Source organism: Lacticaseibacillus suibinensis, assembly GCF_003946175.1.
Taxonomy (GTDB): Bacteria; Bacillota; Bacilli; order Lactobacillales; family Lactobacillaceae; genus Lacticaseibacillus; species Lacticaseibacillus suibinensis.
This window is the reverse complement of the sequence record NZ_RHOK01000009.1, coordinates 57,672-105,481: the sequence shown is the minus strand read 5'-3', so window position 1 is coordinate 105,481 and position 47,810 is coordinate 57,672. Positions and strand designations below refer to the sequence as shown.

Sequence of the window (47,810 nt, the reverse complement as noted above, 5' to 3'; positions counted from 1 at the left end):
AGTTGTTGGTAATGCTTGTGGGTGTTAGTCTGAGAGTGGGTCATGAAGATTCCTGCTTTCTTGTTTAGCTAGTACTAACAAGAATAGGTCTTCATGGCCTTTTTGGTCTAGTCGTCAGGGTGTTGCACTTGAATTGTAAACTGGGGAAACGACTTTCATCTTTTCCTCCCAATAAAAAAACTACTGGTCATCATTCTACCAGTAGTGTCAAACTCAACTCAATGCCCTCACTGCCTTCACCAGGCCCGCGGAGACGGCTTGGCGCTGCTCTGCCGGCATGCCTTTGAGCAAATTGATCAGCGCCAAGGTATCGATATCGGCGAAGTCTTCAGCCACGAAGAAATCCGAAACTTTCAATCCCAGGGCTTCCCCGATTGCCGCCAGCTTTTTAATACTGATGTTTGTGACATCCCCCCGCTCGACGCGAGACAATAGGCTCACCGATACGCCTGCCTCTTCAGCCAGTTGTTCGATAGTGAGACCTAATCGTTTTCGCCGCGAGCGAATAAGTTTACTGATATTCTCTATCATCGCTGCGCCCCTATTCTCCAAGTATACGCTATCACCTTAATGTAAACGCTATCATAGTTGAAGGGTTTATACACCACATAATTCAATCAATAACGTTTTATACGGCGGTTCAAACCAACTCATCCCGCCGGTTTCAACGCAGCTTTATCGTCACGAAGACGTTAAAAAACAGGGTTAACCGCATTATTTTATTCAATGGGAACCATGACCGTCAGACTTTAGTCAAGGCATCCAGCGTTTGCCCCTGGTCATCGATTAACTCTAGCCAGCCGTTGGTATCGCCATAATACAAAAACAGCCCGACTTCATTCACACTGCGCAGCTCAACATCGGCGGTGGTCACGCTGCCTTTGATGGCCTCAGCGTGATCGGTTCGCAACTTATCGCCATACTTAGTACCATAACGCTCGGAGCCGTCTTTGTTCATCACCGGATCAAGCTTCAGTTTAGCGCCTTGTTTGATCGTCATGACTTTCGGCGCCGTCCAGTAAACCGTGGCTTCACTGCCGGCGTGTTTCACGTGGAACGGCCTTTCACGCAGCGTTTTGTCAAACCGATGCCGCGCCTTCGCCGGCTTTTTCGGTGCGGTTGGCCCAACATTCTCATGGAAATTAAAGCGCACCAGCAACCCTTGCACCAGGTTCAGGTAAGGGGCCACTGCCGGATCAGTCGGGGCCTTTGAGCTACCATCAAGCAGGTTTTGAAAATACCGGGCCACCTTAGCACTGTCGATTTGCCAAGTCGGGCTTAAGATAATCAAGCCGTCAGCATCAATCGGCACGGTATCAACCCCTACTAGCGCCATCGCTTGGGTAGCCAGTGTGACGCCATTCGGTGGTGCCAGGGTCTCGGTATCATCCGTGATGATCACCTGCCCCTGATCGTCAGGAAGCGTCATTTTAAAGGTGGCTGGCGTGAATTCAACACTTAGTTTGATTGGTTTCATAACGATCCTCCGCACTGTGGGCACAACTGATTGTCCCTTGATTGTACTGATTTTAGCAAAGCGATTCAACGCATAAAAAAACGGTCAAATGACCGTTTTTACTTAATTAGACGCAACGGTTAAGTGCTGCCGATAATGCTTGAGCACTTTGATGGCCCAAGCATCATGGCTCGGCCCCACCATTGCGGCATATTCGCCGAGGCTCAGCGCCCCGGTCCAATCGTAAAACCCTTTGAGGAACAGTTCCTCGTTGGTCCTGGCCTCAAACTGCGCCATGAGCGCCTCATGCAGACTCACCAGCGCCTTGTGCGCCTCAGCATAGGTGGTCGCTTGGTTTTGCTGCCAAATGCGTTGACTCAACTTACCGCTCGTTTGCCAGGTGTAAGGCTTGGGCATGAAACGCTTGGCCTCGCCGGCTAAATTAGCCGTGCTCCAATCAAGGTACATCTTCTGCCAAGCTGCGACCTGCACCAGCACATCCCGCACATTGCGGTCGCGCCCCTTAAACGGAAATTCCCGCTTGCGGTCGGCAGCCGACAATGACGTCAAAATATGCTCCAGTTGCTCAAAGTTCTCATGCGTTGCCAGGATCAAGGATTGTCTTGAGTGTGGTTTTGCCAATAAAATCGCCTCCTAAGGAATTGACATAAAAGCGCACCAGTTCATCTCTCCACCCTTCATCATCGTCCTAATGTTCGGAATTTGCAAGTGAGGCTGTGGAGTGAGGCCGCTTTTAGCCGGATGGGTAGCCTTTCTATCGCATGTCAGCCCGTACGCGCTGTGCGCTACGGGCTGATCAACCTTGAAGCATTGCCGCCGCGCTTTGGTGGCGAGGCCTCAAGCGTAGCTAGCTGCTCAGGCGTTGGCCATCCGGAGCGCAACTATCTAGGCTGCGAAGCGGGGCGCATTTAGCTCGACGAGTAGCCTAACCTCAGGCATTGAAGCCGTTCTTTGGCTTCGAGGACTGAGGTGTAGCTAATCGCTCGAGCGTTGCCCCGCTGAGCGCAACTATCAGGCTGCGAAGCGGGGCGCACTTAGCTCGACGATTAGCCTAAACGCAAAAAAATCCCGTCCTTCAGCAAATGCCGAGGGGCGGGAAGAAAACCAGATTAGTCTTCAGCAACGAATGGCAAAAGACCCATGATCCGGGACCGCTTGATTGCGATCGTCAGCTTACGCTGGTTCTTAGCGCTGGTGCCGGTTACCCGACGTGGCAAAATCTTACCACGTTCAGAGATGAACCGTTCCAACAAGTTCGTGTCTTTGTAGTCGATATATTCGATATGGTTAGCGGCGATGAAGTCGACTTTACGACGACGACGGCCACCACGACGTTGTTGTGCCATGGAAATCACTCCTTTTCTCATTGATCAGCCAAATATGGCTGTAGTCCTAGAACGGCAAATCATCATCGGAAATGTCGATGGTTTTACCATTATTGGCAAACGGATCGGCACTATTATCTGGTTGCGCAGGCTGGTTGCCTTGGCTTGCAGGTTGCGATGGTGCGGGGTTCTGGCCAAAGTTAGGCGTCTGAGGCTGAGCTGGCTGGCTATTGCCACCGAACTGCGGCTGACTGCCATACGATGCACCATTGCCGCCTTGCGGGTTTGCTGGTTCGGACGGCCGCGCTTGCGTGGTCGCCTTACTTTCGAGCAACGCAAAATTCTCAACGACAACTTCGGTCACGTAAACCCGTTGGCCGGCGTTGTTGTCATAATTCCGCGTTTGGATGTGGCCTTCAACGCCAACCATGGAACCTTTACGGGTAAAGTTGCTGAAGTTTTCAGCGCTTTTACGCCAGATCACACAGTTGATGAAGTCGGTCTCTCGCTGCCCTTGAGCATTCGTGAATTGCCGATCAACGGCAAGGGTGAATGTCCCAACAGCGGTCCCACTTTGGGTGTAACGTAAATCAACATCCCGCGTTAAGCGGCCGGTTAATGAAACGTTATTGATCATCCCGATGCGCCCCCTTTTTTACGAAAACTAGTCTTCGCGAACGACGATCATTTGACGAAGGATATCGCCAGAGATCTTGGCAAGACGGTCGAATTCGTCGATCGCCTTGGAATCGTTAGCGGTCAGGTTAACGATGTGGTAAGTGCCTTCCGAGTACTTCTTGATCTCGTAAGCAAACTTACGCTTTTGCCAATCCTTGGAATCAATGATGTTGGCACCATTTTCCTTCAGAATATTGTCAAAACGTTCAACCAGTTGAGCCTTTGCTTCTTCGTCGATATCAGGACGAATAATGTAAGTTACTTCATACTTAGTTTCAGCCATTTGACAGTTCACCTCCTTATGGACTTTTGGCCCCATTCCCTGGGGCAAGGAGTCAGCACGCGCCAAAGGGCACATGCTCACAAGCTAGTAGTTTATCATACAAACGCGTCGCACTCAAGCTAATTCGCTGGCTAGGTTCTGTGTGCGAGACGCAGAATCAGGATTGCGCTTAACACTGCCTCTAGCTAATAATTACGCAAAAAGCTGTCCTGCTTCCTCAAAAACAAAAAAGCCAAGACCCCATTCGGTCTTGGCTTTCGTCATTCAGTTGCTTAGTCCTTATCCTCGTCGTCATCGGTAGCCTGATCGTCCTGATCGGCCTCAGCGCGGCGCAGGAGCTCGTTGACTTGGGCATCAGCATCTCCTGCTGGGGCCTCGGTGTTCGCGCCGTCTGCGGCTGTTTCTGCGTCTTCAGCTGGCTTGCCATCAGCAGCAGCTTCAGTTGGCGTATCTGGTTCGTCAGGTTCTGGATCCAATTTCGCCATGGTGGCAACCTTCGACCCTTCATCAACCCGAATCAGCCGCACGCCGAGCGTGCTGCGACCGGTTTGGGAAACGGTTTGGCTGCTGAAGCGAATCATGACACCGGCATCGGTGATGACCATGATGTCTTCCTCGCCGGTAACCGTGGTGACGCCTGCCAGCGGACCGTTCTTGCTGGTGATATTCGCCGTCTTAATCCCCTTACCGCCGCGACCCTTGATTGGATATTCGCTGGCGGCAGTGCGTTTGCCGTAACCCTTTTCGGAAATGACAAAGACTTCGGAATCTGGCTTCAAGATATCGGAGCCAACGACATAATCGCCTTCACGCAGGCGCACGCCGCGGACCCCAGTAGCGCTACGGCCCATGCTGCGGACGTCTTCGGCCTTGAAGGTGACCGAGTAGCCGAGGTGCGTGCCGATAAACATGATGTCATCGGCATGCGTGGCAATGACGTTGCTCAGTTCATCCCCGTCCTTCATGTTCAAGGCTATCAGGCCGTTTTTGCGAATGTTGTAGAAGTCGCTGACCGGCGTGCGCTTGACAATCCCGTTACGGGTAACGAAGAAGAGGTAGTCGTTGCTGGTATCCTCGTCGCTTTCTGGATCATGCGGCTTGATGTTGATGACCGTTTGCACCTTTTCGTTATTGTCAATGCCCAGCAAGTTGATGATCGGAATGCCCTTCGCGGTGCGGCTGTATTCCGGAATTTCGTAACCCTTGCTGCGGTAAACCTTCCCGGTGTTGGTGAAGAACAATAGCAGGTCATGAGTCGAGGTGGTGACCAGATGTTCCACAAAGTCATCATCATGCACACCCATGCCTTGAACGCCGCGACCGCCGCGGTTTTGGCTCTTGAATTCATCGGCTGGCAAGCGCTTGACGTAACCATTATGCGTCAACGTGATGACCACGTTTTCCTCTTCGATGAGGTCTTCATCTTCAATGGTCAGATCTTCCCCGACCAGCAATTCCGTGCGGCGCTTGTCGCCGAACTTCTTCTGGATTTCCAGCAGTTCGTCGTAAATGATTTGGTGAATGCGTTCCGGCTTCGCCAAGATGTCTTTGTAGTCGGCAATGGCGGCCAAGACATCGTTGTATTCATTTTCGACCTTCTCGCGTTCCAAACCGGTCAGCCGCACTAGCCGCATATCCAAAATGGCTTGGCTTTGCTTGTCGGATAACGAGAACTTATCCATCAAAATGACCTTCGCCTTATCGCCAGTTTCACTGCCACGGATAATGCTGATGATTTCGTCGATGTGGTCCAGCGCAATCTTCAAGCCTTCCAAAATGTGGGCCCGTGCTTCGGCTTTCTTCAAGTCGAATTCGGTCCGCCGGCGAATGACGATTTCCTGATGCTGCAGGTAGTAGGTCAGGATTTCCTTCAAGCTAAGGGTCTTCGGCGCGCCGTTGACAATGGCGACCATGTTGAAGGAGAACCCAGTTTGCATCGGGGTCAGCTTGAACAGGTTATTCAAAACTACGCTGGCGCTCATGTCGCGGCGCACGTCGATGGTGATCCGCATCCCATCGCGGTCCGATTCATCGTTCAGGTCGGTGATACCATCAATTTTCTTTTCCCGTGCCAGTTCCGCAATGCGTTCAACCAGCTTGGCTTTGTTAACCATGTATGGAATTTCGGTGACAATGATGCGTTCCTTGCCACTCTTTTCCGTCTGAATCTCGGTTTTGGCGCGCACGATAATGGTGCCTTTCCCGGTTTCATAGGCGTGGCGAATGCCGGACTTGCCGATCACCAGCGCCCCGGTAGGAAAGTCAGGGCCAGGCAAAGCCGTCATCAAATCGGCGGTAGTGGCATCAGGGTTATCCATCAAAATGTGCAGCGCCGAAATCACTTCGGCCAGGTTATGTGGCGGAATATTGGTGGTCATCCCCACCGCAATCCCCGTCGCGCCGTTGACCAGCAAATTCGGGAAGCGCGCTGGCAAAACGACCGGTTCTTTTTCGGAACCATCATAGTTGTCTTGGTAATCGATGGTGTCTTTGTTGATGTCGCGCAGCATTTCCAGGGTGATTTTACTCATCCGGGCTTCGGTGTAACGCATCGCCGCGGCGCCATCCCCATCGACAGAGCCAAAGTTCCCGTGACCATCAACCAGCATATAGCGATACGAGAAGTCCTGCGCCATGCGCACCATGCCTTCGTAAATCGAGGAATCGCCATGGGGGTGATATTTCCCCATGACATCCCCGACGATCCGGGCCGACTTCTTATAAGGCTTATCTGGCGTCACGCCGAGTTCATTCATGCCGTACAAAATCCGGCGTTGCACCGGCTTGAGCCCATCGCGCACGTCAGGCAAAGCCCGCGCCACAATGACACTCATTGCGTACTCCAAGAATGAGGTTTTCATCGTTTTAGCTAGATTAACATTGGTAATCCGGCTTTCTTGACGATCATCCATAAAGCAAAAGGTCTCCTCTCTATATCAGGCTGCGAAGCGGGGCGCATTTAGCTCGACGATTAGCCTAACCTCAGGCATTGAAGCCGTTCTTTGGCTTCGAGGACTGAGGTGTAGCTAATCGCTCGAGCGTTGCCCCGCTGAGCGCAACTACGGGCTGCGAAGGTCGGCGGGCTTAGTCCGACGAATAGCCTAGCCGGAAGCATTGCCAGCGCTTTTTGCTGGCGAGGCTTCCGGCGTAGCTAATCGCTCGGACGTTGCCGACCGGAGCGCAACTATCCAGGCTGCGGAGGGTGGCCGCGCTTAGCCTGACAGGTAGCCTAGCCGGAAGCATTGCCGCCGCTTTTTGGCGGTGAGGCTTCTGGCGTAGCTAGCTGCTCAGGCGTTGGCCATCCGGAGCGCAACTATCTAGGCTGCGAAGCGGGGCGCATTTAGCTCGACGATTAGCCTAACCTCAGGCATTGAAGCCGTTCTTTGGCTTCGAGGACTGAGGTGTAGCTAATCGCTCGAGCGTTGCCCCGCTGAGCGCAACTACAGGCTGCGGAGGTCGGCGAAAGTCCGACGCGCCGCGCAACCCCAACCGTTCCTGCTTAATCAGGCATCGATATTCTTGGTGTCGACGTAAACGGCATTTTCTTCAATGAACTCGCGGCGGGGGCCAACTTGATCGCCCATCAGCATCTCAAAGATGCCATCCGCATTTTCCGCGTCTTCTGGTGAAACGCGCAGCAAGCGGCGCTTGTCTGGGTCCATGGTGGTTTCCCACAGCTGGTTGGCATCCATTTCCCCAAGCCCTTTATACCGCTGAATTTCTGGCTTCGGTGAGGGCGGCAGCTGCCCCATCACATTCGCCAGTTCTTCATCCGAATCGATGTACTGCATCATTTTGCCTTGGCGCACGCGATACAGCGGCGGCTGAGCGATGTAGACATAGCCGGCTTCGAGCAGCGGGCGCATGTAGCGATAAATCAGCGTCAACAGCAGCGTGCGAATATGGGCACCATCGACATCGGCATCGGTCATGATGATCAGCTTGTGATACCGAGCCTTGCTGACATCGAATTCATCGCCAAAGCCAGTGCCCATAGCGGTGAACAGTGTCCGAATTTCTTCGTTGGCCAAAATGCGTTCCATGCTGGCTTTTTCCACGTTCAAAATCTTCCCGCGAATCGGCAAGATGGCTTGGGTCAAGCGACTGCGACCGGACTTGGCGGAACCGCCGGCGGAGTCCCCTTCGACGATGAACAATTCGGAAATTTCCGGATCTTTACTGGAGTTATCCGCTAGTTTCCCTGGCAGGTTGGAGATTTCCAGCCCACTCTTTTTGCGGGTGACTTCCCGGGCGCGCTTGGCTGCGGCCCGCGCTTTGCTGGCTAGCATGGCTTTATCCACCAGCTGCTTGGCCTGCGTTGGGTGCTCCATTAAGTACTTAGAAAAATGCTCGGAGAACATGCGGTCAACCGCGGTGCGGGCATCAGCGTTACCAAGCTTGGTTTTGGTCTGCCCTTCAAACTGCGGATCTGGGTGCTTGACAGACACAACCGCGGTCATGCCTTCCCGCACGTCTTCCCCAGACAGCGAATCATCGTTGTCCTTCAAGGCGCCGGACTTGCGCGCGTAGTCATTGATGACTCGCGTTAGCGCCGCCTTAAAGCCGGTTTCGTGCGTCCCGCCTTCGATGGTATGAATGTTGTTGGCAAACGTCAGGAGCGTGGAAGCATAGCCATTGGTGGCATATTGTAAGGCAACTTCGACATTGATGTCGTTTTGCTTGCCTTCCACGTAAATCGGTTCGTCGAGCAGGTTGTCTTTGCCTTTATCCAGGTATTCGACGTATTCCTTGATGCCGCCTTCTGCGTGGAACACCAGCGTTTCCGCCGTTTCTGCGCGCTTATCGGTGAAGGTCAGCTTCAGGCCTTTGTTCAAAAAGGCCAATTCGCGAATACGCTGGGTCAGAATTTTATCATCATAAACCGTGGTTTCGGTAAAAATGTCCGGATCTGGCACAAAGTGAACCTTGGTGCCGTGTTCGTGCTCCGGCGCATCGCCGATGATCTTCATCGGGGTCTTCACCTTGCCGCGGTTGAAGTCGATGTAGTAACGCTTGCCGCCACGGGTCACGACAACATCCAGCTCGGTGGACAAGGCGTTGACGACGGAGGCACCAACCCCATGCAGCCCACCAGACACCTTGTACCCGCCGCCGCCAAACTTACCGCCGGCATGCAAAATCGTGTAGACGGTTTCCAGCGCCGGACGCCCGGTTTTCTTTTGGATATCAACCGGAATCCCGCGCCCATCATCGGTGACGGTGATGGAGTTATCGGGTTCCACAATCACGTTGATGCGGGTGGCAAAACCCGCCAGCGCCTCATCAATCCCGTTATCGATAATTTCCCAAACCAAATGGTGCAGCCCTTGGCTTGAGGTCGTCCCGATGTACATCCCTGGCCGCTTCCGGACCGCTTCCAGACCTTCAAGGACTTGGATTTGGCTCGCATCATATTCAGCGGCGAGTTCTTCTTTCTTTTCTTCTTGCTCTTCTTGCGTTTCTTGATCTTCAGCCACGCTTGTGTTCCTCCTTACGGGCGGCGCCTAATCGGCCGCTAGCACCCCGTTATTCACGTGAAAGACCGCAGGGGTCTCGATTATTTCCTGGGCAATACCATCCAAACTGGTGGTGGTTAAAAACGTTTGGACTTTGTTTTGAATGGCCTTCAGCAGATGGGTCTGGCGCATATCATCCAGCTCAGAAAGCACATCATCCAGCAGCAGCACCGGATACTCGCCAGTTTGCGCCTTCATCAAGTCGATTTCCGCCAGCTTGACGGCCAAAGCGGTGGTGCGCTGCTGGCCTTGGCTGCCAAAATTCGCCACGTTTTTATCGTTAACGATAAAGGCCACATCGTCGCGGTGCGGTCCCACCAGGGTGGTGCCTTGCTCGACTTCGCGGCGGCGATGCTCGGCATACAGCTGCTCAAAGGCGTGATACGCCTCCTCGACGCTGCCGCGGGCTTTTTCCGGCACCTGGGTTTGATACGCAAAGGTCAAGGTTTCCTTGCCTTTGGTGATGTCTTGATGAATGGTTGCCGCAAAGCCGGCCATTTGCTGAAGCAGCGTTTCCCGCGCGGCCACGATTTCGGCACCATAGGCCGCCAGCTGATCGGATAAGACATCGAGGTAAACCAAGTCTTTGGCCTGATGAAACTTCAGCTGCTTGAGATAGGCATTGCGCTGCTTCAACATCACCCGGTATTGGGTCAAGTTGTACAGGTATTTCCCGCTCATCTGGCCGAACTCCATGTCGATGAAGCGCCGCCGGTTCGCCGGACTGCCTTTAACAATCGCCAGATCCTCTGGGGCAAACAGCACCACGTTAAACTGGCCTAAGTACTGCGACAACTTCGGCTGCTCGATGCGATTGACCCGCGCGCGTTTGCCTTGCGTCGAAATGATCAGTTCCAGCTGGGTCAAACCACGGCTACGGCTAACACTGCCGGAAACCTTGGCGAATTGCTCACCGAAGCGAATCAATTCCTTGTCATTGCTGGTGCGATGGCTTCGTGCTAACGCCAACACATACACCGCCTCCAGCAAATTGGTTTTGCCTTGCGCGTTTTCGCCGATCAAGACATTGATCTGCGGGGAAAAGTCGGTGTCGACTTGCGCGTAATTCCGATAGTTGCGAAGGGTTAGATGCTCAAGCTTCACGCCCGTTCAACAGTCAACGTTGTGCCATCTTCGAGCTGCACCACATCTCCTGCTTCTAGCTTACGACCACGCCGGTCCTCCGGCGTTTGATTCACTAACACTCGATTTTCTCTGAGAAAATGTTTCGCTGCCCCACCGCTATCGATCACCCCGGCATCTTTCAACAGTTGCCCTAAAGTGATGAACGCGGTCGTAATTGGAACCGTCGTCATCGTAGCCCCTCCTTTGACGCTAAAAATATCGCAAAAGCGCGATTCATTACTTATATATTATACCGTTTTTAAGGCGTGCCTTCAATCCAATTTCGCGTTTAAAGGCGTTATCAGCCAATTAAATCGGAGGCTAGGCTGGGATACGTGTCCCCCTCCTTTTTGGCCCAAAACGCAAAAAAAGGCCATTCTCGCGTTTTAGGCAAGAATCGCCGCCGCAAAATGGCCAAATTAGGGTTTTACTGAAAAGACTACGGTCCGCGCACCAATAAAAAATGAATCGTGACCGCATACCGTCCCGCTAAAAGCCTGGTCGTCGGTAAAATCACCAAGGCGGCTTCGCTCAAGGCGAGCATCTGATTGTCCCGGCCCGCCAACTGTGCGGCGGTGCTTGGGGTCACCTGCTGATTGGCAAACGCTGGGCCCAGCTCGAGATAGTACGGCACTGGCAAATCGCTACTTACCGTGAGGGTCAGCTGCCAGCTGCCCGTCGCCTGAATCGGTAACGCAGGCCATAGGGCAGGCAATCGCACTGCTTGGGAGGCCAGAGTCTGCAGAGCCACGCTGCCACTGAATAACGGCGTGGCGGCTAGCGGCGTGATGGGCTGGAGTGGACTGGCCGGATAACTGAATTTGCTACTGCCGAATCCAAAAGACAGCACCACGGTTTGGCTCTGCGCCACTTGTTCCGCCGTAAAGGTGACCGGCGTATTAATCGCTAGACTTTGGGTTGAGCTGATCACGGTCTGCGCGGCGGCTTTTTGCAACGCCCAAGTCACCTGGCCCTGCTCTGGCGGCTGACTCAAACTAATCGGTACCGTTAGCGTTAGCCCCTGCCCTGGCGTATAGCTGATAGGCGGCGGTTGATGCACGATAGTGAACGAGCCGCTGTTTTGGTTGTGCTCACCCCAAGCAAGGGTCATGGTTTCATTTGCCAACTTCGAATTGGATTGCCAGGTGGGTACCATCACCGTGGGCTGGAGCAAGACACTCTTGGCGGTGGTGCGCGTCAGCTTGGCAAGATACTTGCGGCCTTGACCATCGACCAAAAAGGCTTGCAGCGGCAAATAATCCAGCAAGGCCTGCCCCGCCAGATTCAGCTTCAAATCTGCCGGCAACTTGTCAATGACGTGCACTGTCAGCGGAAATTCGTAGATTATGTCAAGGACGGCGACCTGCACCCGATAATGTTGATCGCCAAGCGTTGATGCCAGCACTCGGAAGAGTTGCACATTACCTGAATTGTTGACCTTAGTGAGTTCAGGCTCGCCCGCTTCGTCGCGGATAAATGTGATATTACCCAGAACTGCAAAGGTCAACTTTGGCGTCAAGCTAGAAGCATAGCCAATCGCAAAGTCACCGCCTTGCCCTTGTTCCGCCCACACTTCCGTTGGTGGTGCAAAGGCAAACCCTGGCGTGGCGGGGCCCCAAGTGACGTTTTCAAATAACAAATCTTCGGCTGCTTGCACTGGCCGGCCGCGCAGCCCAAACCACGCCAGCACTAGTAACAGCCACACGCTTTTTCTCATGATCATTCTCCTTTTGAACTGAACCGCTGCTAAAAAGAGATTTCGCGGGGCAACAAAAAAGACCACTCACAAGGAGTGGTCAAGGTCATGCTGATTGAACTTAGCTGAAGGTCCGCACTGGCGTGATCAGCTGGATGAAATGCGTCTTATCCTCTGAAGGGACCAAGGTGAATGGCCGCAGTGGCGCGGTGAAGGCCAACTCAATCGTGGTTTGGCCAACGCCTTGCAGCGCGTCCTTCATGTAGTCAGGGTTGAAGGAAATTTCCAGATTGTCACCGGTCAGGTTGGTGAACTGCAGCGCTTCTTCCACATTCCCGACATCTGGTGAATTGCCGTAAATCGTGGCGCTTTGCTGATCGGCGTTCAAGTTCAGGCGGACCACGTTATTGGCGCTTTCGTGACTCAGCAGGCTGGCCCGGCCAATCGCTGACAGCAGGGTTGGCGCATCGAATTCGATGGTCGTGGTACTGCTGGTTGGAATCAGGCGGCTGGTGTCTGGGTAATTACCTTCAAGCAGCCGGGAATAAAATAACGTATTGCCGGCGATGAATAACACTTGATTGTCCGCAAAGCGAATTTCCACGGTCTCGATCTCATCGGTCAGGGTCCGGCCCAGTTCAATCAAACTCTTCCCTGGGATGATGACATCATAGTCGGCACCAGCTGCGGCAGGCAGTTCCAGCACACGCTGGGCCAAGCGATGGGAATCAGTCGCGACGGCGATCAGTTGGCCATTTTGAATCTGAATGTGGACCCCAGTCAAAATCGGCCGGGTTTCTTGGGTCGAAACCGCGATGACCGTTTGCGCAATCAGCTGCCGCAGGACATCGGCTGGCACAGTCAGCGGATTTTCCGCTGCAATTTCCGGCAGGCGCGGGTAGTTGTTGGCGTCCAACCCGTTGATCTTAAATTCAGATTGGCCACTGGTGATGACGGTTTGGAAGTTATCCTGAACGTCCACGGTCATCGTCTTTTCTGGCAGGCGCTTGACGATTTCGCTGAAGAACCGCGCTGGCAAGGTGATGCTGCCGGTTGATTGCACCTGCAGATCATTGGTTTCGCTGGTGGCATCGATTTTGGATTCAATCGAGATGTCGGCATCGCTCCCGGTCAAAATCAAAGCGGTGTCGGTCAGGTCCAATTTCAGGTTGGTCAGAATTGGAATGGTGGTCTTCGTGGAAATGGCCCGAGAAACATCATTCAGTGACTTGATAAAAGTAGCACGCGTGATCGTGAATTTCATTTTGGTTTCGTCCTCCCAAGCGTTAAGCGTTATCTATATCATACGCTTTTTAAGTAATAGTAGTAGGGTCTGTGGGTCATGTGGATAACTTAGTGAAACGCGAGATTCTGTGGTTGTTCACATGTGGATAAGTCAGCGGACAAGTGGCCAAGTTTTCAAGCAGTTGTCCACATGCCGATTTAGCCGCGATTGTGCAACCGGTTCTTGAGTTCGATGACTTGGGCCTTGAGATTATCATCCAGCGTCATCGCCTCGGTGATTTTCTCGTGGGCGTGAATGACGGTGGTGTGATCCTTGCCGCCGAATTCTTGCCCAATCTTCGGCAGGCTACTTTCCGTCATTTCCCGGGCGAGATACATGGCGATTTGCCGCGGCATCACGATTTGTTTGACGCGCTTTTTACCTTTCAAATCGCTGACCGAAATCTGGTAATACTTCGCCACGATTTCTTGGATGTGGCTGATTGACAGCTCGTTGTCTTTGCTCGACAGCTTCAGACTCTTCAAGGCTTCCGCCGCCATGCTAGTGGTGATATCGGCGTGCTCCATGGTGGCGTAGGCTTGCACCCGGACCAGCGCCCCTTCCAGTTCGCGGACGTTGGAGTCGATTTGCCCGGCGATGTAAGACAAGGTGTCATCTGGAATGACAAGGTGCTCGGCGTTGGCTTTGTTGCGTAAAATCGCAATCCGCGTTTCCAAATCTGGCGGCGTCACATCAACGGATAAGCCCCATTTGAACCGGGAAACCAGGCGCTCTTGCAGCTTAGGAATCTCATTGGGCAAACGATCGGAAGTGAGCACGATTTGTTTTTTGTTTTCATATAAGGCGTTGAAGGTATGGAAGAATTCTTCCTGGGTCGCCTCTTTGTCGCCGAAGAACTGAATATCATCGACCAGCAGCAGGTCAACATTTCGGTACTCCTGGCGGAATTGTTCCTGCTTTTTGGTTTGCAGCGAATTGATGAAATCGTTGGCAAAAGCCTCAGAGGTGACGTACTTCACATTGGCTTGCGGGTTGTATTCCAGCAACTGATGGCCGATAGCTTGCATCAAATGCGTTTTGCCGAGGCCCACCCCACCATACAAAAATAGCGGATTGTACAGCACCCCAGGCTCTTCCGAAACGACCAGCGCCGCAGCATGGGCCATTTGATTGCCTTTACCGGTGACGAAGGTTTCGAAAGTGTATTTACTATTAAGGTGGGTTTTTTCTTTAAAGGTCGGGACCACGCCGGGATCTGGTTCCTCGGCTTTTTTGGCCACCGGCTGGGCTGGCGCCTCTTCACCGACGATTTTGATCACCGGAGAGATTTCGAGATTGCCGAATTCGTAGCTCCATTCCACGACTTTGGTGACCAGATTTTGTTCCCAGTAGGTTTTATGCAGCTGGGATGGCACCCCCAGCGTGATGGTGGTTTGGGTCAACGTGAGTGGTTTAACCGCCCCCACCCAGGTGGTAAAGCTGACCGGGGTCATTTCTGCCCGGAATTTTTCTTCTAGATAAGCCCATAATTCATCGATATTTGGCACCCGAAGCCCCTCCGCAACGTGTTAAAAATTCAAGGGCTAGCCGCCGAAGCAGTAGCCTATGATCGCTTTTTCAGTTTAGCATTTCACTTCGGAGTTTTCCACAGCTTCAGGAGTTTTCCACATGTTTCACGGCCAAATCAAAAGCGGCTTCCACAACTTGCGGACAACTTGTCCTCAAGGGTGGGGAAAGACCACGTCAAGCCGCGGATTGACGCAGTTATCCACACTTGGCTGTGAAACGTGAGGCCTGATATCATGCGTGTTTCACACGTTTTACACAGGCAAAATATTGCTTGTGGATAACTAGACTGACAGGGTGTGAATTAGCGGATAAGTCAGGGGAAAACCCGTGAATTGGCCAAAATGGCCAGATTGGCGTGCACAAGTTGTCCACAATGTTCACCACCATTTTGGCCAATTTTGTGGACAATTTTGGCCAGTGTTTCCCAGGGCGATCTGCACTTTTCATGCATCTTTTTTGCGGTAATCCTTGACGAGACAAGGCGTCATCCGTATAATGAAAAGTTGTCTGAATAAGCACTCGTTATTTGGCGTGAAACCGTCATTTTAAAATAGCAATCTAAATAGGAGGTGTTCCTATGACCACCAAACGGACTTTCCAACCTAAAAAGCGGCACCGCGAACGCGTTCATGGCTTCATGAAGCGCATGAGCACCAAGAACGGCCGTAAAGTTTTAGCTCGTCGTCGCGCTAAGGGACGTAAAGTATTATCTGCCTAAACAGCCACTGACCGCGTCAGTGGTTTTTTTTTGCTTAATAAACCGTGCGCTGTCAGGGCTTGTCTTGTATACTAGAAAGCAGATTGTGAGGGAGTATCATTGCGAAAGTCTTACCGCATTAAAAAAGAAGATGAGTTCCAAGACGTGTTCGAAAACGGCGAGTCCGTGGCGAACCGTAATTTTGTCATCTATCACCTGCAGCGCGATCAGAAACACTTTCGCGTGGGGATTTCGGTCGGCAAAAAAGTCGCCCATACCGCGGTGATGCGTAACCAAATCAAACGCTACATCCGGCAATCGCTACTCGAGCTCAAACCTGACCTCGACCCGCAAGCCGACTTTCTCGTGATCGCTCGCCGCCACGCCACCCAGCTGGACATGGCTGAAACCAAGCGCAACTTGGTGCATGTCCTTAAACTGGCCGGCGTTTTGGCTTCACAAGATGTTACTACTATATAGATAGGGATGGCAGGGAGCTGTCATCTAGGAGGACTTATTCGTGAAGAAATCAACTAAGCGCCTGCTGCTGACCCTCGGGTTGGTAGCCTTGGTCGTCATCTTAACAGCCTGCGGGACCTCAACCGTCACCAAGGCCAGCACGAACCCATGGGATCGCTACGTCATTTATAATGCGGCGCAGTTCGTTCTGTGGCTGGCCAAAATCTCTGGTGGTAATGCCGGGGTCGGGATCATTCTCTTTACCTTGATCATCCGGATCCTGATTTTCCCGTTGAGCTACCTGCAGATCAAGAGTATGGCCAAGCAGCAGGCAGTGGCGCCTGAAATCAAGGCCCTGCAAAAGCAGTACAGCGCCAAAGACCGCGCTACGCAGCAAAAACTGCGGGACGAAACCCAGCGTGTGTATGCCGAAGCCGGCGTTAACCCAGTGATGGGCTGCCTGCCAATCGTTGTGCAGATGCCCTTCCTGATTGCCTTGTACCAGGCGATTTGGCGCACCCCAGCTCTGAAAGTCGGGGACTTCTTGTGGGTCCACCTGGGCTCACCTGACCCATACTTCATCATGCCCATTCTGGCGGCCTTGTTCACCTTGGCGACCAGTGTGGTTTCAACGATGGCCCAGCCGGTTCGCACCTCAAGCAACTGGATCATGGCTGCCGTATCGCCACTGATGATCTTATTCTTCGCGATTAACTTACCAAGTGCCCTGGCCGTCTACTGGGTTGTCACCAACGCCTTCTCACTCGGCCAGACCTTCTTCCTCCAAAACCCATTCAAACTTCGCCGCGAACGCCAAGAAAAAGCCCAAGCTGAAAAAGACCACAAAAAGGCCGTGCGGAAGGCTTATAAGCGAGCGTTAAAGAAATAAGGCTGCGGAGCGGGGCGCAGGCTGTGGAGGTCGGCGCACTTAGCCTGATGAATAGCCTAGCTCAAGAAATTGAAGCCGTTCTGTGGCTTCGAGGTCTTGAGCGTAGCTATTCACTCAGGCGTTGCCGGCCGCAGCGCAACTAGAGGAAAACTACGCGCCGCATCATCCTTGAGTCACCGCCCCTTTCGTTTCACCAAGCACAACTAGGAGGGAATCTTATGCCCACATTCCAGGGTGCTACGATTCAAAAAGCAATCGCCACTGGACTGGAAGCCATGCAAGCTGGTCGGGATCAGATCAGCGTGGAAGTGGTTCAAGAAGGGAAAAAAGGCGTGCTCGGCCTTGGCCGCAAGCCAGCGATTGTCAACTTGCAGCTGAATGAACCAAGCAATGCCGCCACGGCAGTCGCGGAAGCTGAAGCGGTGCCGGCGCCAAAGCCGGACAAGCCGAAGCGCCGCCCACCCTTGCCACCGCTGCCAGAAGCGTTGCGCCGTGATGGCACCAAACGCGATGACCAAACCGCGATTGCCTTGGTGCAAAGCTATTTGGAAGATATTACCAATCAGCTGGGCTTAGCCGCCACCATCGATAACGAGCGGCGCGGCGACCAGGTGTGGTTCGATTTGACCACCGCCAAGGACGCCTTGCTGATCGGTAAGCACGGTAAAATCATCAACGCCATTCAATTTTTGGCCCAAACCGAGTTTAATCACTACGGTAAAAGCAAATGGACCATCATGCTGAATGTCGGCGATTACCGCGAACGCCGTGATACAGCGGTGCGGCGTCTGGCCGAAAAAACAGCGCGCGAAGTTGTCGCCCGCGGTACGGCGGTCTACCTGGATCCAATGCCGTCGTTTGAACGCAAGGCCATTCACCAGGCGCTGGCGGATAATGCCTATGTCGAAACCCATTCGGAAGGCACGGACCCGCGGCGCTATGTCGTGATTACGCCGCGCTCCCACCGCAGTTTTTGACATTTGCCGTCAGGTTTTGTATGATACAGGCACAATTTAACAAGTGATAAAGTAGTCAAAGTGCTTTGTCCACGATCGACCAGCCTCAGGGCGTGGTTTGTCGTGGCGATGCGCTTTTTTTGTTGGGAAGGATCGGTTATTTTGGGAACAACTATCACTGCTTACGATACGATTGCCGCGATTTCGACGCCGCCCGGTGAAGGGGCGATTTCAATCGTCCGCTTATCCGGCGAGGCGGCGCTGCAAACCGCCGCGAAGGTGTACCACGGCAAAAATCTGCTGAAGGTACCGACCAATACGATTAATTATGGGCACATCATCGACCCGGATAGCGGTGAAACTGTCGACGAAGTGATGCTGTCGGTGCTACGCGGGCCGAAGACCTACACGCGCGAAGACATGGTGGAAATCAACTGCCACGGCGGCATTGTCTCCACCAACCGGGTGCTGCAGCTGCTGTTGGGTGCCGGTGCCCGGATGGCAGAGCCGGGTGAATTCACCAAGCGCGCCTTTTTGAACGGCCGCATTGACCTGACGGAAGCCGAATCCGTGATGGATTTGATTCGCGCTAAAACCGATCGCGCCATGCAGGTGGCCGTTGACCAGCTGGATGGTGATTTACGACGGCTGATCACCAACTTGCGCCAGGAGATTCTGGAAGTGCTGGCGCAGGTGGAAGTGAACATCGACTACCCGGAATACGACACCGACCAAATGACCACCAAAATGCTTCAGGAAAAAGCGCAGCTGGTGCTGAGTCGCGTGGATGAGTTGCTACAAACCGCCAGCCAAGGCAAGGTGCTGCGCGAAGGGCTTGCCACGGCGATTGTCGGCCGGCCGAATGTCGGCAAATCCTCGCTACTGAACCATATGATGCACGAGGACAAGGCGATTGTGACCGATGTGCCAGGTACCACCCGGGATGTGCTGGAAGAGTATGTCAACGTCCGCGGCGTGCCGCTGAAACTGGTGGATACGGCCGGGATTCGCGACACCGACGATAAAGTCGAGAAAATCGGCGTCGAACGCTCACGGCAAGCCATCACCAAGGCGGATTTGATCATTTTGGTGCTGGATGCCAGCCAGCCGCTCACTGCTGAAGATGAAGCCTTGATCAAAGCCACCGCCGATAAAAAGCGGATCGTGGTGCTGAATAAGCAGGACTTGCCGGCTCAGCTGGATCAGGCCCAACTGGCCGCCTTGGTGCCCGCCGAACAGCTGATTCGCACCAGCATTTTGAAGGCAGAAGGGGTGGCAGCGCTGGATCAGCAAATCGCCACCTTGTTCTTCGGCGGTATTGAAAACAGTCAGACCACTGTCATGGTCACCAATTCCCGCCAAATCGGCCTGCTGCGGCAAGCCAAAGCCAGTTTGCAAAGCGTGCTGGCCGGGATTGAGGCAGGGATGCCGATCGACCTGGTGCAAATCGACATGACCGCGGCGTGGGATAAACTCGGCGAAATCACCGGGGATACCGCGCCAGATGAGCTGATCACCCAGCTGTTTTCACAATTTTGTCTGGGAAAATAAAGGAGATAAACATGCCACAAGTACGTGAATATGAAGCCGCTGCCTACGATGTGGTGGTGGTCGGTGCTGGCCATGCCGGCTGTGAAGCTGCGCTCGCCGCGGCCCGGATGGGGCAAAAGACCCTGCTGATCACCATCAGCTTGGAAATGCTGGCCTTTATGCCTTGCAACCCGTCCTTGGGTGGGCCAGCCAAAGGTATCGTCGTGCGCGAAATTGATGCCCTCGGCGGCGAAATGGGCCGCAACATCGACAAAACTTACATCCAGATGCGGATGCTGAACACCGGCAAAGGCCCGGCCGTGCGCGCGCTGCGCGCCCAGGCAGACAAAGCCGCTTATCACCGCTCGATGAAGGCGACCATTGAAGCTGAACCCAACTTGGATCTACGCCAGGGCCTAGTGGAGCGGCTGCTGGTGGAAGATGGCGTGTGCGTGGGCGTTGTGGCGGCCACTGGGGCCCGGTATCGGGCCAAAAGCGTCGTGCTGACGGCTGGCACCTCCTCTCGAGGGAAAATCATCATCGGGGAGCTGATGTACAGCAGCGGCCCGAATAACTCGCTACCTTCCATCAAGCTGTCGGAAGACCTTGAACACCTCGGCTTCAAGTTGCGCCGCTTCAAAACCGGCACCCCGCCGCGGGTGGTGGGCCATTCCATCGATTTTGATCAAACCGAAGAGCAGCCTGGCGACGTTGCGCCGCATGCGTTCTCCTATGAGACGCCGGATTCTGCTTATTTGAAAGATCAAATGTCTTGCTGGATGACCTACACCAATGAAAAAACGCACCAAATCATCCGCGAAAACCTTGACCGCGCGCCGATGTTTTCTGGGGTGATCAAAGGCGTGGGTCCGCGGTATTGCCCGTCGATTGAAGACAAGGTCGTGCGCTTTGCCGACAAGCCGCGCCACCAGCTGTTTTTGGAGCCAGAAGGCCGCGACACGGAGGAATACTACGTGGGCGACTTCTCGACGTCGATGCCGGAAGAAGTGCAGCTGAAGATGCTTCATAGCGTCGCCGGCCTGCAGCATGCCGAATTGATGCGCCCAGGTTATGCCATCGAGTATGACATCATCGAGCCGTGGCAGCTGACCGCCACCTTGGAAACCAAAGTGGTGAAAAACCTCTTCACTGCCGGGCAAATGAACGGCACCAGCGGCTACGAAGAAGCCGCCGGTCAAGGCATCATGGCCGGCATTAACGCGGCGCTGCGCGCCCAGAACAAGCCTAGCTTCACGCTCAGCCGCTCTGACGCCTACATTGGGGTCTTGATCGACGACTTGGTCACCAAGGGCACCAACGAGCCGTATCGGCTTCTGACGAGCCGGGCGGAATATCGCCTGCTGCTGCGGCATGATAATGCCGACTTGCGCTTAACAGCAAAAGGCCATGAACTCGGCCTGATCTCTGATGAGCGGTTTGCCCAGTTTGAGGCCAAAAAAGCCGCCATTGCTGCCGAAATTCAGCGTTTGCAGACGACGCGGCTGAAGCCAGGTCAGGTTAACGACTGGCTGGCCTCAATCAACGCGGCGCCACTAAAGGACGGCGTGCTGGCCAGCGATTTCCTCAAGCGGCCAGAAGTCAGCTATCAGGACCTGATGCAATTCATCCCGCTGGCGGCGCCGCTGGATCATACCATTACCGAAGAAGTCGAAATTTCCTTGAAGTACGCCGGCTACATCGCCAAGGAGCAGCAAAGCATTGCCCGCCTGCAGCGCATGGAAGCCAAGAAGATTCCGGACCGCATCGATTACGAAGCGATTAACGGCCTCGCCACCGAAGCGCGCCAGAAGCTGACCAAAATCCAGCCGCAAACGCTGGCCCAAGCCACGCGCATTAGCGGTGTCAATCCTGCTGACATCGCGATTCTGTCTGTGTATATTGAACAAGGTAAGATTGCCAAAGTCGGCGCTTAAAGCCTGACCAAACCGGCCCCAGCATCGTGGCTCAACCACGGTACTGGGGTCGGTTTTTCGCCGCATGCTAGCAACCAAGCAGGTGGAACAATGACCACTAACCACGGGGATGAATGGCTACCGCAATTTGGTATTGCAGATGCAGCGGTGGGATGACATTAGACTGGCGAGAGGATGCCCATAGCGCAGTCAAAGAAGGAGTTGATAAGATGGATAACGAAGTCACATACAGTATTGGCGAAGTTGCTGCACGTTTAGGCTTAACGGTGCAAGCGATTCGCTACTATGACGCGGAAGGATTATTACCTTTGCTCAAGCGCGATTCAGGCGGGCGGCGAGTTTTTTACGAGGATGATGTTAGAACTTTGCAAATGATTTTGGATTTACGCGATGCTGGCGTTTCCATTAAGGATAGTGCCACCTTTGAAGGTTGGCGGCTTGCGGGTGATCAAACCCTGCAAGCACGAGCCGATTTCCTGACTGCGCATGAGCGGGAGTTGCAGGATCGCATTGACAGCCTGAAAGCGTCAATGGCGCATCTTCATTTTAAGCAGTGGTATTATCAAACCGCTTTGGCAGCAGGCACTGAGCGGATTCACCTCGTTGGGGACAGCATGGAAATCTCCCAGCAGACCTTCGAACAATATGAGCGATTACAACGTGACTGAATCACTTGACCTCTAGTTGGCTTTAGGAGGTATCCTACAAGGCGGAGGTCATCACATGAAAATAATGATTATTGGTGTATTCGGCCGGGCAGGCGGCAAAATCTATCAAGAAGCGCTGCGGCGTGGTCATCAGGTGGTTGGCGTTGCCCATCGCCTGCATAAGCGACCGCAAGTGGCTCACCTCTTAGTCAAAGATATGCGCGACCTTACGAAAAATGACATGAGCGGCTTAGACGCCGTGATTGATGCTGTCGGGGCCTGGTCGCCAGAGGGTGAGGCGGTCCACACAGATGGCCTGATGCATGTGATCTCATTGTTGAAGGGGACCAAGACGCGATACTTAAAAGTTGGCGCCGCCAGTACGCTGTATACGGATAAAAACCATCGCCATCAACTACAAGAGAACCCGCGTTATTATCCCAAGTATATGCAAGATCTTTGTCTCGCTCATAGCCTTGGCTTGCAGCTGCTTAAGGATAGTCAAGCAGTTGTCTGGACTTATGTGACCCCACCGTATAATTTTGATCCAGAAGGTCAAGCCAGTGGCCATTATGCTGTCACTGGCGATGAGTATCTACCAGCGTCTGATCCTAGCGAGGGGGTAGATGACTATATTAGTTACGCCGATTACGCTAAGGGCATGCTCGATATCGTTGAAAATCATCAGTTTTTAGGGCAACAGGTGACGCTTTACTCAGGTAATAATCCAAAGCCAATGCAACGTTATTAAACCCGCCCAACGCTCACTGGTAAACAGTGGGCGTTTTTTGATGTTTGACTTGACCTATAGTGGACTATAGGTTGTAGAGTCATAGCTACGCGATACGCGTATGTCAAGATATTGGAGTGATGGCGTGGTCATTTTAACATGGCCACCAGTGCTCATGGGTGATTGGGGTTAGTCTTGCTCGTCAGCGGCGGATTCATCACGATTGAAGTACATTCATTTTGCATAAGGAGGACAAGCATATGGTAAAGAACGTGTTGATTCTCGGCGCGAACGGTTCGATTGCAAAAATCGTCGTTAAACAATTGTTGTCACAAATCGGTGGCGACATCACCAATCTGACGCTGTTAGTGCGTCATCCAGAGAAACTTGCTGATCTTGATTTATCGAATCCTAACGTCCATGTTGTGCAAGCTGATGTCACTGACACCAAGAAATTGGTCACGATCATGACGGGTCAGTCGCTAGTGTACGCGAATCTTTATGGCGCGAATCTAGGGGCACAGGCTCAATCCGTCGTGGCGGCAATGCGCCAAAGTCACGTGACGCGTTTGATCTGGATTTCTGCAAATGGCGTTTATGGTGAGATCCCGGGGGCATATGGGCGCTGGAATCAAGCCATGCTTGGGGACACCTTAACGGCGTATGCTGATGCCACCAAAGTGGTTGAAGCAAGCCAGATGGCGTACACGCTGATCCGGCCAGCATGGTTTCAGGACGAAGATGAAATTGATTACGAGTTGACGGTTAAAGGCCAGCCGTTCAAAGGAACCGAAGTCTCGCGCAAAAGTGTCGCAGCTTTGGTCGTGAAGCTGATTGACCAGCCAGATCAGATGATCGGTGATTCGATTGGCATTAGCAAACCTAACACCGATGGGGCAGCTCCTCGGTGGTATCGTTAATCAAGCAATCAGTGGCGGGTGGTGCCAGCTCAGCCTAGCCAGCGTGAACGCTGTTTTTCTTGGCCGAGTTCGGGGTCGTTTCTCCATTCTCCTTTAGCAGTGGGTCAATATTTGCCCCACAGGCACTAAGCCCGTGCCCAAGCGCTACAGCGGACGAAACAAGGGACATGCCTAACTGGCATGCCCCTTGTTTCGTGGTTCTCTGATTGTATTTTTCTCGTCAAGTTCAGCTTGATCGGTCAAAACAGTTGTGTGGTGCATCGTGATTTTACCATTGAGTCATTCGCAAGTATGATTTCCCGGGCAATGCCTTGGGCTTAATCGTCGCTCATTTCCAGTTTACCTAAGGTCATGTAGCTCGTCCCACTTTGGGGGAATTCATAAAGCACATAGCCATCGGAGAACTTATCGAAGGTGTCTGAGGATACATTAGTGATGATCCGGCGTTGGTAACCGGCTGGGCAGTACAGTTTCGACCAAGACCAGCCGTCATTGGTGGTATCACCAATCGGCAGGACATGGAGTGCGCGGAAGTCGTCGGCGTCGCCATCGAAGTTGACTAGGCGCACGGACCAGTCTTCGCTGCTTTGGGAAAGCACGATTGCTTCTTTGGCCAGGTTGAACGAGGTATCAGAGGCATTGTCGAGCCAGACGTCGTAGTTACCAGAGTCGTTTTCGACCCATGAGACCGTGGTGTGATCCAGAATGTCTCGGGAGCCGATATTGCCACTTTCCAGCATTGGGGCACTGTCGTCTTCGTCGGGCACGCTGTCTTCCTCTGCTTTCTCTGCCGCCTGATCAGCCTGTTCGACGGCATAGTCGTAATCCTCACCAGTGAGACGTGATGGCATTTCAGCGAAGATGTAGGCGTGCTTTGAGGCACCACCGACTTTATTCACTTGTTTGTATTTGGCCGCAATTTCCTCACGAGTGGTGGCATCAAGGTTGACCAAAGCATCATCAATCACTAAAGCGTCCAAGGCCTCAGGATAGTTTTGCTTCAGATCCTGCATCAAGGCCACGGCGGCTTTCACATAGGCCAATTCACTGGTGGCAAAGTTGCGCCCTTCAGTGGTCTGCCATTTCATTTTGCCAAGCGCCGCAATCATCTTATCGCCTAACTTGATGACATGATTGACAAACTTGGTGCCATCGCCTGGATTTTCATCGGTAAAAAGATAAACAGTGCCTTCTTTGAGGTATTCCGGGTCGAGGCTTTGTAAAGTAGTGAGATTGGCTACATCATGGGCCAATTTGTTATTCGTCTGCACTTGCTTGGCTTGTTTGGTGCCAGGCTCAACATTTTTGGCGCCTTGTTTGGCCATTTTAATCAAAGGGGCAGTATCGCCCATGTCCTCAAGGGAAAAGTCGTCATAGTCGATGGTGCGGGGATATAGCGTCAAGGCGGGTTGTTTCTTGCCATCAATGGTGACCTTCGTGATCAGATAATTCTGATAGCGGTGAAAAAAACCGACCGATTCAGATACTGCAGCCTCGCGCTTGTTCTTGGCGGAGGACCAGATACCATAGGCACTGGCGCCGGCCACTAGCAGCGCGATAACAGCGATGACGATTAGATTCCGTTTGCGCGAGGAGGCGGGTTTAGGTTGTTCTGCCATGAGGATAATAACTCCTTTAACTGAATAATTATAAAACTATTATTTATCCAGTTTAGGTTACCATACATCACGTTAACTCGGAAGCGCTGACATCCCACACAATCCAGATTTGGAATAAAAAAAGCGACTCGCCATGGCGAGTCGCTTGGAGAATGCTGGCTGATGATTTCCCGGGCAATTAAGCCGTGAGTTGGCGGGCGCTTTGAATCTCGGCGTACCGCGCTGGGGCGAGCTTGCCAAGTTCGACCAGCTTGCTTTCAATCTGATCCAACACGATGTTGCGGTGTTCCGGATTATTCACGAAATCCAGGTGGTCGCGGTCAATCGTCAGCATGGTGGCGCGGGTGTAGCCTTTCGACCAGTCGCGGTAAGCTTGGTTGACGCGGTTGTAGTAAGCCACCAGTTCCGGCTTTTGGCGAATGTCTTCCATTTCACGGCCGCGGCTTTGAATTTCATCGATTTCGTGGTCAGGGTCGATTTTAAGGTAAATCGCCAGATCTGGCAGGCCGTTCCACGGGCTGCCGTTGACGTTGGACTGCATTTCCTGCGACAAGGTGACATAGATGTTGTAGTCGATATCATCGATTTCGCCGTTGTTATGCAGCTGAGTCGCCATGACGAAATCGGATTCCAGTGAGGAGTCCATAATGGCGTTTTCCTGCATGATGGCTTTCTTGAGCTGCTGATACCGGTAGGTCAAAAAGGCAATCTGCAAAATGGTCCCGGTGGTTTTCCGGCTGTCTTCACCAGCGGAATAGAATTTCTGCAGCATTTTGGCAATCATTCCATTGCCTTCGACGTCTTCATAGTAAGCTGGCGCGTTGAGGTCAGCTGAAAGAATTTTGGTCAACGAGGTCTTGCCTGCGCCGATACTCCCGAGGATATAAATCATAAGTTTACTTCTCTCCTAATCGTGTTGCTCACAGCGTCTTCAGGCCGAGTTTCCGCCGGCCGCGGTTGAACCAAGGGCTGATGGTGAAGGCCAAAAGATCGTTGATCACATAGATACTAGCGTTGATCGCCATGCCGAGGCTGGCATCACCTTGCGCGAAGGTGATCGCCCACAAAATCAGCTGGGCGATACCGGAGAACAACCACCAGAAATACTGACTATTATACCGCAAGAAACAGATGATGCCGCCGGTTAATGAAATTGAAAACGCCATCCCATCATAAATCGGCCGCGGGTCGTTGGTGAAGCGGCCGATCAGCACCGCCGACAGCGCCCATACCGCCAGCGTGGCAGCAATGGCAATGATCCATTCCCTTAAACGGAAGGCCTTGAGATGGTTTTTGGTGTCGTCGTTCCAGGACCGCACCGAAATTAACACCGGCAGATCCAAGGTCAGGACATAAGCAATCTGTTCAAAAATCGACAGGTAATTTTTTGCGGTGAAGCCCACGAAAATGAAGCAGGCGGCGGACACCAGCCCCAGCCAGCCATTCACGGCCTTGGTGGCGTTGATGGCAAGGACGCACAGGACGCCGAGCGTGGTGCCGATAAAGGTAATCACCGCGACCGGGGTGATCGGCGCATTGACCAAGGTCATCAACTGACAACCCAATGCGAACCAGAACAGGTAATAATTCTGCTGCGGCCAGCCTTTGAGCTGATGGATTAACCAATGACCATAATTTTCTGAAACTTGCATGCGACAATTCCCCCCTCAATGAATAAGCAAAAAACGAACGAGTTCCATTATGCCGCAGGAAAAATTGTATGTACAGTCTTGAATATACTGGATATTGGTGTTATGTCGGTTTTGCAATCTATATCTAGTATCATGGCCGAAGTCGCCACATAGAAAAACCGCTACCGACAGGCGCCGATAGCGGTGATGAAAATGCGAATTTAGCGGACGGTAAGCAGGCTGATGAGCACGCCAGCCACCACCACGGCGACGGCGCCTTTCAGGCCAGTGCTGGCCCAAGCCAGCCGCTTGGTGCGCCACTCCGCCCCGATCAGGAGCAGCGTGACCAGCAGCGCGGCCACGCACATCACCATTAATTTTGCGACAACAGACATGGCGCACCTCCTAGGGTTAGACTTCTAAATCAAAATACGGATTGATCTGTTTTTGTAAATCGTGAATTTGCACCAAGTTAACCGATGGCATCAGCCGGTAAATAAAGCCGGCGAAAGTGTCCCGGTGGAACTTGTAGTCCATGCGGCCCATACGGTGGGCGCGGCCTTCGATTTTTTCCCATACTTCGAGATTGTATTCGGCGTCAGGGATAAGGGTAATGTACTTATGGTCGTCTAACGCGACGACGGGTTTAACAACAGATTGATCCAGCATGACAATTCCTCCAAGCTACTTATCCATGACGATGGCCTGCCTTCCGGAATGTGCTAACAGGTGATCGCTGTGAAATTAATTATAGCAGATTGGCAGGGGATGTCAGGTCTAATTCAACTGGCCAAAGTTTGTGAAACTCAATTCACAAGCGGCCAAACCCGCGTCGCTGTAAGCCAGACCCTGTCAAGCCCCCACTTGCCGTGAAGCCCAGTGAAACAACGCTGAAAGCGTGAAGGGGTCGCGTGCAGGCGGCCAAATAAAAATATTTTTCGGTGGCCAGTCGCTTGGATTTTTTCACAAATTTATGAGAAAATTGGCCTTTTCCGAACAAATGTTCCCAACCACATTTTATCGTTCAGCGTGGCAGAATCCAAATCAGGGAAGGGAGGGCATTAATGGTGAAATGCAGGGCGAAAGCATAACGCAAATCGCGCTTTTGTCGATATAAAAATGCCATGCCGAGGCCCATGGTTGTGTACGTGACCAAAAACCAGGACAGTTTTGGTTCGTGAATCAGGCCAAACACCAGCGCCGAGGTGATCATCGCCCAGCAGTTGTGGCGGCGGTCATCCTGGGGCCAGAAATAGGTCATGAACAGCCCGCGAAAGACCAGTTCTTCAATGATCGGCGCAAACAGCGCGCTCATGAAGAAGGTCATCAGCGGCCAGCTGGTGCGGGTTTCATTAATGGCGATTTGGTTTTCGGGCAGGCCAAACTGCGAAATGACGATTTCAATGGCCAAAATCAGGGCATAGAGGCCAAAAATTTCGGCCCAGTCGCGGCCGTGGAAGGGGCGACGCTGGATGTGCAAAGGGTTGTTTTGGCGCAGGCGGCGCCGGTAAAGGCGACTGAGCGCGTAGATTTCCACCGCGCCAGTGATCACCATCAGCGCCAGCATCACCACGTCGCTAGCGATTTGATGATGATGTTTCAGGACTCCGGCATAGATCAGCGAAGGCAGTTGGTAGCCATAGACGGCGAGCATCAGGCCGGCAAAGGCCAGCGCGGCCCCAGTTTGCCGTTTGAGCCAAGGCCAAAAAGATGGGTGCATAGGCAGCCTCCTCGTTTAAAAAAGGCCCTGGGGCAAGCCCAGAGCCGAACGGTTGCTTAGTCGACGAAACGCACCGCGGTACCATAAGCGACCACGGATTGCATGTCGGTAGCAATGGAGCCGGAGTCAAAGCGCATCATGACAATCGCATCAGCATTTTTCGCCAAGGCTTCGTCTTTCATGCGTTCAATGGCATTTTCGCGGGAAGTCTGGAGCATTTTGGTGTAGCCTTTGATTTCGCCGCCCACCAGGCTTTTAAGCCCGGCACCAAGATCGGAAATCATGTTGCGGGACTGGGTGGTGACGCCGAAGACTTCACCAATCACTTCATAATTGTGGCCAGGGACATGTTCAGTGGTGGTAACCAAAAATTCTGCCATAAAAAATCACTCCTTTGTGATTAAACACTGCGTTTGCGGAAACTGAGATAAGCAATCAAAGTAAAGACCACGGTGTAGAGTAGCGTGCCGCCGATCATCATTGGCGTGCTGAATAAGGTCAGCTTGGCAAAATCGGCAGATTGAATCTGATAATTCGTGAGCAGGAACGTAAACGGTAGGAACTTGGTCCAATGCTGCCAAGCAATCATGGCAATCATCAAGGTCGAGGCCAGTTGGGCCAAAAAGTAACCCACTAGGCCTGTGGCAATCGCGGCGGCATTGGATTTGAACACCGTTGATAAAAGCAGCACTAGTGAAAGCAGGAGCAACCCCACCAGTAAGTCGGATCCTAAGGCACGTAAGTAAATCAGCCCGTGAGTTAAGTTGCCGACATGCTGCGCCCAGTGGTAACTAGGAAACAAAATCAAGGTTAAAGCAACGGTCATCAGCCCTGCCACGGCCTGCAGAAACACCAGCTGCGTCAGCGCGGTCAGGATTTTGCTGATAAAGACCTGGCTCCGGTAGTACTGGCGGTACAGCAGCTGTTTCATCGTGCCATACTGAAATTCCATGGCTATGATGCTGGCGGTGGAGGCAATGGCAATCAGCATCACTAGCCCGCCGCCGATATAGCTATTGCCGACCAAATCACTGGGGGCAAACATGCTGGGATTGCGCTTGCCGACGATGCCGAAGGTGATTTGCACCAGGACCATGAAGCCCAGGGCAATCCACCACCCGATTTTATGAATCTGTTTATAAACTTCTTGTTTGTAAAGGGTGAGCATCATCAGGCCTCCTCTTTCTGATCGTGGACCATGGCTAAGAAGGCCCCTTCAAGGTCATGCGCCTGCTGGGCGACGGTGTTAATCGCCACGCCGGCATTCACCAAAGCATACAAGGCGGCATTCAACTCACCGGGAGCAGTGTCGAGCAGGGTGATGGCATCCTCGACTACCGAGAACTTGCTTTGAGCCATCGTCAGCGCCGCTTTGGCCTGATCCAGGTTATCCACGGTAATCTTGTAGGTAATCCCGCCCGCGGCTTCCAAGGCCTTCATGGTGGCATGCTTGACGATTTGGCCGTGGTTGAGAATCAGCACGTCATCGGCCAGCTTTTCCAATTCAGACAAAATATGGCTGGAAATCAGGAAGCTGGTGCCATGGCTGGCTAAATTCCGCAGCAGGTCCCGCAAGTCTTTGACCGCTTGCGGATCGAGGCCGTTCATCGGTTCATCGAGAATCACCAGTTGCGGGTTGTTCACTAGGGCCTGAGCGATGCCGAGCTTTTGTTTCATGCCCAGGCTATAGCTCTTGGCTGGCCGGTCGATGTATTTGCCCATGCCCATCGCTTTGATGATAGTATCGACATTGGATTGCTTGTTATGTTGGTTGGCAAACAGCTGCAGCTGCTGGCGGCCAGACAAGAATGGATAAATGCCTGGATATTCGATCAAGGCGCCTACGTTCCGCAGTGCCTGGTGTGAGGTGATCGACACGGGCTGGCCTTTGATATCAATCCCGCCGCCGTCGACTGGAATCAGCCCCAAGATGGCCTTCATGATGGTACTTTTCCCGGCGCCGTTGGGACCCACCAAAGCAACGATGTGGCCTTCTTCAACGAAGAAATCAACGCCATGCAACACTTGCTTAGCGCCAAAGGATTTGTCGAGGTGATCGACTGTCAAAATTGTTCCCATACACTACTCCTCTCACGCGTTGTCGCGCTAGGCATAGAATACCACTGGATACCGGCAAAGGGGAGTAAAGACAGATAACAGTTTTGTTAGATGAGCGAGCGACGGCATTATTTCCCAGGAAATGGAGACATAAAATGGCACCGAAAGCGCTTGCAAATATGGTTCAAAAGACTACTCTATATGTATATACATGAGGGGGTTTGGTTGATGACAAAAGTGAATATTTTACTCGCCTGTGCCGGCGGGATGTCGAGTAGTTTGCTGATGACCAAGATGCAGCAAGCGGCCAAGGCGCAAGGCATTGAGGCCCAGATTGATGCGATTGGCGTGAACGGCGTCGAAGCCCAAATGGACAAGTACCAGCCGGATGTGATTTTAATCGGCCCACAGGTCAGTTATGTGGCGACCAAGCTGCAAAAGGACTTGCCAGTGCCAGTGTCCGTCATCAACATGCGCGACTATGGCACGATGAATGGGGAAAAAGTCCTCGCCACCGCTATGGCGGAAATCCAGAAAGCGCAGGCTTAAGCCATGACGGTGACGGACATGTACCCAGATTATCGCGGTTCGGGCCACCGCCCCGCGGATTTTGACGCTTTTTGGCAGCAGGCCCTGGCTGAAATGCGGGCCATCAAGCCGGAGGTCGAACAAAAGCCGGTGGGCATTCACAGCTCGGTCGCCCAAGCCTATGATTATTGGTTCACTGGCGTCGGCCAGGCGCGCATTCATGCCCAGCTGATCATGCCCAAGGACTATGATCCCAAGCAGGCGCACAAAGGCCTCCTGATGTTTCACGGCTATCACTGCGATGCCGGTGATTTCACCCAGAAATTCAACTGGGCGGCCGAAGGTTTTGTCGTGCTGGCGATTGATGTGCGCGGCCAAGGCGGCCCCAGTGTCGATACCACTCAGACCAGCGGTGGCACACTTAAGGGCCTGATTATTCGCGGCGTGGAAGATGGGCCGCAGCACTTGTATTACCGCAGTGTGTTCTTGGATTGCGCTGAAGCCGCTGACCTGTTGGCGGCGATGCCAGGCGTTGATCCTGACCGGATTTACGCGATGGGCGGTTCGCAAGGGGGCGGGCTGACCTTGGCCACCCTTGGGCTGGTGCCCACGATTCACCGCGCCTACGTGAACTACCCGTACCTGTGCGATTATCGCAAAGCCTATGCGCTCGGTGCCGAAAATAACGGCTATGACCAGCTCGCGTACTGGTTCCGGTATCGTGATCCGCTGCATGAGCGGGAAGCGGCGTTCTTCGATACGCTTGAGTACATCGACGTGGCGCATTTCACCCCGCAAATCAAAACGCCGCTGATCTGGGGGCTGGGGTTGCAGGACAAGGTGGTGCCACCGGTGACCCAGTTTGGCGCGTATCACCAGTTGACCGGTGAGAAACAGCTTTACATTCTGCCGGAATATGGGCATGAGTTCCTGCCCAAAGTCGGCGACCGCGCCTATGATTTCTTTATGGATTAGCGCAAGCAAAGAGCGTCTGGTTCAAACCCTGAATTTGAGGGTTGAACCAGACGCTTTTCTAGTTGCGCTCCGCGGGGCAACGCCCGAGCAAATAGCTACGCTTAAGGCCTCACCGGCAGAGAACGCCGGCAATGCCTTAAGTTAGGCTATTTGTCGGGCTAAAATCGCCCTGCTTCGCAGCCTGTCATTTTATTGATTACCGCGCAGGAGCCGGATCAGTTCGTTGCCGTAAGCCAGCGCAAACCAGCTCAGCAAGAATAGCAGTGGTAAGGCGTGCGCCAGGTACCACAGGCCGCGCACCCACCAGTTTTGGTTGTTGAAAGGTAGCCGCCACAGGACCTTGCTGGCGACTTGCGCCGTGGCAATCGGGCCAAACCAGCGGGAATCGGCCGAGCGCGGCCGGTTATCGCCCAAGACGAAATACTGGTGGGCTTTCACCAACGTTGTGCGCTGAAAGCTGGCGTCAGCGAACAAGGCGCCGCCAGCCGGTTGACCGTCGTAATTATAGTGCTGGTTAGCCATCGGGTATTTGACGTAAGGCTCCTTCAGTGCCTGGCCGTTGCGGTACACCGTGGTGCGGTTGATTCCGATTAAATCTCCAGGCATCCCGATGACGCGTTTGACCAACAGCCGCTGGGCGGGGATTTGCTTGACCAACCCGTCATTGCGGAAGGTGATCAAATCACCGCGGTGCACCGGTTGCTTGATGGTCCTGGCGAGCTTGGTGTTCATCACCACGATCCACTGTCCCGGTTTTAACGTGGGGGCCATGGAATGACCGCGCACATACTCGAGGGGCATGAACAGGCTCATTAAGCTACTGATGATCATCAAAGCAAATAGTGTGCCAGTTAGCCAACGCTTTTTCATGGTTCCACCCCCTCGTCAACAATTTTCAGCGTACCATGTTGAAGGCAAGAACGGGCGGTTCAGGCCGCGTTTAAGGCTTTCTTAACGGGCAGCGGCATCAGCGGTTAAAATTCCGCTTTTTTCTTGCGATTCAGCAGCTGTTGCACGGCTTCCTTCGGGTCGAGGCCATGGTTAATGACTTGGTCAACGGTTTCGACAATCGGCATGCTGACGTTGGCTTTGGCGGCCAGCTCCAAGGCACCAGGGATGGCGTTGATGCCTTCGACCACCATGCCGATTTGCTTTTTGGCGGCGGCGGGACTCATGCCTTGGCCAATCAAGAGGCCGCAGTTGTGATTGCGGCTGTGCGTGCTGGTGCCGGTGACAATCAAATCGCCAATACCAGCCAGGCCGTCGAAGGTGGCAGCATGCGCGCCGAGCTTGGTCCCCAGCCGCTTGATTTCGGTCATGCCGCGGGTGATCAGCGCCGCCTTGGCGTTATCGCCATAGCCTAAGCCATCCGAAATGCCGGCGGCCAAGGCGATGATATTTTTCAAGGCGCCGCAAAGTTCCACGCCATAGCGGTCCGGGTTGGTGTAAACCCGCATGAAGCTACTGGTGAAAATGTCTTGCGCCTGCTTGGCCGCTTCCTCATCATCGGCTGCCGCGACAATGGTGGTAGGCAAATCCAGCGCCACTTCTTCGGCGTGGGTCGGGCCGGACAGCGCCACGAGCCGCATTTTTGGGGCGTGCATCTGGCTGAGCTCATCGGCAATCACCTGGGTCATGGTCAGCATCGTGTCGGGTTCGAGGCCTTTGGCGACATCGACAATCAGTTGACCGGCAGGGATGAAGGGCGCGGCTTGCTTAACGGTTGACCGTACATAAACCGAGGGTACCGCCAACAACAGCAAAGCCTGATCCGTGCAGGCTGCCGGCAAATCGCTGGTGAAGGTGATGCTGGCCGGAATTGTCATGCCGGGCAGGTTCTTTTGTTGCCGCGTTTGATCCAGTTGCTTCACCTCATCAGGCAGGGCGGACCACACCGTCACGGTATGGCCCGTGTTGGCTAACATGCGGGATAATGCGATGCCCCAAGTACCGGCACCAAGAACGCCTACTTTACTCAATAATCTCACTCCAGTTTTAAATTGTTGTCCCCTAAGTGTACCGCATTTTCACTTAGAAACCGGCAAAAGCCGCCTGAACCTGGTGAAAATAGCCTTGACAGGTCGCGGCCATGGTTATAATATGAAGCTAGCTTCACATGAAGCGAGCTTCACTTTTGGGGGTTAGGATGAAAACCAAGGTTAAAGCATACCGCAAAGCAGCTGGCCTAACGCAGGCCGAGCTGGCGGCTCAGGTCCATGTCTCGGCGCGGACCATTATTTCAATCGAAAAAGAGCAGTACAATCCCAGCCTGATGCTGGCCTATCGCTTAGCCGAAGTCTTTGGCGTTAGTGTGGAAACATTGTGCTGCTTAGCGGAAAACAAGCAACTGGAGGATGATGAAATTGAAAATCTATAATCAAAAGGGCCTGCTGGCAGGCCTCGGGTTAGTGGTATTAGGCAGCCTCAATCTGTATTTTCAGCTCACCGGCCCGGCTCTGCACGGCTGGGACTTGGCCCAGAGTTGGTTGATTATCCTGGGCTGCTGGTTGGCTGGAGCCGTGGCCATTCGCCGCGCGACTTCGAAGCAGGCAACGCACGAAGACCGCCTCGATGAACGCGATGAGCGGCAGCAGCTCATCAGGCTCAAGGCCAATGACCGGACGCTGAAACTGTTGTTGGGGGTCGTCATCACCGGCGTGGTGGTGGTGCTCGCCGTGCGCGGCGGCCAGCTCAACACCACCCTGAAGGCCATGCTCAGCGGGATTGGGTTGATGATTGGGTTGACGTTTTGGCTGTGGGTTGGCAGTACGCTGTATTATGAGCATAAGTTATAAGTGAGGCGTGCCCCAAAGCAAGTTTGGTTGGCTCATAGGTGAAGAAATGAGGTCAGAATCATATGGCAGAGATGATTAAGACATCGTTGCGTTTGACAAAAGCCTCAATATGAACTGCTGCGGCGGTTAGCGGCTTCTGAAGGGATCTCCGCGGCTGCCTACATGCAGCGGGCAGTACTTGAACGCATGGAAGATGAAGCGGATTATAAAGAAGCCCAAATCAACCGTGCCGAAAGTAAGGGCGCGACGATCAGCCGGGCTGAGATTATGAAACAACTGGGTATGAAACCATGACAGACGGCTATCACTGGAGTTTTGATCGGACCGCTGGGAAACAATTTGCCAAGCTCGATTAACAAGAGCAACGCCTTATCGTTCATTAGCTAGATAGTCATATTGAGGGCTATGATAATCCCCATACTTGGGGTAAAGCCCTTGAAGGTGAATTAGGAATCTTATGGCGCTACTGAGTTGGTAGCTATCGAATTATTGCTGATATTAGTGATGGTCGCTTTGAAGTGCTGGTCGTTAAGACGGCTAAGCGCAATGATATTTACAAAAAAATAGTTTAAGCGATGACAAAAAGACTGAGACTCTCAGTGAGATTAAGCGCAAAAAAGGCGGCAGGCTCTAGCAAATAGCTAGCGACCTGCCGCCTTTTTGAATGGGTGCAAATTGATGGCAAGAGGTTTAGTGACGCCTCGCGACATCGGTGTGTATCACATTCGGCTCAATCACCACGGACCGCTCGAAGACGCGACCGATGTCCAGATAATTGGTGGAGATGGTCTTCATTGCCGCCACGGGTTCATCCACCGGGAAATTCATCAGTTGCTTTTCTTCCTTACTCATCAGGATGCTTTGGTAATCACGCCGCGCATACTTGATCCGCAGTTTCTTGGTGACTTCGACATAATGGAAAATCGAACCTTCGATATCGGCCTTGGTCAGCGTCGGAAACAGAAAGAAGGGAAGATAAGAATCTTCCAATTGCAGTGGCACACCGCTTTTATACCGCAGGCGACGGAAGTAGATGACCCGGTTATTCAAGGGGATGTCGAACAGCTGTGATAGCTCGTGATCGGCATGCACCTTCTCGAATTTCAGCACTTTGTTGGTGATGGTTTGGCTATACGGGGTTTCGCTTAAGCCCCGCAGCGCAATCGAGCTGACAATTTGCTCGTCTTGGGTGTAATAGCCCGAACCTTGCCGAGAGTAGATGAGGCCCTCGATTTCCAGTTCCTTGAGCACGTTGCGCACGGTATTGCGGCTGGCCGCATAGTAACTGATGAGCGCCTGCTCGGTTGGTAGCTTGCTGTCGCCTTTATACACGCCGTCCATTATCTTCTCTTTGAGATCATCTAAGATGTCGCTCGTTTTTGTTGACACGGTTTAGCGCCCCCATTCGCCATATTCGCTAGTGTGATTGTATCACTAAATAATAGTACCAACAAATAAATCTAAATTAGTGCCAACAAATCATTGACAGCGTTCTCAAATCAGCCTATTATTCAAGGCGAAAAGGAGGTTTCAACTATGAGCGCAATTGATTTCATCTCAGATAAGCTGTATCCAGTTGCCCAGAAATTGGCGACGCAACGCCATTTATTAGCAATTCGTGATGCGTTTATCTCGACCATGGCGCTAACCATGGCCGCATCATTTGGTATTTTGCTCAATGCTCTTATTTTTAGTAATGCTGCTGTGAATAAAGTGATCGACCTCTCCAGCTTTGCCAGTTTGGTGACCTACATCAACGATGCCACCTTCGGCATTTTGTCGATTGTGGTGTGCTACAACGTAGGCTCCAACCTGTGCAAATGGTACATTGATAACTCTGATATGAACGGTAGTACAATTACCCCAGCGCATGCCGGGATGATGGCGGTGGCCAGCCTGTTTGCTTTGATGCCACTGACTTCAACCGTGACGTTGGCGAACGGTAAAACGGCTTCTGGGATTGCTTCGATTATCCCGCAAACCTACACCTCTTCCGATGGCCTGTTCGTCGCGATGTTCGCGGCGCTGATCTCCACGGAAATTCTGGTGCGGTTGGCGCGCAGCCGTCACATGCGGATTAGCATGCCTGATGGGGTACCGCCGGCAATTGCCACCACGTTTAACTCCATGATTCCAGAAATTCTGGTTATCATGATTTTCGCGATTTTTGCCTTTGCGTTGGATCAGATTTTCCACATGAGCTTCACCGAAATCATCGGCGTGGCCATTCAGACCCCACTGAAAGGCTTTGTGCTTTCCGCTGGTGGGTTGTTCTTCCTGCAGTTCATTTCTGATTTTCTGTGGGCCTTTGGGCTGCACGGTGCCAGCATATTGTCACCAATCAAGAGTGCTCCTTTGCTGCAGGCAATTCAGGAGAATGTGACTGCGTTCCAAAACCACGCTCACATTCCGAATATCATCACCCAGCCCTTTATCGACTCCAATACCTTGTCGACGGACTTTGTGGCGATTGTCATTGCCATCTTCCTGTTCTCGAAGCGGCAGGATCAGCGCCAAGTCGGCAAACTGGCTTCCATCCCTGCGTTCTTCAACATTTCCGAACCTTTAATGTTTGGTTTGCCAATTGTCTTGAACCCAGCTTACATGATTCCCATTATCTTAGTGCCGCAAGTTAACCTGGGGATTGCTTACTTTGCCACCAGCGTCGGCTTGATTGGTAAAACGGTCGCCATGGCGCCTTGGATTACCCCACCAATTTTGCAAAACTACTTAGTCACCGGTGGTAATATCCCGGCGGCCATCTTAGGCGGTTTGTTGATTGTGATTGATGTCGTGATTTGGATGCCATTTGTCATGATCAGTAATCGCACCGGTCATACTGAGCCGGATGCTCAGCCGGAGAAGTGAGGTTGCAGTGAGCAAAGCTAAAGAAAAATTCCGCGATCGCGCCTTGCCGATTCGCATCCGCGTCAACGATTTGCTGAGTCGGATGACGATTGAGGAAAAAGTCGCCCAGTTGCGTCAGGATCTTTACGGCTGGAAATGCTACCAGCGCGATGGTGATAGCGTGGCGTTAACGCCTTATCTCACTGATTACTTAGCCAAGACGCCAGGTATCGGCTGTCTGTACGGCGTGTTTCGGGCCGATCCGTGGTCGCAGGTGACTAACGAAACCGGCATTCCCAGCGCCTTAAGCCGCGACACCGCGTATCGCATTCAAAAACAGATTATGGCGGCTAATCGCTTCGGTATTCCAGCTTTGTTTGTGGAAGAGGCGCCGCATGGCCATCAGGCGCTGGGCAGTGTGTCTTATCCAATTAACATCGGGAAGGGCAATAGCTATGACCCTGCTTTGATGGAACAAATGGCGACGCAGATTCGCCGCGAAATGGCAGCTAAAGGCGTGCACATTGCCCTGGTTTCCACGATGGACCTGGCGCGTGATCCGCGTTGGGGCCGTACCGAAGAATGCCTTAGTGAAGATGGTGTGATTGCGGCGAAATACACCGAAGCCATCGTCAAAGGGTTTCAAGGCGATTTGATTCACGCCGGTGAAGATTTCCTAGATCAACCAGTGGCTAAGCATACCACGGCGCAAATGGGCGTCGTGTTGAAGCATGTGATTGGTCAAGGCGACACCTTAGGCGGCCATAACTCCGGCTCTAGCATCATTGGCCGGCGTGAACTGCTCGACATCTATGGTCCGTTGCTCCACGCCGCGCGCAATGCGGTGGGCGTGATGGCTGCGTATAACGATATTGATGGGGTGCCGTGTCATGGCAATCCTTGGCTGTTGACCGATGTGTTGCGCAAGCAAAATGGTTTCCAAGGGCTGATTATGGCCGATGGTAACGCCTTAGACCGCCTGGCTACCAATTACACCCAGCCCGGCTTGGCAGCCCGGCAGGCCTTAACTGCTGGCGTTGAGGAAAGCCTGTGGGATGAGCTATATCCTCATTTGGTCGAGTATGTGAAGGCTGGCCTCGTGCCAGATTCTTTGGTTGATCAAGCGGCCTTCAAGATTTTGGCGATTAAATTCTTGCTTGGCGTCTTTGATGATCCGTTCAAAACCCCGGCGGCGTACGATGAAACCCACGCCCAAAGCGTGAATCTCGAATTGGCCGAGGAAAGCATCACCATGGTCAAAAACACCGGCATTTTGCCGCTTAAAACTGCCGCTAAAATCGCAGTGATCGGCCCCAGTGCTGATAACCGGTATGATCTGCTTGGCGACTACACTGCACCGCAAACAGCTGGTCAGCATCGAACGATTTATCAGGCTATCAAGGCGCAGTTTACCAATAGTGACGTGCGCTACGCTAAAGGCTGCGCTATCCGTGATCACAATCAGCAGCCGCAACTCCTGAATGAAGCGGTGGCGTTGGCACAGGCCAGTGATGTCGTGATTTTGACCTTGGGCGGTTCTAGCACCCGTAACTTCGGCATGCGGTTTGGTAAAAACGGCGCCGTCAGCTCCAAAGGCATCAACATGGATAGTGGTGAAAACGTCGACCTGGCCTCCTTGGCGCTAGGCGGCGAGCAACCGGCCTTACTTGAGGCACTGGCCAAAACTGGTAAGCCAATCATCACCATCATGGTAGAAGGCCGGCCGCACGAGCTAGAACAAGTGCTGGCAAAGAGTGCAGCGGTCCTGTTAGCTTGGTACCCTGGCCAGCGCGGCGGGGATGCCTTGGCGGCGCTGATTAGCGGGCAGGTGGCCCCATCCGGGCATTTGAATATCAGCTATCCGCGATCAGCTGGGCAGCTACCGGTGTATCACAATCAGCGGCGCAATCCGGCCCCTGATTACTATGACGAAGCTAAGGCGCCACTATTGGCCTTGGGCACCGGGCTCAGCTATGGCGAAGCACCGGTGGTTGAACAAGTTGTGCTTGATCAAACCGCTGTTACCGAGGATGCACTACAAGGCGGGGCCAAGCTTGAAGCGACAGCACTGGTGCACAACCCGAATGCCACTGCCGCCACCGCCGTGCTGCTGGTGGCGACCAACGGCCTGACGAATAACGTGGTGCCTCGCGCCAGTCACTTGGTGGACTTCAAACGGGTCACCTTGGCCGCCCATGAACAGCGACAAGTGACATTTTCGCTTGAGGCAACCGCTTTTCAGCAGACTGATTTTGATTATCAACCGCGGCTGTTTGTCGGGCCCGTGACTGTGACGGTTAACGGTCAACAAGCTGAATTCACGATTCAATAAACAATAGATATCCAAATAGCGCTCACCATCAATGATGGCGGGCGCTATTTTGTACGGCTATGAGCCCTTACTGCAGTGGAATAGCGGCGCCGTGCTGGAGGCCTTTTTTCACGGTTTGGTAGTCGTGATAGCTGGTAAATGCTGATACTAGCTGCCTCAGGTTCATCACGCTGTCGCGGATTGCCACGTTCTTCGGTTTAACGGTATTGCCGCTGACGGTAATGCCATACTGCTGCGCCAGTGAAGTGATGGCGGTTTTGGCTTCATACATGTTGTACAGCCGACTTTCTTCGCCATTCAACCAGCCATAAAACATGTAGGTCTGGGTCTTTTCACCGTTGATCGTGTAGGTTTGCGAGAAGACGATCAGGTTGCCATTCGCGCCAGTGACGGTGTGGTAGGCGTAAGAAACGTTTTTGTCCTGGGTATACTTGGCGATGGTGGCGGTGTCTAAGCCATTAAGGGTCCAATATTCCATGAACAACAAGGCGGCGTGGTCGGCCTCGGTCAGGCCCGTTAAGGCACTGGCGGGGGCAAGCGCGGCTTTTTTCATCTCATCAATCGGATATTCGGTTGTGGTGCTTTGCCCTGCAACGCTACTGGAGCTGCTGGTGGGTTCGCTACTGGTTGCGCTACTACCATCAGTGCTGCTATTTTCGGCCGGAATGATGGTGCGTTTAATGGTGGTACTTTCCTTGACCTTGGCGAGATTGCCAGCCGGCGTGGGAATCCAGTCGGCCACGCCGCTGACCAGCAGAAATACGCTCAACGCGGCGAGCAGGCCGAGCAGGATCTGTTTGAGCTGATACTGGCGTTTCAGCAAGGCAGGCGGCGTCCAGTACAAGTCCTGCGGCCCGCCTTGGCTGTTATCATCGGCGGTTTTCAACGCGTGGTACTGCCAGTGTGCTAGGTAGAACCCTAGGCCGATGGCAACCAGCGCCAGCAGCATTGCCGGCACCAGAAAGAAGTTTTGCACGCCGGCGATGAACCAGGCCATCAATTGGGTCAGCGCATCGAGGCCGGTCATGGGCAGCGCTGCTTGGTAGTGGATGCTCAAGGCGATGAACAAGCCAATGGCGGCCAGCACGCTTAAAACAATGGCGACGCCGCGCCACGCCCGCACGCCGCGCGCTTGGCGCTGCAGGCCGCGGACATAGGTTTTGCGGGCGCTGCGGATTTGGCTTGGAAACATCATCTTGTGCGTTTCCAGCTGGGCATTCACAATCTGGCGCTTGAGGCGCCATTGCAAGATAAGCACCGCTGCTAAGGCAATGAGCAAAATGCCAGTAACGAGATAAAAAGCCAAGTGGTTCACCTCCTGAGGAATATTGCCTCATGATACGCTTGTGTTGGTAAAATGCGATTATGCGGTGACGACCTGCTGCTGAAGCACGGTGCAGTCGGTGAGATAAGTCAGGCAAGCCGTTTTGACCATGCTTTGCACCTTGGCCGCATCATAGGGGCCGAATGCGTATACCACCACTAAAGCATGCGTGGTGGCAGGCGTAATCATCGCCCGCGTGGAATCCGCGGTGGGGCTGCCGAAGAAGCCAATTTGATCCGCTAAAACCAGGCTGTTGGTCAGGTCGATGGCCGCTTTGCCGATGCCAGGGTAGGTTGCTCCAGCGGGCGCTACCGTGTAGCTTAACGGCGGATGCAGCTGGTCGAGATCGTAGCTCCCCAGCGGTAAATGCAGGCGCAACGACAGGTCATTATTGAGGTCAACTAGGTTATTGACCTGATACAGGCCTTTGCCTTTAATGACGCGGCGCCACAAGCTGTCGCTGGCTGGGCGGTAGCGGCTCGGGTCTTTACCGACATGTTTGTAGCCAGCTTTGGTGGCTTGAATGGCCGGGTTGGCATTTAACGTGGCTAACGTATCTGTGGCGGCGATGTGGTCAATGAGTGGGTTGAGGCGTTCAGCCCAAAGCTGGTCGCTGTGCGCAGCATTTTTGAATGTGATTTCTGTGACGACGAGACCGCCGTCGATCAAGGGATTGAGGGAAAACTCCAAGATGTAACCTCCGCGAAGACAAATTTGTGGTTTCTATTATACCGCAAGCAGTGCCATGTGGTTGTTTCACGTGGAACCTAAGTGGCGGGGCAAAAAATCAAAAGCCACGCCTTCGCAGATGAAGGCGCGGCTTTTCGGCTGGCAGTGGTATGGAGTTGGCGGCACGGCTTGTGCATTTTGAACAAGCCGACCGATAAGTGCGCTGCTGCACTTGATTACAGTCAATAGTTAGACGCAATCGGGGTTGTTCAGAATATTAAACACCCGTTTGAATTCATCGAATTGGTTTTCAATCAAGCGCTCGTCATAATCAGGCCCTTCATCCGCCACCACCATGAGAAAACTATAAATAAACGCCGCAAAATGATGAGCGATTGGCCCCGGGTAGCGTAAGGACACCTGGCGGGCTTTGAGTTCAGCTTGCAGCTGGGCGGCCAATTGCTCAAGGGTGCTGGCTTTAAAACTCACTTCAGGGGTATTAATTTTTCGCAGCAGCGCTAGTTCGGTAATCAGGCCGCGATCGACTTCAGGTTGATGTTGAATCGCCTTGGGCAGACCTTGGCTGGCCAGCCGATGAATTAAAAGCGGATTGAGGCGCGCCAGCCAGTCATCAATGGCGGCTTGGGCGAGGTCGTATTTATCCTGGTAATGCCGGTAGAACGTGGTGGGACCGATTTCGGCAAGAGCTACTAAATCGAGTACAGAAATTGTCTCAAATGATTTTTTATTAAGTAGGGAGAACAGCGCCTGTATGATGGCGCGCCGCGTTTTGCGTACGCGCAAGTCCGGTTTATCACGGTTTGTACTAGTCAGCGTAAACGCCTCCTTTTTATCCCAACCATTGCGGGTAAAATACATAAAAAACTGATAATCAATTAAAATAAATATTTATGGGTTAATTTTACATCAAATGACCCATATGTAACAACCACCGATTAATGACCCTCAATTTTGGGTTAATTGATTATAGAATGATAACAAGTTAAGCATGTGACGTTTTATTCAAACCCACCGGACTCTTGGGGGAGTGAGCAACTGACGGTGATGAACATCACATGCATTCGTGTAGGTTACTTGTGAGCATTAGCCTGATCTCCGAATCTCACTTTGGAGGACTAATGATGAACAAGAGCAAACAAGGTAAATTAATTCGCATGATTGGGGTCTGCGGACTGGCGCTGGGCGCCTTGACCGCTTCTGGCACCGTTGCTAGCATCGTTCAACTGGGGGATGCCCAATCACGGGTGGCAGTCGTCAACGCTGACACAGTTTCGGATGATACCACCGAACGTGTGCTGAATTTGCACAAGTACAAGGCCGAAAACAACACTATGGGCACCGGAGCCACTGCTACCGGGACTGACGCTGACGCTGCTAGTGTTGCTGATCTTAAGCCAATGGCCGGTGTGCAGTTCGAAATCTACAAACTTGGCAATTCTACCGATGCTAAGGCTTTTGCAGAGAAGACAGATGCGGAAAAGGACGACTACACAGGCGGGACTTTAGTTGACACTTTGACGACGGATGCTGATGGGAACGCTAAGTTTATTGCAGGCGCAAATACCGACGCTGATGGCTACTATCTGGTCAAAGAATTAGATAACCCGGCCGTTAAGACCAAAGCCACACCATTCATCGTTCACTTGCCAATGACCGTTAATCAAGGCACTGGCAGTGCAACACTGAAGTACACCGTTGACGTTTATCCAAAGAACGAAGTCGATGAAACGAGCCTGTCAACGAATCCTAACAAGACGTTTGCCGGTGGTGAAAAGAGCACTTCAGTGAAGGCTGGCGACAAGGTCATCTGGGATCTGACGGCTAACCGGCCAGCCGATGCCAAATCCGCTGATGGTAAGTACGCTAAGCAGTTCGTGTTCTCTGATCCAATCGACACCAAGTCGTTGACGCTGAATGAAGAAACAATCACGATGGCCATTGAAACCACAGACAAAGATGGTAACGCAAGCTCGATTGCGCTGGAAAAAGATACCGACTTCACCATCGACACTAGCGTCACCAAAGGCAATTACACAGTGCTGCAGCTCGCATTGACAGATGCGGGGTTAATTAAATTAGGTGAAGCCGCTGACGGGTCTCAAATTGTTGCCAAAATTGAAACCATCGTTAACAAGACCAACGATGCGCAGATTTTAAACACATTTGATACCTACTACACTGGGACCACCACTGATGAACCAGGGCATGAAACCACGGTGCCAGATCCAAAGGACCCAGTTGACCCAACCGACCCGAAGGACCCTACCATTCCAACCGATCCAGATCCAGACGACCCTAACCAACCAACGGTCTACATGGGTAACGTGGATGTGACCAAGGTGACCGAAGCAAACAACCCGTTGAAGAATGCCACCTTTAAACTCGCCGAAGTTAACGATGATGGCAGCCGCGGTGATTGGGTAACTGACATTAACGGTGACGATCTCGTTGCGACCACCGGCGAAGACGGGAAGGCGGAATTCACCGGTCTTCTGGTTGATCCTACGAGCCACGAAAAAGAATACTTCCTGATTGAAACTGATGCGCCAGTTGGTTATGACGTTGATGGCAAGCTGCACAAGGTGACGGCTACGCAAGATACCGAATCTGATGTCACCGTGACTGACCCAGATAACGCCATTCCAAACCTGCCGCTGACCGGTGCGCAAGGCCGCATCCTGATTTTGGCCGTTGCTTCAGTTACGCTGCTGGGTAGTGGCTCCTACATGATCCTGCGCAAGCGGCGTGAAGCGAACGACTAATGGTTCACCATCAGCGGAAAGGTGGTGTTCTCATGATCCAGCACAAACGAAATAGCGCGTTGCTTAGCGTTGCCTGTGGATGGTTACTGTTTTTGACCATCATGCTCGGCGGCTGGTTTAGAGCAACGCCGGTACTCGCCGCCAGTGGTCCGCAGCTGGTCATTGATAAACGCATCAGCGTACAATCAACCAGCAATACGCAGCAAACAGCACCGCTCGCCGGCGCCCATTATTGGGTGACGCGCATCGTCGCCAGTGGCCAAGGTGCCATTGATCCAGACGATGCCAAAACCTACCGGGCAGCAACTGGCCTAGCCACTTTTAGTGCTGAGCTGGTTACCGATAACGCCGGCCGCGCGACGGCCGCGTTGGTGGTTGGAGCTAGTTACCTCGTCGTTGAACAGGCCAGCACTGTGATCAAGCATCCTGCCGCACCGGTGGCCTTCACCGTCCAGCGCAGTGATCAAGTGATCACGGTGGCCCCGAAATCGAATCTGGATTTCAGCGGCTCGCAAAAACCGGCCAAGACGCTAGGTAACACCCTAACGACGGCGGGCACGCCGGTGGGCAAGAAAATCGCCCACACCGGGGGCGCCATGCACGTTCAAGCACCGGTGTTGCTGCTTGCGGTATTACTTCTGGCAAGTGGGAGTTACCTGCTGATCATTAGCCGGCTCGCTCGCGCTCGGCGCGGCTAGCATGCCGAATCGCAGTAGCTCTCACCTAGCGTGAGGGCTATTGTGCTACACAAGCATTGGCTGCGGCTGATGTGGTCGAATGGAGAGTAGGCAAAATGAAGCAACTAAAATTAATGAAAAAAAGGCGCAAACGACCGTGGTTAACGGCGGCGATTCTGGCGCTGTGTGTGGCCTTGGTTGGCTCGCCGCTGGCCCCAGTCATCGCCGCTGGCTCGCCGCCAACCAAAGCCGGTTTCACCGATATTGAAGAGCTGACGGATGATGAGATTGCGACAGTGGCGGATTTGAATCTGTTGTTTGGGGAGCCGACCTGGCAAAGTGTCAACCTCCGCTCAGGGAATGCCTTAGATCCGGCAGCGTATACCACCGCGATTACCGGAGCGGATACGTCACTTACAGGGATGTCCAATCGTGCCAGCTGGGCGGGGGGCAAGTTCAACCAGACGGATCAGCTCTCTTTACTCTATGCACCGTTGGTTAACGGGACGGTTCAAATTAGCGGGAAAGAATACGCCTATGCAAGTGGTACTGGGGTTGATTCCAACTTTATCATGATGGACGAGGCTGCCGCCCAATCGGTAATAACCCGGGATCAAGGTACCAGCATCGCCTCAGCTCCTTATACAAGATTGGAACCCACCATGGCAAATGGGGCTACATTCAATGACTTGGTCGATAAAGTAAAGGTTTACCAAGACCAATCCGGCCATCGACTCGCGAAGGTCATCACAGTCGCTGATTGGCAAGCTGCTGACGTTGCCACAATTGATCCGATAACGGGGTCCATCAGTCATAACGTCTTCTACAAAAATTTAGGCGCGACGCGTAGTAATATCCGCGTAGGTACTGTGATGAATATCGCGGTCTTCAACGCGGCCCAATATGGTACGGGGACGATGCCAAGCTTGGATCGATTGCAGGTCACTGCGGATGGGTATGATGGCGCGTATATTACGGGACTGCTTGCCGATACAAGGGATAAACAAAAACTTGATGAAGATCAGGCACTCACGCTTCAACCAAACGGCTTGATTATGTACAGCGACCCAGTTGATCCTACCAAGACCGAGGTGTACGCAACTAAAACACCACGCTCCGGCTATATCGGGGCAAATACAGGGTTAGTCGAGACTTCTGGCCAGACCAAGGGTACTGCATTGGTTGGGGAAGGGCTTAAGACCAATTTAGACCTATATGATTCCAGTATGGTCTACATGTCGAAGCCAGTTACCAGCCTGCCCACTGGCGGCGTTGTTCATCTGGAGTACGTCGAGCGCTTATCCGACAAAATGACCGCGACGGTCCGCTATCGAGACGTTGACACTAAGACTGTTATTGCCATGCAAGACATCGTCGGTAATGTGGATGACCCGCTGAACTTTGTCGATACCGCGACCTTTATGGCCCAAAACGCCAGCAAATTCACTGGTTACGAAGTCGTTTCAGACAATACCGAAGATGCTAGCAACTATACTTTCCAAAGTAGTCCTGGTACCTGGATTGTTGAACTGAAAAAAGTACCTATTTACACCCCGGTTGACAATCCGGATAGTCTCCCCTTAACGGCCACAGCCACTGAGGCGGTGAACTACCTCAAAGATGGCGCGGCTTTCCAGCAGACACCAGCGCTGGCGACGGTCAAGTTGTATCGCTACGTGACGGCCCACCTCGATGGCACTTACGAGTATTCCGATTGGACCACGAGTGAAGCCGAAGCGAATGCGCACAAAACCATCACCAAGGCCAATCCGACGGTAGCAGCGCTGACCCAGGCCCAAATCGACGCCTACTTGCCTGACCAGTACCGCGGTGAGGTGACGAAACTCAAGGTGGGCGAGAAGCCGGAAACAGCGATGGAGCCTAACCAAGTACTGACAGCGGAGAACCAGCTGGCTGACTGGCTGAGTCAGGGCGGCGATTTGGCGATTACCCGCACGGTGAACTACACGCCGGCGCAGGTTGGACCCATTGTCCCTGACGACCTCAATGACCCGTACTACGCCATGACCCACAAGAACTTAACGGTAAAGGTAGCAGTCGATGATGCGGCGCTGGCCGCGGATGATCAAGCCGCCGTTGCGCTTGGCGCTGAAGCGACCCAGACCATTGCCTTCGAGCGCACTGTCACGTATAGTGGCGATGACGTGATTGCCT

47 protein-coding genes (1 of these 47 only partly in view) are annotated in these 47,810 nt (G+C 53.0%); 19 read left to right on the top strand and 28 right to left on the bottom strand.

Annotation, left to right across the window (positions count from 1 at the left end):
• Window positions 1–213 precede the first annotated feature (213 nt).
• From EKM90_RS06205 to dnaA, 13 genes are all read right to left on the bottom strand, one after another.
• Window positions 214–531 (bottom strand): helix-turn-helix domain-containing protein, encoded by a 318-nt coding sequence (locus EKM90_RS06205; protein ID WP_125580759.1) that lies wholly within the window; start codon window positions 529–531, stop codon window positions 214–216.
• Between the two features lie 211 nt (window positions 532–742).
• Window positions 743–1,477, bottom strand: coding sequence for a hypothetical protein (locus EKM90_RS06200; RefSeq protein ID WP_125580757.1), 735 nt, complete (start codon window positions 1,475–1,477; stop codon window positions 743–745).
• Between the two features lie 102 nt (window positions 1,478–1,579).
• Entirely contained in the window at window positions 1,580–2,098 is a 519-nt protein-coding gene (locus tag EKM90_RS06195) for a ClbS/DfsB family four-helix bundle protein (protein WP_164507882.1), read from the bottom strand.
• Window positions 2,099–2,586: 488 nt separating this feature from the next.
• Entirely contained in the window at window positions 2,587–2,823 is a 237-nt protein-coding gene (gene rpsR / locus EKM90_RS06190) for a 30S ribosomal protein S18 (RefSeq protein WP_125580753.1), read from the bottom strand.
• A gap of 46 nt (window positions 2,824–2,869) precedes the next feature.
• Complete coding sequence (gene ssb / locus EKM90_RS06185; protein ID WP_125580752.1) at window positions 2,870–3,439, bottom strand: single-stranded DNA-binding protein; 570 nt, start codon at window positions 3,437–3,439, stop codon at window positions 2,870–2,872.
• Window positions 3,440–3,466: 27 nt separating this feature from the next.
• Complete coding sequence (rpsF, locus tag EKM90_RS06180; protein WP_125580750.1) at window positions 3,467–3,763, bottom strand: 30S ribosomal protein S6; 297 nt, start codon at window positions 3,761–3,763, stop codon at window positions 3,467–3,469.
• 272 nt (window positions 3,764–4,035) lie between these two features.
• Window positions 4,036–6,675 (bottom strand): DNA gyrase subunit A, encoded by a 2,640-nt coding sequence (gyrA, locus tag EKM90_RS06175; protein ID WP_125580748.1) that lies wholly within the window; start codon window positions 6,673–6,675, stop codon window positions 4,036–4,038.
• A 591-nt stretch (window positions 6,676–7,266) separates the two neighbouring features.
• Window positions 7,267–9,240, bottom strand: a complete 1,974-nt coding sequence (gene gyrB / locus EKM90_RS06170; protein ID WP_125580746.1) for a DNA topoisomerase (ATP-hydrolyzing) subunit B — start codon at window positions 9,238–9,240, stop codon at window positions 7,267–7,269.
• Between the two features lie 27 nt (window positions 9,241–9,267).
• Window positions 9,268–10,383: a DNA replication/repair protein RecF gene (gene recF / locus EKM90_RS06165; RefSeq protein WP_125580744.1), complete on the bottom strand. Its 1,116-nt coding sequence runs from the start codon at window positions 10,381–10,383 to the stop codon at window positions 9,268–9,270.
• A complete protein-coding gene (gene yaaA, locus EKM90_RS06160) occupies window positions 10,380–10,595 on the bottom strand; it encodes a S4 domain-containing protein YaaA (protein WP_125580742.1) in 216 nt (71 codons plus the stop codon). The genes recF and yaaA overlap by 4 nt, the downstream gene beginning before the upstream one ends.
• A gap of 248 nt (window positions 10,596–10,843) precedes the next feature.
• A complete protein-coding gene (locus EKM90_RS06155; protein ID WP_125580740.1) occupies window positions 10,844–12,121 on the bottom strand; it encodes a hypothetical protein in 1,278 nt (425 codons plus the stop codon).
• A 100-nt stretch (window positions 12,122–12,221) separates the two neighbouring features.
• Complete coding sequence (gene dnaN / locus EKM90_RS06150) at window positions 12,222–13,364, bottom strand: DNA polymerase III subunit beta (RefSeq protein ID WP_125580738.1); 1,143 nt, start codon at window positions 13,362–13,364, stop codon at window positions 12,222–12,224.
• A 179-nt stretch (window positions 13,365–13,543) separates the two neighbouring features.
• On the bottom strand, window positions 13,544–14,893 hold the full coding sequence (dnaA, locus tag EKM90_RS06145; RefSeq protein ID WP_125580736.1) for a chromosomal replication initiator protein DnaA: 1,350 nt from the start codon (window positions 14,891–14,893) through the stop codon (window positions 13,544–13,546).
• A gap of 599 nt (window positions 14,894–15,492) precedes the next feature.
• Here dnaA and rpmH point away from each other — a divergent pair.
• From rpmH to EKM90_RS06100, 9 genes are all read left to right on the top strand, one after another.
• The gene (gene rpmH / locus EKM90_RS06140; RefSeq protein ID WP_003568442.1) at window positions 15,493–15,633 is read left to right on the top strand and encodes a 50S ribosomal protein L34; all 141 of its coding nucleotides are present in this window, start codon (window positions 15,493–15,495) and stop codon (window positions 15,631–15,633) included.
• A 99-nt stretch (window positions 15,634–15,732) separates the two neighbouring features.
• The gene (gene rnpA / locus EKM90_RS06135; RefSeq protein ID WP_125580734.1) at window positions 15,733–16,092 is read left to right on the top strand and encodes a ribonuclease P protein component; all 360 of its coding nucleotides are present in this window, start codon (window positions 15,733–15,735) and stop codon (window positions 16,090–16,092) included.
• A 40-nt stretch (window positions 16,093–16,132) separates the two neighbouring features.
• Window positions 16,133–16,960: a YidC/Oxa1 family membrane protein insertase gene (locus EKM90_RS06130; RefSeq protein ID WP_204118239.1), complete on the top strand. Its 828-nt coding sequence runs from the start codon at window positions 16,133–16,135 to the stop codon at window positions 16,958–16,960.
• 218 nt (window positions 16,961–17,178) lie between these two features.
• Complete coding sequence (jag, locus tag EKM90_RS06125) at window positions 17,179–17,937, top strand: RNA-binding cell elongation regulator Jag/EloR (RefSeq protein ID WP_125580732.1); 759 nt, start codon at window positions 17,179–17,181, stop codon at window positions 17,935–17,937.
• A gap of 141 nt (window positions 17,938–18,078) precedes the next feature.
• A complete protein-coding gene (mnmE, locus tag EKM90_RS06120) occupies window positions 18,079–19,467 on the top strand; it encodes a tRNA uridine-5-carboxymethylaminomethyl(34) synthesis GTPase MnmE (RefSeq protein WP_125580730.1) in 1,389 nt (462 codons plus the stop codon).
• An 11-nt stretch (window positions 19,468–19,478) separates the two neighbouring features.
• Window positions 19,479–21,380 (top strand): tRNA uridine-5-carboxymethylaminomethyl(34) synthesis enzyme MnmG, encoded by a 1,902-nt coding sequence (gene mnmG / locus EKM90_RS06115; protein WP_125580728.1) that lies wholly within the window; start codon window positions 19,479–19,481, stop codon window positions 21,378–21,380.
• 209 nt (window positions 21,381–21,589) lie between these two features.
• Window positions 21,590–22,048, top strand: a complete 459-nt coding sequence (locus EKM90_RS06110) for a MerR family transcriptional regulator (RefSeq protein WP_125580726.1) — start codon at window positions 21,590–21,592, stop codon at window positions 22,046–22,048.
• A 55-nt stretch (window positions 22,049–22,103) separates the two neighbouring features.
• On the top strand, window positions 22,104–22,778 hold the full coding sequence (locus tag EKM90_RS06105; RefSeq protein WP_125580724.1) for an NAD(P)-dependent oxidoreductase: 675 nt from the start codon (window positions 22,104–22,106) through the stop codon (window positions 22,776–22,778).
• A 239-nt stretch (window positions 22,779–23,017) separates the two neighbouring features.
• A complete protein-coding gene (locus tag EKM90_RS06100) occupies window positions 23,018–23,677 on the top strand; it encodes an NAD(P)H-binding protein (protein WP_125580722.1) in 660 nt (219 codons plus the stop codon).
• Between the two features lie 317 nt (window positions 23,678–23,994).
• Here EKM90_RS06100 and EKM90_RS06095 read toward each other — a convergent pair whose 3' ends face one another.
• The 9 genes from EKM90_RS06095 to EKM90_RS06060 all read right to left on the bottom strand — a co-directional run bounded on the left by EKM90_RS06095 (window position 23,995) and on the right by EKM90_RS06060 (window position 30,726).
• Window positions 23,995–25,296 carry a hypothetical protein gene (locus EKM90_RS06095; RefSeq protein WP_125580720.1) on the bottom strand — a complete coding sequence of 434 codons (1,302 nt, stop codon included), beginning with the start codon at window positions 25,294–25,296 and terminating at the stop codon, window positions 23,995–23,997.
• A gap of 178 nt (window positions 25,297–25,474) precedes the next feature.
• Window positions 25,475–26,188 (bottom strand): deoxynucleoside kinase, encoded by a 714-nt coding sequence (locus EKM90_RS06090; protein WP_125580718.1) that lies wholly within the window; start codon window positions 26,186–26,188, stop codon window positions 25,475–25,477.
• Between the two features lie 28 nt (window positions 26,189–26,216).
• Window positions 26,217–26,948, bottom strand: a complete 732-nt coding sequence (gene pnuC / locus EKM90_RS06085) for a nicotinamide riboside transporter PnuC (protein WP_125580716.1) — start codon at window positions 26,946–26,948, stop codon at window positions 26,217–26,219.
• A gap of 200 nt (window positions 26,949–27,148) precedes the next feature.
• Window positions 27,149–27,322, bottom strand: coding sequence for a hypothetical protein (locus EKM90_RS12790; protein WP_164507881.1), 174 nt, complete (start codon window positions 27,320–27,322; stop codon window positions 27,149–27,151).
• 16 nt (window positions 27,323–27,338) lie between these two features.
• On the bottom strand, window positions 27,339–27,596 hold the full coding sequence (locus EKM90_RS06080; protein ID WP_125580714.1) for a hypothetical protein: 258 nt from the start codon (window positions 27,594–27,596) through the stop codon (window positions 27,339–27,341).
• Window positions 27,597–27,951: 355 nt separating this feature from the next.
• Complete coding sequence (locus EKM90_RS06075; protein ID WP_125580712.1) at window positions 27,952–28,647, bottom strand: CPBP family intramembrane glutamic endopeptidase; 696 nt, start codon at window positions 28,645–28,647, stop codon at window positions 27,952–27,954.
• Window positions 28,648–28,703: 56 nt separating this feature from the next.
• On the bottom strand, window positions 28,704–29,027 hold the full coding sequence (locus tag EKM90_RS06070) for a heavy metal-binding domain-containing protein (RefSeq protein WP_125580710.1): 324 nt from the start codon (window positions 29,025–29,027) through the stop codon (window positions 28,704–28,706).
• A 20-nt stretch (window positions 29,028–29,047) separates the two neighbouring features.
• Window positions 29,048–29,818, bottom strand: coding sequence for an ABC transporter permease subunit (locus EKM90_RS06065; RefSeq protein WP_125580708.1), 771 nt, complete (start codon window positions 29,816–29,818; stop codon window positions 29,048–29,050).
• A complete protein-coding gene (locus EKM90_RS06060) occupies window positions 29,818–30,726 on the bottom strand; it encodes an ABC transporter ATP-binding protein (protein ID WP_125580706.1) in 909 nt (302 codons plus the stop codon). The genes EKM90_RS06065 and EKM90_RS06060 overlap by 1 nt, the downstream gene beginning before the upstream one ends.
• 207 nt (window positions 30,727–30,933) lie before the next feature.
• Between EKM90_RS06060 and EKM90_RS06055 the strand changes: the two genes are divergently transcribed.
• Window positions 30,934–31,254, top strand: a complete 321-nt coding sequence (locus tag EKM90_RS06055; RefSeq protein ID WP_125580704.1) for a PTS sugar transporter subunit IIB — start codon at window positions 30,934–30,936, stop codon at window positions 31,252–31,254.
• Between the two features lie 3 nt (window positions 31,255–31,257).
• Window positions 31,258–32,208: an acetylxylan esterase gene (locus tag EKM90_RS06050; protein ID WP_125580702.1), complete on the top strand. Its 951-nt coding sequence runs from the start codon at window positions 31,258–31,260 to the stop codon at window positions 32,206–32,208.
• 189 nt (window positions 32,209–32,397) lie between these two features.
• On the opposite strand, the gene lepB is transcribed toward EKM90_RS06050, so the two are convergent.
• Together lepB and EKM90_RS06040 are read right to left on the bottom strand one after the other, a co-directional pair.
• Window positions 32,398–33,078 (bottom strand): signal peptidase I, encoded by a 681-nt coding sequence (gene lepB, locus EKM90_RS06045; protein WP_125580700.1) that lies wholly within the window; start codon window positions 33,076–33,078, stop codon window positions 32,398–32,400.
• A gap of 104 nt (window positions 33,079–33,182) precedes the next feature.
• Entirely contained in the window at window positions 33,183–34,187 is a 1,005-nt protein-coding gene (locus EKM90_RS06040; RefSeq protein WP_125580698.1) for an NAD(P)H-dependent glycerol-3-phosphate dehydrogenase, read from the bottom strand.
• Window positions 34,188–34,354: 167 nt separating this feature from the next.
• On the opposite strand from EKM90_RS06040, the gene EKM90_RS06035 reads away from it, so the two are divergent.
• From EKM90_RS06035 to EKM90_RS13030, 3 genes are all read left to right on the top strand, one after another.
• Window positions 34,355–34,585 (top strand): helix-turn-helix transcriptional regulator, encoded by a 231-nt coding sequence (locus tag EKM90_RS06035; RefSeq protein ID WP_125580696.1) that lies wholly within the window; start codon window positions 34,355–34,357, stop codon window positions 34,583–34,585.
• Window positions 34,572–35,003, top strand: a complete 432-nt coding sequence (locus EKM90_RS06030) for a hypothetical protein (RefSeq protein WP_125580694.1) — start codon at window positions 34,572–34,574, stop codon at window positions 35,001–35,003. Before EKM90_RS06035 ends, EKM90_RS06030 begins: the two co-directional genes overlap by 14 nt.
• Window positions 35,004–35,117: 114 nt before the next feature.
• Window positions 35,118–35,297: a DUF6290 family protein gene (locus tag EKM90_RS13030; RefSeq protein ID WP_225422748.1), complete on the top strand. Its 180-nt coding sequence runs from the start codon at window positions 35,118–35,120 to the stop codon at window positions 35,295–35,297.
• Window positions 35,298–35,693: 396 nt separating this feature from the next.
• Here the strand turns inward: EKM90_RS13030 and EKM90_RS06020 are convergent, their stop codons facing one another.
• Complete coding sequence (locus EKM90_RS06020; protein WP_125580692.1) at window positions 35,694–36,392, bottom strand: GntR family transcriptional regulator; 699 nt, start codon at window positions 36,390–36,392, stop codon at window positions 35,694–35,696.
• Window positions 36,393–36,539: 147 nt separating this feature from the next.
• Here EKM90_RS06020 and EKM90_RS06015 point away from each other — a divergent pair, with 147 nt between their 5' ends.
• Both EKM90_RS06015 and EKM90_RS06010 read left to right on the top strand, forming a co-directional pair.
• Complete coding sequence (locus EKM90_RS06015) at window positions 36,540–37,871, top strand: PTS sugar transporter subunit IIC (protein WP_125580690.1); 1,332 nt, start codon at window positions 36,540–36,542, stop codon at window positions 37,869–37,871.
• A gap of 7 nt (window positions 37,872–37,878) precedes the next feature.
• Window positions 37,879–40,182, top strand: a complete 2,304-nt coding sequence (locus tag EKM90_RS06010) for a glycoside hydrolase family 3 N-terminal domain-containing protein (protein ID WP_164507880.1) — start codon at window positions 37,879–37,881, stop codon at window positions 40,180–40,182.
• Window positions 40,183–40,249: 67 nt separating this feature from the next.
• Here EKM90_RS06010 and EKM90_RS06005 read toward each other — a convergent pair whose 3' ends face one another.
• The 3 genes from EKM90_RS06005 to EKM90_RS05995 form a co-directional block, all read right to left on the bottom strand.
• Window positions 40,250–41,488 carry a hypothetical protein gene (locus EKM90_RS06005; RefSeq protein WP_125580686.1) on the bottom strand — a complete coding sequence of 413 codons (1,239 nt, stop codon included), beginning with the start codon at window positions 41,486–41,488 and terminating at the stop codon, window positions 40,250–40,252.
• A gap of 57 nt (window positions 41,489–41,545) precedes the next feature.
• Window positions 41,546–42,196, bottom strand: a complete 651-nt coding sequence (locus tag EKM90_RS06000; RefSeq protein WP_125580684.1) for a B3/B4 domain-containing protein — start codon at window positions 42,194–42,196, stop codon at window positions 41,546–41,548.
• 228 nt (window positions 42,197–42,424) lie between these two features.
• Window positions 42,425–43,054, bottom strand: coding sequence for a TetR/AcrR family transcriptional regulator (locus EKM90_RS05995; RefSeq protein WP_125580682.1), 630 nt, complete (start codon window positions 43,052–43,054; stop codon window positions 42,425–42,427).
• A gap of 263 nt (window positions 43,055–43,317) precedes the next feature.
• Here EKM90_RS05995 and EKM90_RS05990 point away from each other — a divergent pair, with 263 nt between their 5' ends.
• From EKM90_RS05990 to EKM90_RS05980, 3 genes are all read left to right on the top strand, one after another.
• The gene (locus tag EKM90_RS05990; protein ID WP_125580680.1) at window positions 43,318–44,958 is read left to right on the top strand and encodes a SpaH/EbpB family LPXTG-anchored major pilin; all 1,641 of its coding nucleotides are present in this window, start codon (window positions 43,318–43,320) and stop codon (window positions 44,956–44,958) included.
• A 32-nt stretch (window positions 44,959–44,990) separates the two neighbouring features.
• Window positions 44,991–45,656: a hypothetical protein gene (locus EKM90_RS05985; RefSeq protein ID WP_125580678.1), complete on the top strand. Its 666-nt coding sequence runs from the start codon at window positions 44,991–44,993 to the stop codon at window positions 45,654–45,656.
• Between the two features lie 113 nt (window positions 45,657–45,769).
• Window positions 45,770–47,810, top strand: the 5' portion of a protein-coding gene (locus EKM90_RS05980; protein WP_225422747.1) for a mucin-binding protein. 380 nt of this gene lie beyond the right edge of the window; 2,041 of the gene's 2,421 nt are visible here — the first part of the coding sequence; its start codon is at window positions 45,770–45,772; its stop codon lies beyond the right edge, outside the window.

What these genes read in the sequence shown, in the direction of transcription:
- ssb (WP_125580752.1), bottom strand. Translation starts at nt 3,439, where the DNA reads ATGATCAATAACGTTTCATTAACCGGCCGCTTAACGCGGGATGTTGAT.
- EKM90_RS06100 (WP_125580722.1), top strand. Translation starts at nt 23,018, where the DNA reads ATGGTAAAGAACGTGTTGATTCTCGGCGCGAACGGTTCGATTGCAAAA.
- gyrA (WP_125580748.1), bottom strand. Translation starts at nt 6,675, where the DNA reads ATGGATGATCGTCAAGAAAGCCGGATTACCAATGTTAATCTAGCTAAA.
- EKM90_RS06080 (WP_125580714.1), bottom strand. Translation starts at nt 27,596, where the DNA reads ATGCTGGATCAATCTGTTGTTAAACCCGTCGTCGCGTTAGACGACCAT.
- EKM90_RS06055 (WP_125580704.1), top strand. Translation starts at nt 30,934, where the DNA reads ATGACAAAAGTGAATATTTTACTCGCCTGTGCCGGCGGGATGTCGAGT.
- EKM90_RS05985 (WP_125580678.1), top strand. Translation starts at nt 44,991, where the DNA reads ATGATCCAGCACAAACGAAATAGCGCGTTGCTTAGCGTTGCCTGTGGA.
- EKM90_RS06065 (WP_125580708.1), bottom strand. Translation starts at nt 29,818, where the DNA reads ATGATGCTCACCCTTTACAAACAAGAAGTTTATAAACAGATTCATAAA.
- EKM90_RS06070 (WP_125580710.1), bottom strand. Translation starts at nt 29,027, where the DNA reads ATGGCAGAATTTTTGGTTACCACCACTGAACATGTCCCTGGCCACAAT.
- EKM90_RS05995 (WP_125580682.1), bottom strand. Translation starts at nt 43,054, where the DNA reads ATGTATTTTACCCGCAATGGTTGGGATAAAAAGGAGGCGTTTACGCTG.
- yaaA (WP_125580742.1), bottom strand. Translation starts at nt 10,595, where the DNA reads ATGACGACGGTTCCAATTACGACCGCGTTCATCACTTTAGGGCAACTG.
- rpsR (WP_125580753.1), bottom strand. Translation starts at nt 2,823, where the DNA reads ATGGCACAACAACGTCGTGGTGGCCGTCGTCGTCGTAAAGTCGACTTC.
- dnaN (WP_125580738.1), bottom strand. Translation starts at nt 13,364, where the DNA reads ATGAAATTCACGATCACGCGTGCTACTTTTATCAAGTCACTGAATGAT.
- EKM90_RS05990 (WP_125580680.1), top strand. Translation starts at nt 43,318, where the DNA reads ATGAACAAGAGCAAACAAGGTAAATTAATTCGCATGATTGGGGTCTGC.
- EKM90_RS06105 (WP_125580724.1), top strand. Translation starts at nt 22,104, where the DNA reads ATGAAAATAATGATTATTGGTGTATTCGGCCGGGCAGGCGGCAAAATC.
- EKM90_RS06060 (WP_125580706.1), bottom strand. Translation starts at nt 30,726, where the DNA reads ATGGGAACAATTTTGACAGTCGATCACCTCGACAAATCCTTTGGCGCT.
- EKM90_RS06050 (WP_125580702.1), top strand. Translation starts at nt 31,258, where the DNA reads ATGACGGTGACGGACATGTACCCAGATTATCGCGGTTCGGGCCACCGC.
- EKM90_RS06015 (WP_125580690.1), top strand. Translation starts at nt 36,540, where the DNA reads ATGAGCGCAATTGATTTCATCTCAGATAAGCTGTATCCAGTTGCCCAG.
- rpsF (WP_125580750.1), bottom strand. Translation starts at nt 3,763, where the DNA reads ATGGCTGAAACTAAGTATGAAGTAACTTACATTATTCGTCCTGATATC.
- EKM90_RS06075 (WP_125580712.1), bottom strand. Translation starts at nt 28,647, where the DNA reads ATGCACCCATCTTTTTGGCCTTGGCTCAAACGGCAAACTGGGGCCGCG.
- rpmH (WP_003568442.1), top strand. Translation starts at nt 15,493, where the DNA reads ATGACCACCAAACGGACTTTCCAACCTAAAAAGCGGCACCGCGAACGC.
- EKM90_RS06110 (WP_125580726.1), top strand. Translation starts at nt 21,590, where the DNA reads ATGGATAACGAAGTCACATACAGTATTGGCGAAGTTGCTGCACGTTTA.
- EKM90_RS12790 (WP_164507881.1), bottom strand. Translation starts at nt 27,322, where the DNA reads ATGTCTGTTGTCGCAAAATTAATGGTGATGTGCGTGGCCGCGCTGCTG.
- EKM90_RS06155 (WP_125580740.1), bottom strand. Translation starts at nt 12,121, where the DNA reads ATGAGAAAAAGCGTGTGGCTGTTACTAGTGCTGGCGTGGTTTGGGCTG.
- pnuC (WP_125580716.1), bottom strand. Translation starts at nt 26,948, where the DNA reads ATGCAAGTTTCAGAAAATTATGGTCATTGGTTAATCCATCAGCTCAAA.
- EKM90_RS06090 (WP_125580718.1), bottom strand. Translation starts at nt 26,188, where the DNA reads ATGATTTATATCCTCGGGAGTATCGGCGCAGGCAAGACCTCGTTGACC.
- EKM90_RS06205 (WP_125580759.1), bottom strand. Translation starts at nt 531, where the DNA reads ATGATAGAGAATATCAGTAAACTTATTCGCTCGCGGCGAAAACGATTA.
- mnmG (WP_125580728.1), top strand. Translation starts at nt 19,479, where the DNA reads ATGCCACAAGTACGTGAATATGAAGCCGCTGCCTACGATGTGGTGGTG.
- EKM90_RS06200 (WP_125580757.1), bottom strand. Translation starts at nt 1,477, where the DNA reads ATGAAACCAATCAAACTAAGTGTTGAATTCACGCCAGCCACCTTTAAA.
- jag (WP_125580732.1), top strand. Translation starts at nt 17,179, where the DNA reads ATGCCCACATTCCAGGGTGCTACGATTCAAAAAGCAATCGCCACTGGA.
- EKM90_RS06095 (WP_125580720.1), bottom strand. Translation starts at nt 25,296, where the DNA reads ATGGCAGAACAACCTAAACCCGCCTCCTCGCGCAAACGGAATCTAATC.
- EKM90_RS06035 (WP_125580696.1), top strand. Translation starts at nt 34,355, where the DNA reads ATGAAAACCAAGGTTAAAGCATACCGCAAAGCAGCTGGCCTAACGCAG.
- lepB (WP_125580700.1), bottom strand. Translation starts at nt 33,078, where the DNA reads ATGAAAAAGCGTTGGCTAACTGGCACACTATTTGCTTTGATGATCATC.